The sequence below is a fragment of the Sphingorhabdus sp. genome, from assembly GCF_044338195.1.
Classification (GTDB): Bacteria; Pseudomonadota; Alphaproteobacteria; order Sphingomonadales; family Sphingomonadaceae; genus Sphingorhabdus_B.
On sequence record NZ_JBIIMC010000010.1, the window covers coordinates 1 to 57,671 of the forward strand.

54 protein-coding genes and 1 tRNA gene (1 of these 55 running past the window's edge) are annotated in these 57,671 nt (G+C 55.8%); 33 read left to right on the top strand and 22 right to left on the bottom strand.

Annotated features, from left to right (window positions below; translation table 11 throughout):
* Positions 1–46: 46 nt before the first annotated feature.
* From rpsB to ACIQZK_RS04550, 25 genes are all read left to right on the top strand, one after another.
* Positions 47–856: a 30S ribosomal protein S2 gene (gene rpsB, locus ACIQZK_RS04430; protein WP_397575076.1), complete on the top strand. Its 810-nt coding sequence runs from the start codon at positions 47–49 to the stop codon at positions 854–856.
* 150 nt (positions 857–1,006) lie between these two features.
* A complete protein-coding gene (gene tsf / locus ACIQZK_RS04435; protein WP_397575077.1) occupies positions 1,007–1,933 on the top strand; it encodes a translation elongation factor Ts in 927 nt (308 codons plus the stop codon).
* Positions 1,934–2,035: 102 nt separating this feature from the next.
* Complete coding sequence (gene pyrH / locus ACIQZK_RS04440) at positions 2,036–2,761, top strand: UMP kinase (protein ID WP_395636210.1); 726 nt, start codon at positions 2,036–2,038, stop codon at positions 2,759–2,761.
* Positions 2,762–2,764: 3 nt separating this feature from the next.
* Positions 2,765–3,322 carry a ribosome recycling factor gene (gene frr, locus ACIQZK_RS04445; protein WP_324477378.1) on the top strand — a complete coding sequence of 186 codons (558 nt, stop codon included), beginning with the start codon at positions 2,765–2,767 and terminating at the stop codon, positions 3,320–3,322.
* 153 nt (positions 3,323–3,475) lie between these two features.
* Entirely contained in the window at positions 3,476–4,144 is a 669-nt protein-coding gene (uppS, locus tag ACIQZK_RS04450; RefSeq protein WP_397575129.1) for a polyprenyl diphosphate synthase, read from the top strand.
* Positions 4,141–4,878, top strand: a complete 738-nt coding sequence (locus ACIQZK_RS04455; protein ID WP_397575078.1) for a phosphatidate cytidylyltransferase — start codon at positions 4,141–4,143, stop codon at positions 4,876–4,878. The genes uppS and ACIQZK_RS04455 overlap by 4 nt, the downstream gene beginning before the upstream one ends.
* A gap of 2 nt (positions 4,879–4,880) precedes the next feature.
* Positions 4,881–6,047 (top strand): 1-deoxy-D-xylulose-5-phosphate reductoisomerase, encoded by a 1,167-nt coding sequence (locus tag ACIQZK_RS04460; protein ID WP_397575079.1) that lies wholly within the window; start codon positions 4,881–4,883, stop codon positions 6,045–6,047.
* The gene (gene rseP, locus ACIQZK_RS04465; protein ID WP_397575080.1) at positions 6,037–7,158 is read left to right on the top strand and encodes an RIP metalloprotease RseP; all 1,122 of its coding nucleotides are present in this window, start codon (positions 6,037–6,039) and stop codon (positions 7,156–7,158) included. Before ACIQZK_RS04460 ends, rseP begins: the two co-directional genes overlap by 11 nt.
* A 155-nt stretch (positions 7,159–7,313) precedes the next feature.
* A complete protein-coding gene (gene bamA / locus ACIQZK_RS04470; RefSeq protein ID WP_397575081.1) occupies positions 7,314–9,920 on the top strand; it encodes an outer membrane protein assembly factor BamA in 2,607 nt (868 codons plus the stop codon).
* Entirely contained in the window at positions 9,920–10,624 is a 705-nt protein-coding gene (locus ACIQZK_RS04475) for an OmpH family outer membrane protein (protein ID WP_397575082.1), read from the top strand. Before bamA ends, ACIQZK_RS04475 begins: the two co-directional genes overlap by 1 nt.
* Before the next feature lie 5 nt (positions 10,625–10,629).
* Entirely contained in the window at positions 10,630–11,091 is a 462-nt protein-coding gene (fabZ, locus tag ACIQZK_RS04480) for a 3-hydroxyacyl-ACP dehydratase FabZ (protein WP_397575083.1), read from the top strand.
* A gap of 112 nt (positions 11,092–11,203) precedes the next feature.
* Positions 11,204–11,431: a 50S ribosomal protein L31 gene (gene rpmE, locus ACIQZK_RS04485; RefSeq protein ID WP_125230382.1), complete on the top strand. Its 228-nt coding sequence runs from the start codon at positions 11,204–11,206 to the stop codon at positions 11,429–11,431.
* 85 nt (positions 11,432–11,516) lie between these two features.
* Positions 11,517–11,593 (top strand) — tRNA-His (locus ACIQZK_RS04490).
* Positions 11,594–11,708: 115 nt separating this feature from the next.
* The gene (locus tag ACIQZK_RS04495; protein ID WP_397575084.1) at positions 11,709–12,740 is read left to right on the top strand and encodes a Leu/Phe/Val dehydrogenase; all 1,032 of its coding nucleotides are present in this window, start codon (positions 11,709–11,711) and stop codon (positions 12,738–12,740) included.
* Positions 12,741–12,792: 52 nt separating this feature from the next.
* Positions 12,793–13,509, top strand: a complete 717-nt coding sequence (ccmC, locus tag ACIQZK_RS04500; RefSeq protein ID WP_397575085.1) for a heme ABC transporter permease CcmC — start codon at positions 12,793–12,795, stop codon at positions 13,507–13,509.
* Positions 13,509–13,640, top strand: coding sequence for a heme exporter protein CcmD (gene ccmD, locus ACIQZK_RS04505; RefSeq protein WP_333790361.1), 132 nt, complete (start codon positions 13,509–13,511; stop codon positions 13,638–13,640). The genes ccmC and ccmD overlap by 1 nt, the downstream gene beginning before the upstream one ends.
* Positions 13,637–14,086, top strand: a complete 450-nt coding sequence (gene ccmE / locus ACIQZK_RS04510) for a cytochrome c maturation protein CcmE (RefSeq protein ID WP_397575086.1) — start codon at positions 13,637–13,639, stop codon at positions 14,084–14,086. The genes ccmD and ccmE overlap by 4 nt, the downstream gene beginning before the upstream one ends.
* Before the next feature lie 10 nt (positions 14,087–14,096).
* Entirely contained in the window at positions 14,097–16,028 is a 1,932-nt protein-coding gene (locus ACIQZK_RS04515) for a heme lyase CcmF/NrfE family subunit (RefSeq protein WP_397575087.1), read from the top strand.
* Positions 16,025–16,555: a DsbE family thiol:disulfide interchange protein gene (locus ACIQZK_RS04520; RefSeq protein ID WP_397575088.1), complete on the top strand. Its 531-nt coding sequence runs from the start codon at positions 16,025–16,027 to the stop codon at positions 16,553–16,555. The genes ACIQZK_RS04515 and ACIQZK_RS04520 overlap by 4 nt, the downstream gene beginning before the upstream one ends.
* A gap of 23 nt (positions 16,556–16,578) precedes the next feature.
* Complete coding sequence (locus ACIQZK_RS04525) at positions 16,579–16,953, top strand: cytochrome c-type biogenesis protein (RefSeq protein WP_397575089.1); 375 nt, start codon at positions 16,579–16,581, stop codon at positions 16,951–16,953.
* Positions 16,950–17,606, top strand: coding sequence for a tetratricopeptide repeat protein (locus ACIQZK_RS04530; RefSeq protein ID WP_397575090.1), 657 nt, complete (start codon positions 16,950–16,952; stop codon positions 17,604–17,606). Before ACIQZK_RS04525 ends, ACIQZK_RS04530 begins: the two co-directional genes overlap by 4 nt.
* 126 nt (positions 17,607–17,732) lie before the next feature.
* Positions 17,733–19,673, top strand: a complete 1,941-nt coding sequence (locus ACIQZK_RS04535) for a potassium transporter Kup (protein WP_397575091.1) — start codon at positions 17,733–17,735, stop codon at positions 19,671–19,673.
* Between the two features lie 85 nt (positions 19,674–19,758).
* Positions 19,759–20,502 carry a hypothetical protein gene (locus tag ACIQZK_RS04540; protein WP_397575092.1) on the top strand — a complete coding sequence of 248 codons (744 nt, stop codon included), beginning with the start codon at positions 19,759–19,761 and terminating at the stop codon, positions 20,500–20,502.
* Positions 20,503–20,755: 253 nt separating this feature from the next.
* Positions 20,756–22,426, top strand: a complete 1,671-nt coding sequence (gene leuA / locus ACIQZK_RS04545) for a 2-isopropylmalate synthase (protein ID WP_397575093.1) — start codon at positions 20,756–20,758, stop codon at positions 22,424–22,426.
* Between the two features lie 140 nt (positions 22,427–22,566).
* A complete protein-coding gene (locus ACIQZK_RS04550; protein WP_397575094.1) occupies positions 22,567–23,538 on the top strand; it encodes an NAD(P)H-dependent flavin oxidoreductase in 972 nt (323 codons plus the stop codon).
* 109 nt (positions 23,539–23,647) lie between these two features.
* Here ACIQZK_RS04550 and ACIQZK_RS04555 read toward each other — a convergent pair whose 3' ends face one another.
* The 5 genes from ACIQZK_RS04555 to miaA all read right to left on the bottom strand — a co-directional run bounded on the left by ACIQZK_RS04555 (position 23,648) and on the right by miaA (position 28,716).
* A complete protein-coding gene (locus tag ACIQZK_RS04555) occupies positions 23,648–24,277 on the bottom strand; it encodes a YceI family protein (RefSeq protein ID WP_397575095.1) in 630 nt (209 codons plus the stop codon).
* 76 nt (positions 24,278–24,353) lie between these two features.
* Complete coding sequence (gene ilvC, locus ACIQZK_RS04560; RefSeq protein ID WP_397575096.1) at positions 24,354–25,373, bottom strand: ketol-acid reductoisomerase; 1,020 nt, start codon at positions 25,371–25,373, stop codon at positions 24,354–24,356.
* Between the two features lie 81 nt (positions 25,374–25,454).
* Entirely contained in the window at positions 25,455–25,970 is a 516-nt protein-coding gene (ilvN, locus tag ACIQZK_RS04565; protein WP_397575097.1) for an acetolactate synthase small subunit, read from the bottom strand.
* On the bottom strand, positions 25,970–27,730 hold the full coding sequence (locus ACIQZK_RS04570; protein ID WP_397575098.1) for an acetolactate synthase 3 large subunit: 1,761 nt from the start codon (positions 27,728–27,730) through the stop codon (positions 25,970–25,972). Before ACIQZK_RS04570 ends, ilvN begins: the two co-directional genes overlap by 1 nt.
* A gap of 83 nt (positions 27,731–27,813) precedes the next feature.
* Positions 27,814–28,716 (bottom strand): tRNA (adenosine(37)-N6)-dimethylallyltransferase MiaA, encoded by a 903-nt coding sequence (miaA, locus tag ACIQZK_RS04575; protein ID WP_397575099.1) that lies wholly within the window; start codon positions 28,714–28,716, stop codon positions 27,814–27,816.
* A gap of 16 nt (positions 28,717–28,732) precedes the next feature.
* On the opposite strand from miaA, the gene serB reads away from it, so the two are divergent.
* Positions 28,733–29,623, top strand: coding sequence for a phosphoserine phosphatase SerB (gene serB, locus ACIQZK_RS04580; protein WP_397575100.1), 891 nt, complete (start codon positions 28,733–28,735; stop codon positions 29,621–29,623).
* Positions 29,624–29,696: 73 nt separating this feature from the next.
* Entirely contained in the window at positions 29,697–30,236 is a 540-nt protein-coding gene (locus tag ACIQZK_RS04585; RefSeq protein ID WP_397575101.1) for a superoxide dismutase family protein, read from the top strand.
* Between the two features lie 2 nt (positions 30,237–30,238).
* Here ACIQZK_RS04585 and ACIQZK_RS04590 read toward each other — a convergent pair whose 3' ends face one another.
* Positions 30,239–30,949, bottom strand: coding sequence for a murein L,D-transpeptidase catalytic domain family protein (locus ACIQZK_RS04590; RefSeq protein ID WP_397575102.1), 711 nt, complete (start codon positions 30,947–30,949; stop codon positions 30,239–30,241).
* 119 nt (positions 30,950–31,068) lie between these two features.
* Between ACIQZK_RS04590 and ACIQZK_RS04595 the strand changes: the two genes are divergently transcribed.
* The 3 genes from ACIQZK_RS04595 (at position 31,069) to ACIQZK_RS04605 (ending at position 34,221) form a co-directional block, all read left to right on the top strand.
* Positions 31,069–31,839, top strand: a complete 771-nt coding sequence (locus ACIQZK_RS04595) for a L,D-transpeptidase family protein (RefSeq protein WP_397575103.1) — start codon at positions 31,069–31,071, stop codon at positions 31,837–31,839.
* A 98-nt stretch (positions 31,840–31,937) separates the two neighbouring features.
* A complete protein-coding gene (locus ACIQZK_RS04600) occupies positions 31,938–32,390 on the top strand; it encodes a MerR family DNA-binding transcriptional regulator (protein ID WP_395635701.1) in 453 nt (150 codons plus the stop codon).
* A 31-nt stretch (positions 32,391–32,421) separates the two neighbouring features.
* Positions 32,422–34,221 carry an acyl-CoA dehydrogenase C-terminal domain-containing protein gene (locus tag ACIQZK_RS04605; RefSeq protein WP_397575104.1) on the top strand — a complete coding sequence of 600 codons (1,800 nt, stop codon included), beginning with the start codon at positions 32,422–32,424 and terminating at the stop codon, positions 34,219–34,221.
* Between the two features lie 63 nt (positions 34,222–34,284).
* Here the strand turns inward: ACIQZK_RS04605 and cysK are convergent, their stop codons facing one another.
* From cysK to ACIQZK_RS04625, 4 genes are all read right to left on the bottom strand, one after another.
* Positions 34,285–35,205, bottom strand: coding sequence for a cysteine synthase A (gene cysK / locus ACIQZK_RS04610; protein WP_397575105.1), 921 nt, complete (start codon positions 35,203–35,205; stop codon positions 34,285–34,287).
* The gene (locus ACIQZK_RS04615) at positions 35,202–36,530 is read right to left on the bottom strand and encodes an MFS transporter (RefSeq protein WP_397575106.1); all 1,329 of its coding nucleotides are present in this window, start codon (positions 36,528–36,530) and stop codon (positions 35,202–35,204) included. Before ACIQZK_RS04615 ends, cysK begins: the two co-directional genes overlap by 4 nt.
* Positions 36,531–36,617: 87 nt before the next feature.
* Positions 36,618–37,763: an aspartyl/asparaginyl beta-hydroxylase domain-containing protein gene (locus ACIQZK_RS04620; protein ID WP_397575107.1), complete on the bottom strand. Its 1,146-nt coding sequence runs from the start codon at positions 37,761–37,763 to the stop codon at positions 36,618–36,620.
* 46 nt (positions 37,764–37,809) lie between these two features.
* Positions 37,810–40,074 carry an ATP-dependent helicase gene (locus ACIQZK_RS04625; RefSeq protein ID WP_397575130.1) on the bottom strand — a complete coding sequence of 755 codons (2,265 nt, stop codon included), beginning with the start codon at positions 40,072–40,074 and terminating at the stop codon, positions 37,810–37,812.
* A 127-nt stretch (positions 40,075–40,201) separates the two neighbouring features.
* Here ACIQZK_RS04625 and ACIQZK_RS04630 point away from each other — a divergent pair, with 127 nt between their 5' ends.
* Positions 40,202–41,485 carry an MFS transporter gene (locus ACIQZK_RS04630; protein ID WP_397575108.1) on the top strand — a complete coding sequence of 428 codons (1,284 nt, stop codon included), beginning with the start codon at positions 40,202–40,204 and terminating at the stop codon, positions 41,483–41,485.
* A 69-nt stretch (positions 41,486–41,554) separates the two neighbouring features.
* Here the strand turns inward: ACIQZK_RS04630 and rsmD are convergent, their stop codons facing one another.
* On the bottom strand, positions 41,555–42,103 hold the full coding sequence (gene rsmD, locus ACIQZK_RS04635; RefSeq protein ID WP_397575109.1) for a 16S rRNA (guanine(966)-N(2))-methyltransferase RsmD: 549 nt from the start codon (positions 42,101–42,103) through the stop codon (positions 41,555–41,557).
* The gene (locus tag ACIQZK_RS04640) at positions 42,103–42,948 is read right to left on the bottom strand and encodes a pseudouridine synthase (RefSeq protein ID WP_397575110.1); all 846 of its coding nucleotides are present in this window, start codon (positions 42,946–42,948) and stop codon (positions 42,103–42,105) included. The genes rsmD and ACIQZK_RS04640 overlap by 1 nt, the downstream gene beginning before the upstream one ends.
* A gap of 152 nt (positions 42,949–43,100) precedes the next feature.
* On the opposite strand from ACIQZK_RS04640, the gene ACIQZK_RS04645 reads away from it, so the two are divergent.
* Positions 43,101–44,375, top strand: coding sequence for an AmpG family muropeptide MFS transporter (locus ACIQZK_RS04645; protein WP_397575131.1), 1,275 nt, complete (start codon positions 43,101–43,103; stop codon positions 44,373–44,375).
* Between the two features lie 54 nt (positions 44,376–44,429).
* Here the strand turns inward: ACIQZK_RS04645 and ACIQZK_RS04650 are convergent, their stop codons facing one another.
* The 9 genes from ACIQZK_RS04650 to ACIQZK_RS04690 all read right to left on the bottom strand — a co-directional run bounded on the left by ACIQZK_RS04650 (position 44,430) and on the right by ACIQZK_RS04690 (position 54,778).
* Positions 44,430–45,770: a bifunctional folylpolyglutamate synthase/dihydrofolate synthase gene (locus tag ACIQZK_RS04650; RefSeq protein WP_397575111.1), complete on the bottom strand. Its 1,341-nt coding sequence runs from the start codon at positions 45,768–45,770 to the stop codon at positions 44,430–44,432.
* 64 nt (positions 45,771–45,834) lie between these two features.
* Complete coding sequence (gene accD, locus ACIQZK_RS04655) at positions 45,835–46,689, bottom strand: acetyl-CoA carboxylase, carboxyltransferase subunit beta (RefSeq protein ID WP_397575112.1); 855 nt, start codon at positions 46,687–46,689, stop codon at positions 45,835–45,837.
* A 150-nt stretch (positions 46,690–46,839) separates the two neighbouring features.
* Positions 46,840–47,622 (bottom strand): tryptophan synthase subunit alpha, encoded by a 783-nt coding sequence (trpA, locus tag ACIQZK_RS04660; RefSeq protein ID WP_397575113.1) that lies wholly within the window; start codon positions 47,620–47,622, stop codon positions 46,840–46,842.
* Positions 47,623–47,677: 55 nt separating this feature from the next.
* Positions 47,678–48,919, bottom strand: coding sequence for a tryptophan synthase subunit beta (trpB, locus tag ACIQZK_RS04665; RefSeq protein WP_397575114.1), 1,242 nt, complete (start codon positions 48,917–48,919; stop codon positions 47,678–47,680).
* Entirely contained in the window at positions 48,906–49,547 is a 642-nt protein-coding gene (locus ACIQZK_RS04670) for a phosphoribosylanthranilate isomerase (RefSeq protein WP_397575115.1), read from the bottom strand. The genes trpB and ACIQZK_RS04670 overlap by 14 nt, the downstream gene beginning before the upstream one ends.
* Before the next feature lie 80 nt (positions 49,548–49,627).
* Positions 49,628–50,302, bottom strand: a complete 675-nt coding sequence (gene pyrF, locus ACIQZK_RS04675; RefSeq protein ID WP_397575116.1) for an orotidine-5'-phosphate decarboxylase — start codon at positions 50,300–50,302, stop codon at positions 49,628–49,630.
* A complete protein-coding gene (locus tag ACIQZK_RS04680; protein ID WP_395635684.1) occupies positions 50,299–50,604 on the bottom strand; it encodes a hypothetical protein in 306 nt (101 codons plus the stop codon). The genes pyrF and ACIQZK_RS04680 overlap by 4 nt, the downstream gene beginning before the upstream one ends.
* A 104-nt stretch (positions 50,605–50,708) precedes the next feature.
* Positions 50,709–52,019 (bottom strand): adenylosuccinate lyase, encoded by a 1,311-nt coding sequence (gene purB / locus ACIQZK_RS04685; protein ID WP_183940414.1) that lies wholly within the window; start codon positions 52,017–52,019, stop codon positions 50,709–50,711.
* Positions 52,020–52,162: 143 nt separating this feature from the next.
* Positions 52,163–54,778, bottom strand: a complete 2,616-nt coding sequence (locus ACIQZK_RS04690; protein ID WP_397575117.1) for a TonB-dependent receptor plug domain-containing protein — start codon at positions 54,776–54,778, stop codon at positions 52,163–52,165.
* Between the two features lie 210 nt (positions 54,779–54,988).
* Between ACIQZK_RS04690 and parC the strand changes: the two genes are divergently transcribed.
* On the top strand, positions 54,989–57,316 hold the full coding sequence (gene parC / locus ACIQZK_RS04695) for a DNA topoisomerase IV subunit A (protein ID WP_397575118.1): 2,328 nt from the start codon (positions 54,989–54,991) through the stop codon (positions 57,314–57,316).
* A 189-nt stretch (positions 57,317–57,505) separates the two neighbouring features.
* Here parC and ACIQZK_RS04700 read toward each other — a convergent pair whose 3' ends face one another.
* Positions 57,506–57,671, bottom strand: partial view of a CCA tRNA nucleotidyltransferase gene (locus ACIQZK_RS04700; protein WP_397575132.1) — the final stretch only. Its footprint extends 1,061 nt past the window's final position; 166 of the gene's 1,227 nt are visible here — the last part of the coding sequence; the start codon falls outside the window, past its right edge; it ends in the stop codon at positions 57,506–57,508.

Genomic DNA, 57,671 nt, shown 5'->3' on the forward strand with positions numbered 1-57,671 from the left:
AGTGACGTTCTAGTTTCCCAGAGGCTCAACCGGAAGGAGAAGTACCATGGCGGCACCTGTCGTAACCATGCAGCAATTGCTTGAAGCTGGGGCCCATTTCGGCCACCAAACACACCGTTGGAACCCGCGTATGAAGCCGTATATCTTCGGCGCGCGCAACGGCATCCACATTCTCGATCTCTCGCAGTCCGTGCCATTGTTCGCACGTGCGCTTGATTTCGTTGCCCAGAGCGTTTCGTCGGGCGGCAAGGTTCTGTTCGTTGGCACAAAGCGCCAGGCACAGGGCCCAATCGCTGATGCAGCACGCGCATCGGGTCAGCATTTCGTCAACCACCGTTGGTTGGGCGGCATGCTCACCAACTGGAAGACCATTTCGAACTCGATCAAGAAGCTCAAGACCCTCGAAGAGCAGCTTTCGGGCGACACGCACGGTTTCACGAAGAAGGAAATTCTTCAGATGACCCGTGAGCGCGACAAGCTTGAAATGAGCCTTGGCGGTATCCGCGATATGGGTGGCATTCCTGACGTCATGTTCGTCATCGACGCCAACAAGGAAGAACTCGCCATCAAAGAAGCCAATGTTCTTGGTATTCCTGTCATCGCGATCCTCGATTCGAACGTATCGCCAGACGGCATCGCGTTCCCGGTTCCTGCAAATGATGACGCAGCGCGCGCCATTCGTTTGTATTGCGACGCGGTTGCCACTGCGGCAACCAAGGGCAACGTAAATGCTAAGGTTGCCAAGGGCGTAGACCTTGGTGCCGAAGTTGAACCAGCTGCTGAACCTGCATTGGCCGAAGAAGCTGCACCTGTAGCCGAAATCGCTGCAGAAGAAGCACCAGCTGCCGACGCTTAATAAACCTTGTCACCCCCCGACCTGTTCGGGGGGGGGCATGGTCTGAAATATCGGTGTAAACATCGTTTTTGGATCATATATTCCCGCTTTCACGGGAATGACAAAATTGGCGGCCATGGATGCCGCTGCATTCATTCGAAAGGACAAAATATGTCTGCAATTACAGCTTCAGCCGTCAAGGAACTGCGTGAGCTTTCCGGCGCCGGCATGATGGACGCCAAAAAGGCGCTTGAAGAAACCAATGGCGATATCGAAGCCGCAGTAGATTTGCTGCGCGCCAAGGGTCTTGCCACTGCTGCCAAGAAATCGAGCCGTACGGCTGCAGAAGGTCTTGTTGGCGTTGCCGTTGAAGGTACCAAGGGTACCGCCATCGAAGTCAACAGCCAGACGGACTTCGTTGCGAAGAACGAGCAGTTCCAAGAATTCGTTGCTGCTGTCAGCAATGTTGCATTGAGCCTGAGCGCAAACGACGCTGAAGCTGTTTTGGCTGCGCCTTATGGCAATGGCGAAACCGTTCAGGACCGTTTGACCAACAATATTGCAACCATCGGTGAAAACCAGGTTATCCGCCGCGTTAAGTCGCTGTCGGTCAGCAATGGCCGCGTCGTGTCTTACGTCCACAACGCTGCTGCGCCTGGCATGGGTGGCATCGGCGTTCTCGTTGCGCTCGAAAGCGAAGCAGATGCTGCAACGCTCGACGGCCTCGGCAAGCAATTGGCGATGCACATCGCGGCTGCATTCCCGCTTTCGCTCGACGAAACCGGTTTGGACGCGGAAACACTTGAGCGCGAGCGTGGCATTGCCCGTGAGAAGGCTTCGGAAAGCGGTAAGCCTGCGGATATCGTCGAAAAGATGGTTGAAGGCGCTGTTAAGAAGTTCGCAAAGGAAAATGCTTTGTTGAGCCAGCCATTTGTTATGGACGGCAAGACACCGATTTCCGACGTTGTTGCCGCAGCTGGTAAAGAAGCTGGCAAGCCAATCGTGCTGAAGGACTATGTCCGCTTCCAGCTTGGCGAAGGCATCGAAAAGGAAGTGTCTGACTTTGCAGCTGAAGTCGCTGCTGCGGTCGGCGGATAAAAATTCTGGGCTTCCCCGTCACATGACGGGGATAAAGCCTTGGCGATGTGGCGCGCGGCTCCTATAGCTGGGCGCCATTATTGTATCGGGACGAGGGACATTATGAGCGCGCACGGCTATCGTCGTATATTGCTTAAGCTTTCGGGCGAAGTGCTGATGGGGGATCAGGCCTATGGCATTGACCCAGATACCGTCGCGCGCGTGGCCGAAGAAGTAAAGGCGGCCCAGGATACCGGGCTTCAACTGTGCCTCGTTATCGGTGGTGGTAACATCTTCCGCGGAATGGCCGGTGCTGCCAAGGGTATGGATCGCGCACAGGCGGACTATATGGGCATGCTGGCAACGGTCATGAATGCTTTGGCCATGCAGAATGCGCTTGAACAGCTTGGCGTTCCCACACGGGTTCAGTCGGCCATCGAAATGGACAAAGTGTGCGAGCCCGTCATTCGTCGCCGCGCTGAGCGTCACCTTGAAAAAGGCCGGATCGTCATTTTCGCCGCCGGCGTTGGTGCGCCGTTCTTCACGACGGACAGTGGTGCCGCATTACGTGCTGCCGAAATGCAGTGCGATGCCTTGTTCAAAGGCACTTCGGTCGATGGTGTATATGACGCCGATCCGAAGAAGGTCGCGACAGCAACCCGTTATGAAACATTGAGTTACGACCGGGTGTTGGCAGATAATCTGAAAGTTATGGACGCAAGCGCCGTATCGCTGTGCCGTGACAACAACATTCCAATCGTGGTGTTTTCGATCCGCGAACAGGGCAATATTTTGAAAGTGCTGGACGGAAGCGGCACTTCTACTGTGGTAAAAAGCGAAGGAAATTGAATCATGCCGCAATATGACAAGACTGATGTCGAGCGCCGCATGAAAGGCGCTGTTGATTCTTTTAAGAGCGACCTTTCCGGTTTGCGTACGGGCCGTGCGAACGTGACCTTGCTCGACCCCGTAGTGGTCGAAGTATATGGCTCACACATGCCGTTGAGCCAAGTTGCAACGGTCAGCGCGCCTGAGCCGCGGTTGTTGTCGGTACAGGTCTGGGACCGTTCAAACGTGACGCCCGTTGAAAAAGCTATTCGTTCGGCGGGGCTTGGCCTGAACCCAATTACCGATGGCCAGACACTGCGTCTGCCTATCCCCGATTTGACCGAAGAGCGCCGCAAAGAGCTGGCTAAGCTTGCAGGCCAATATGCGGAGAAGGCGAAAATCGCGATCCGCAACGTGCGCCGCGATGCGAATGACGGGCTGAAGACCGACGAGAATAAGAAGGAAATCAGCGAGGACGATCGCAAGCGGCTTGAGACGGAAGTTCAAAAGATGACCGACGAGATGATCAAGGCCGTTGATGATGCCGCTGCGCATAAGGAAAAGGAAATCCTTAGCCAGTGATCGCTGTATCACCCTCTTGCCCGTTCGCCTCGCGCGAAGAAGAGAGGCCAGTCGGTTCTGCGCAGTGTCTCGATTGTGCTCGATACGAACGGGCGGGCTAGTGTGTTGACCACCGGTTCCCAAACTGAGCGCATTGAGGCCGGCACTGGAAAAATGCCGCGGCATGTGGCCATCATTATGGATGGCAACGGGCGCTGGGCGAAAAAGCGCATGTTGCCGCGCGCGATGGGGCACAAAAAAGGCGTTGAGACCGTTCGCAATATCGTGCGCGCAGCCGGAGAGCTGGGCTTGGAAGCGCTCAGCCTTTATGCGTTTTCGAGCGAAAACTGGAAACGTCCCGAAGATGAAATCAACGACCTGATGGGGTTGATGCGCGAATTCATCAAATCGGACCTCGATGAATTCGCAGCCAATGATGTCCGTTTAAAGATAATAGGTAATTACAAAGCATTAGCGCCCGATATTGTGGACATGCTTGAAGAGTCCATTGCGCGAACGTCACAGAATACACGTACGACGCTGGCCGTTGCACTGAATTATGGCGCGCAGGACGAGCTTGCGCGCGCGGCCCGTTCCGCCGCTGCGCAGGGTGAGATTACCGTAGAATCTATCGAAGCCAATTTGGACACCGCAGGGCTGCCCCCGTTAGACCTTTTGATCCGGACGTCGGGCGAACAACGCTTATCGAATTTCATGCTGTGGCAAGCGGCCTATGCCGAATTCTGGTTTACAGACACGCTGTGGCCCGATTTCAGCAAGGATGAACTCGCACAGGCTTTGACCGAGTTTTCGACGCGTGAGCGACGTTATGGTGGTCGATGAACGATAAGATCGTTCCGTTAACGAAGCCGCGTTCCGACTTAGGTGTGCGGACATTGTCGAGCGTTGCCATGATGTCGGTGGCTATCGGCGCGATCTGGCTGGGCGGCTATGCGTTTATGGCGCTGATCGTTCTCGTCGGATTGGGCGTATATTGGGAATTTGCAAAGCTCACGCTTGCGTTTGCCCGCAATATGCCCGCGCGTATCATCTGGCTTGTCGGCGGGCTTTTGTACGTTGGACTGGCTTGCTTCACTTTGTTGCTGTTTAGCGCACCGTTTTTTGGAATGACGCCCACGATCATGCTGATTGCAGGCGTTATCGGAACCGATGTCGGCGCATATTTCGCGGGGCGGACACTCGGCGGGCCAAAAATCGCGCCGCGCATCAGCCCATCCAAAACATGGTCTGGTTTGCTGGGTGGCATGGTGGGCGCTGGCTTGACGATGATTGCTATTCAGGCCGCGATTTATGCATTCAGGGGCGGCAACGCGGGTGATGGCGACGTTTATCTGACTTATGGTTGGCAGCGACTTGCCTTAACCGGCGCTGCGCTCGCAGTGGTTGCACAAATCGGTGATTTTTTCGAAAGCTGGATGAAGCGACGGGCAGGGGTGAAGGACTCCGGAGGGCTTATTCCCGGGCATGGTGGCTTGTTTGACCGTACCGACGGTCTGATTGCGGTCGCATTTGTTGCCGGGCTGATCACCGTTTCGCAAAGCGTAATGGGCGGTTAGCGATGACACGCAGTGTTTCGATATTCGGGGCCACCGGCTCTGTGGGGCTCTCCACCCTCGATCTCGTGCGTCAGCATCGCGACGTCTATCGCGTCGTAGCCCTGACCGCCAATGGCAATGCCGCAGCGCTTGCAAAGCTTGCTATTGAATTTGGTGCAGAGCTGGCGGTGGTCGCTGAAGAGGCTGCCTATCCGGCGCTTAAAGATGCGCTGCAAGGCACGGGCATCGAAGCGGCTGCGGGCGCACAGGCGCTCATTGAGGCCGCTCAGCGTGACGTCGACTGGACCATGGCATCAATCGTGGGCTGTGCTGGACTGCCGCCCACCATGGCTGCGATACAGGCGGGCAAAACGGTCGCGCTTGCCAATAAAGAAGCACTGGTTTCGGCCGGCGCGCTGATGATGGCCGCGGTGCGGCAGTCCGGCGCATCGTTACTGCCGGTCGACAGTGAGCATAATGCCATTTTCCAGTGCCTCGCGGGTAGCAAGCTGGAACATGTGCGCAAAATCACGCTGACGGCAAGCGGCGGCCCGTTCCGGTCGTTCTCGCTTGACCAGATGCGTAGCGTCACACCCGCGCAGGCTGTCGCGCATCCCAATTGGGACATGGGCGCAAAGATAAGCGTCGATTCCGCGACGATGATGAACAAGGGCCTTGAGCTGATTGAGGCATATCATCTGTTTCCCGTCGGGCTCGATAAGCTCGACATTTTGGTTCATCCGCAATCGGTCATCCATTCGATGGTGGAGTATGACGATTGTTCAACGCTGGCGCAGCTTGGTTCGCCAGACATGCGCATACCCATCGCCAGCGCGCTGGCATGGCCGGAACGTATGGCCACGAACTGCAAGCCGCTGGATCTCGCGACCATCGGCCAGCTGACGTTTGAGCAGCCCGACATTGTGCGCTTTCCCGCGCTCCGCTTGGCCCGTGCGGCGATTACCGAAGGTGGCGCGCAGCCGGCCATTCTGAACGCCGCCAATGAAGTGGCCGTCGAAGCGTTTTTGAACGGCCAGATTGGCTTTCTGGATATCGCCAACTTGGTGGAAGCGACATTGACTGCCTATGCACCGGCTGCGCCCACACATCTGGACGATCTGTTCAGCATAGATGCAGATGCCCGCATCTATGCGCGGCACGAATTGGAGACATTGACGCGTGGCAACTGAATCACCCAATATCTTTTTGACCCTGATCGCGTTCATTGCGCTGATCGGGTCTTTGGTCGTTGTGCATGAACTTGGGCATTATCTCGTTGGCCGTTGGTTCGGCGTGAAGGCCGACAAATTCTCCATCGGATTTGGCCCGCAAATTTGGGGCAGGGTCGACAAGCGCGGCACATTGTGGCGCGTTGGACTGCTGCCATTGGGCGGATTTGTTCAATTCGCAGGTGACATGAACCCGTCCAGCCAAGCCGATGACAGCTGGCGGCAACTGCCCGAGGCCGAACGCAACCAGACTTTTCAGTCCAAAACGCTGTGGCAGCGCGCGTTGATCGTGTTTGCGGGCCCCGCGGTAAACTTCCTGCTCGCGATACTCATCTTCATGGGCTTTCTGCTGGCATTCGGGAAGTCGGTTACACCGCCCGTATTTGACGTGGTTCAACCCGGAAGCCCTGCTGCCCTCGCCGGTCTGATGCCAGGCGACCGCGTACTAAAATTCAATGGACGCAGCATCGAAACCTTTAACCAGATGGCCAACGAGACCATCATGATCCCCGGTGAGCGCGTTACCATCGAAATCGAACGCAATGGCGAGCGGTTGGCAAAAGAAGCCGTCGTGGCCGAAGTCAAAGAAACCGACCGTTTCGGAAACGAATACCGTATCGGCCGTATTGGCGTTGGCGCCAGCAAGGTGGAAGTCCGTGAAGTCGGGATATTGGAGGCGCCGTGGGCCGCTGTCCTGCAAACAGGCAATGTCCTGCGTCAGCAGATGATTGGCCTTGGGCAGATAATTTCGGGCCGGCGTCCGCTTTCCGAACTTGGTGGGCCGTTGAAAATCGCAAAAGTGTCCGGCGAAGCGATGAGCCTTGGCATATTGACGTTCATAAGCTTGGCCGCCCTCATCTCGATTAACTTGGGGTTCATCAATTTGCTGCCAATCCCAATGCTCGATGGAGGACATCTTTTGCTCTACGGAATTGAGGCGATACGCAGACGGCCCGCAACGCCGCAGGTGCAGGAGTGGGCTTTTCGTGCAGGTTTTGCGATGCTAGCGGCGTTCATGCTTATGGTGACATTTAATGACCTTGCGTCTTTCGGGCTTTTTGAAAGCGGCTGAAGGTATTGCAGACTTGATTGCGGACGCTGCATGGGGCAGGGACGCAAAACCGTTTTAGCGGCAATAAGCCAACTCCCGGTGGGGCCCGGACATCAGATCGGATGACAATGAAAAGTAGACCTTTCGGCAACCTCAAAAGCGTTGGCATTTTTTTGATGGGTTCGACGGCCCTTGCGGCGTCAGGCACGATGACGCCCGCGTTTGCGCAAGCAACGCCGCCGGCGCCTGCCGCTGAGGCGACTGCACCAGCTGTGGTCGATCAAATCAATTCCATCACCGTCGTTGGCACCCAGCGACTCGAGGCCGAAACGGTCCGGTCCTACATCCGCTTGCGCACGGGGCAGCTTTGGACGCAGGTTTCTGCCGACCAAGCGTTGAAAGATTTATACGCGACTGAATTATTTGCGGACGTCGCCGTGCGCAACAATTCGGGCGCGGTTGTCATTGAAGTGCGCGAAAACCCGGTGGTGAACCGCATCATTCTTGAAGGCAACAAGCGCATCAAGAACGACAAGATCGAACCTGAAATCAAATTGGCACCGCGCCAGATTTATTCGCGTTCGAAAGTCCGCGCGGACGTTGCGCGCATCGTTGAACTCTACAAGCGTCAAGGGCGCTTTGCTGCGGTGGTCGAACCTAAGCTGGTCCAGTTGGATCAGAACCGCGTCGATATCGTCTTCGAAATCACTGAAGGCCCAAAATCAAAGGTCCAGCAGATCAACATCATCGGTAACGAAAAGTTTTCCGATGGCGACCTGCGTGGCGAAATGGTGACGAAGCAGGCTCGGTTTTACCGCTTCTTCAGCTCAGGCACCAGCTATGACCCTGATCGTTTGGCATTCGACCAACAAAAATTGCGCCAATTTTATCTGACGCAAGGTTATGCCGATTTCCGCGTGGTATCCGCTATTGCGGAACTAACACCCGATAAGCAGGATTTCATCATCACTTATGTGGTGGAAGAAGGCGATCGCTACAAATTCGGCGATGTGAAGGTTGAAAGCCAAATCCGCGATTTCGATTCCGAACGTCTTACGGCGACATTGCGTATGAAAAAGGGCGATTGGTACAACGCCAAGATGGTCGAAGATACGGTCGAAAGCCTCTCGGAAACCGCTGGTCTATTTGGTTATGCGTTTGCCGACGTGAACCCCGATTTCCAGCGCGACAAAGAAACGCTGACGATGGGTATCACATTCAACGTGGCGGAATCGCCGCGTGTGTTCGTTGAGCGTATCGACATTAACGGCAATACGCTGACCCAAGACAAGGTGGTTCGCCGTGAGTTCCGTTTGAACGAAGGCGACGCGTTTAACAGCATTCAGGTGAAGCGCACCGCAGAACGCATCAAGTCACTTGGTTATTTTCAGGAAGAGCTTGAAGTCGAACAAACACAGGGCACTGCGCCCGACCGCATCGTACTGACGACCAATGTCGAGGAAAAGGCAACGGGCGAATTGTCGCTTTCGGCTGGTTTCTCGTCCATCGAGAACTTCATTTTCCAAGGTTCCGTAAGGCAGCGGAACTTCCGCGGTGTTGGCCAGGAATTGCGGACGAATATCTCTTATTCATCCTATTCAAAGTCCGCTGAAATTGGGTTCACGGAACCCTATCTGTTTGACCGTTCAATTGCGGTGTCCGGCGATATCTTCCGTCGCGATTTGAACAGCTTCAACTTCTTCAACAATCAACGCAACACAACCTATGAGCAGGCAACCACCGGGTTCCAACTGCGCGTTGGTGTGCCGGTGAACGAATATATTTATTTCCAGGCACGCTATGGCCTTAGCCAGGACAACATCTCGTTGGATGAAAACACGTTTTTCACTGACCCAGATGGTACGGGGCCGCTGCCTGCATCTTGCGACCCAATCGTTGCTGGCCGGTTCCTGTGTGATGCCACGGGCAAACGCCTGACGTCATCGCTGGGTTATACCTTGTTATATGATGATCGCGACAACCGGATCCGTCCAACGCGTGGCCAGAGTATTGGTATTAGCCAAGATTTTGCAGGGCTTGGCGGCAGCGTTAAATATGTCAAGACGCGCATTAACGCAGACAAATTCTGGAAGCCATTTGGAAACTTTGTGTTCGGCCTGTCACTTGAGAGCGGATATATTCACCCGCTCGAAAGCCGCGGCCTTGAGTCAGTGGGCGTTGATGACGTCCGTTTGACCGATCGTTTCTACCTCGGTGAACCACAGATGCGCGGGTTTGATATTCGCGGCGTTGGTCCACGGGTACAGCGCGTGTTCTTTCAAGGCGGAGTCGTCAACGGCGTAGCCGTGAACACGGCATTGACGGACCGGAACCAGATTCAAGACGATGCCATCGGCGGTCGGGCCTATTATATGGGCCGTGCGGAGCTTCAGATTCCGTTGGGCAGTGGCGCCAGAGAACTGGGTCTGCGCCCATCTTTATTCCTCGATGTTGGTTCGGTTTTTGACGTGACCCGTCCTATATTGCAGACGGTTCAGCAACGCGATGAGCAGGGTGCGCCGTTATATTACTTTGTGGACACAACAGGAACGCTTCAGACGTCAACCACTGCGACCAATGCCGATGGATCGGCGCGCATATCTGCGCTGCGTTTCGAAGAGCGGTTCTATGGTGACACATGGAAGCCGCGTATGTCGGTTGGTTTTGGCGTAAACTGGAACTCGCCCTTTGGTCCGTTCCGGCTTGATATTGCCCGTGCGCTGCTAAAAGAGCCCGGCGACGACACCAAATTATTTACATTCAACGTAGGAACTCAATTCTAATGAAAATTCGTAACACCGCCATCGTGGCAGCTCTTTTGTCCGCAACAGCCATTGCTGTTCCCGCAACGGCTCAGGTATCCGGCATTGCAACCGCCGAAACATCGGTCGCAATTGCCCGTACAAAGGCACTCGGCACAGCGTATCAGCAGATCGGCACGCAATATGCAGGCGTTGTTCAGCAGATGCAGACCAAGCGTCAGGAAATCAACAACATCAATGTGCAGCTTGATACCAATAAGGATAAAGAGCTGACGCAGGCTGAGCTCGACGCAGCAATTAAGGCGAAAAACCCTTTGCTGACGCAGCTTGATGAAAAGCAAAAGGAAATCAATACGCTTCAAGAGCCGATCATCTTGGCGCAATTATATGCCGTCGAACAGATCGCTGTGAAGTATGAAGCGGCGCAGCAGGCGGTTGTTGCTGCAAAGAAAATTAGCGTCATTTTGGCGCCGGACGCATTTGTGTGGGCACCTGAAGCTGTTGACGTAACATCTGCGATTACTGCTGAGCTGGATAAGGCTATTCCAACAGCATCAATCACGCCCCCTGCGGGCTATCGTCCGTCGCGTCAGATTGGTGCTTTGTATCAGCAAATTCAGCAGCTGTTTAACAACGCTGCGCAGATGCAAGCCGCTCAAGCCGCTGCGGCTCAGCCACGTGCTGCCGCGCCAGCAAGCCCTGCAGCACAGCCTGAAAGCCGCTAAGCGGAATGAGCGAGGCTGATTTTAGCAACTATGACGTCCGCCGGGTTATGTCGGTGCTACCGCATCGATACCCGATGTTGCTGGTTGACCGCGTTGAACAGCTTATCCCTGATGAGCGCATCAGCGCGATTAAAGCCGTAACGATCAATGAAGGGTTCTTTCAGGGACATTTCCCTGGACGGCCTATCATGCCCGGCGTGCTGATTGTCGAAGCGCTGGCCCAAGCGGCTGGCGTTTTGGCAATGGAGAGCCTTGGGTTGATTGGTTCGGGTAAGCTCGTATATTTCATGTCCATCGACAATGCCAAGTTCCGTGCACCTGTCGAGCCCGGCTGCTTGCTGCATCTGAATGTGGAATTTGTGCAAAAGCGTCCGCGGGTTTGCAAATTTGCCGGTCGTGCGATGATGGGGGATCAGGTCGCGGCTGAGGCAGAGTTTATGGCCATGATCGCGGATCCTCCCGCGTGATGATATTCGCGGATAATTGAAACTTGCTATAACTGGCGTCCGCCGCTATGCGCGGCGCTTCCGAATTTAGGGCTTCCGGTCGGAAACCGGTCGCTGAACAAAGGAATTATATATGAAAGCCGACATTCACCCCGATTATCATATGATCAAGGTGCAGATGACCGATGGCACCGTCTTCGAAACACGCTCCACCTGGGGCAAGGAAGGCGACACATTGGCTCTGGATATTGACCCGACTTCGCACCCAGCATGGACCGGTGGTTCGGGCCGTATGCTCGACACTGGCGGCCGCGTTGCGCAGTTCAACAAGCGCTTTGGTGGCCTTAGCCTCAAGAAATAAGATAATCAGCGTGCCGGGTTGACGCCCGGCATGTGATAATCTTAAGGCCAAAATATAGGAACGCGCCTGCCTTAGTGGCGCTATGGCGACCGTAGCTCAGTTGGTTAGAGCGCTGGTTTGTGGTACCAGAGGTCGGGGGTTCAAGACCCCTCGGTCGCCCCATTTATTCCCCCCGCATAATCCGAGTGACTTTCGCATTGCGTAATATTATTACGTCAGTGTGTAATTTGATTCCGACGTTGTTGAAATGAATTCGTCCGCATTTGGGAGTGACGAGATGCCCGCTATTTGGGATTTGCCAGACTTTGACTCGCATGAAGCTGTCCATGTGTTTGACGACCGTGCGACAGGCCTTAAGGCCGTTATTGCGGTGCACTCTACCCATTTGGGGCCTGCGGCGGGCGGAACGCGTTTCTGGCATTATGCCGGCTCACAGGCGGCGATCACCGACGCGCTCCGTTTATCGCGCGGGATGAGCTATAAAAACGCCATGGCAGGGCTTTCGGCCGGTGGTGGCAAAGCCGTCATTTTGGCGAATCCGCAGCGGGCAAAGCCGCAGGAATTGCTTGAAGCGTTTGGACGTGCGGTCGATTCGCTCGGTGGCAAATACATCACTGCGCAGGATGTGGGCATTTCCGAAGCGGATATGGTCGCGGTTTCCAAGGTTACCCCGCATGTGGCCGGACTTCCGGGCCAAGGTGGTGATCCTGGGCCCTATACAGCGCGTGGCGTGTTTCTCGGCGTCAAGGCAGCGGTCAAGCATGCGCTTGGCACCGACGACCTAAAGGGTGTCCATGTGGCCATTCAGGGCGTCGGCAGCGTCGGTTGTGGGCTCGCCCGTTATCTGGCGGCAGAGGGCGCCAAGCTCACTCTCGCAGATGTTGATGCGCAGCGTGCTGCAGACCTTGCACATGAACTTGGTGCGCAAAATGTTGCGGCCGATGCCATTATGGCATTGGAAGCCGATGTGTTTAGCCCTTGCGCGCTTGGTGCCGTGCTGACCGAAGCCAGTGTAGCGGCACTGAAAGTGCGGGCTGTGGCTGGTGGAGCGAATAACCAGTTGGCAACTGGCGCGGAAGGCCGGATGCTCGCCGACCGCGGCATTTTATATGCGCCTGATTATGTCATTAACGCAGGCGGCATTATCAACGTGCTGCGCCAGATCGAAAATGCCGATGATGCCGAGATTAACCGGCGCGTCGATGGCATTGCGGGCCGATTGGAGGCAATCTGGATTGAAAGTGATTCGACCGGCAAGACACCGGCTGAAGTCGCCGACAATATGGCACAAAAGCTTATTGGTCGTTGATGCCAAATCCATTGGCGTAACGCTTTTGCGGTGCTAGATGCGTCGCCGAGTTATGCACCGTTTCGCCAATCCTGCCCGCTTTTTGCGAATCGCAAAGCCACTCACGCCTTGGCTGTTGTGGATGGGCATCGCTTTGACGCTTGGGGCTTGCCTTTGGGGTGCGTTCTTCACGCCGACTGAGCGCCTCATGGGTGACACCGTAAAGATTATATTTGTGCATGTGCCCGCGGCTTGGCTGGGTATGGGTGGCTGGACCGGCATTGCCATTGCCAGCATCATTCAGCTGGTCTGGCGTCATCCACTTGCTGGCGTGTCGGCGCGCGCAATTGCGGTCCCTGGCGCGACCTTTGCGGCGATTTGCCTGATCACCGGGTCGATTTGGGGCCGGCCAACATGGGGAACATGGTGGGTCTGGGATGGACGCCTGACATCCATGCTGGTGCTGTTCTTCCTCTATCTTGGATATATCGCGCTTTCGAACGCATCGAGCGAGAAGGGCGATACCAGCCGCGTTGCTGCTGTTTTCGGCATCATCGGTGCCGTCAACATTCCCATCATCAACCGATCCGTCGTCTGGTGGGAAAGCCAACACCAAAAGGCGAGCATCACCTTGGGTGGCTCGTCCATCGATCAAGCTTATTTGGTGCCGCTTTTTGTTTCGGTTGCGGGCTTTAGCCTGTTGTTCGGCGCGTTGGTGCTGATGCGGATGCGCACTGCGCTGGCTGAAATGCGGATTGAAGCGCGCATGCGCCGGATGGCGGACTATTGATGCCGCACGCACCGTTCATTATCGCGTCGTTCGCCGTTACAGGCATTGGCATGAGCTGGCTGTTGATTTCCAGCTATCTTGCCATGCGTCGCGCAGAGGCATCTGCAGATGAATTGAGGCAACAGCCATGAAACCCAAGCATCAACGCCTGCTGCTCGCGGTGGTCGCGGTTTTCGCCTTGATTGGGGCTGGCCTGATCGCGGCGGCGGCTTTGCGCGAAGAAGCCTCATATTTTTACACGCCCACCACCTTAGCGAGCGCCAATGTTGCGCCGGGTAAGGCCATCCGCCTTGGCGGGATGGTGCAAAAGGGTTCAATCGTCCGTGCGACCGATGGCGTTTCGATTACCTTCACGGTGCAGGACAAAGATAAAACGCAAAAGGTCGCCTTTCGCGGCATTACGCCTGATCTGTTCGTTGAAGGATCCGGCGTGGTTGCAGATGGCCGGCTTGGCGCCGACGGCATCTTTATAGCGGACAGCTTGCTGGCCAAGCATGACGAAAATTATGTGCCCAAAGAACTGGCGGATATCGACATGACTTCCGCCGAACACACAAAGGACACGCTTTCAAAATGAAGGCTTTGACATGATGGCAGAGGCAGGACTTGCCGCATTGTGGCTGGCCGCCGCAATGGCGCTGCTCCAACTTGTAGGCGGCATGACATTGTTGCGCGGCGGCGCTGGGCAGCTTGTGCCGCTCATCAAGCCTGCCGCCTATGCCCAAGGTGCTTTATGCGCCTTCGCGTTTCTCGCGCTGATGTGGCTGTTTTACGTCACCGACCTGTCGGTGTTGTTGGTCGCCAGCAACAGCCACATTGATAAACCCCTGATTTTCAAGCTGGCGGGCACATGGGGCAACCATGAAGGATCGATGCTCCTGTGGGTATCGGTTTTGTCGGTGTCCGGCGCTGCGATTGCGCTGCTGGAAAAGCGGATTGAGTCCAAAACGCTGAATGCCACGTTGGCGGTGCAGGCATTCATTGCCCTTGGCTTTTTTGCGTTCCTTTTGTTCGCGTCAAACCCGTTTGAACGCCTGGTGCCTGCGCCTGTTGAAGGGAATGGACTGAATCCATTGCTTCAGGATGTCGGTCTCGCGTTCCATCCGCCTACATTATATTTTGGCTATGTCGGGCTTTCGATCGCCTTTTCCTTTGCCGTGGGCGCACTGTTGACCAATCAGGTTGGGCCAGCCTTTGCACGCGCTATGCGGCCTTGGGTGTTGGCGGCGTGGATATTCCTGACCATCGGCATCACCGCCGGCAGTTATTGGGCGTATTATGAGCTTGGCTGGGGTGGCTGGTGGTTCTGGGACCCCGTTGAAAACGCATCGTTGCTGCCATGGCTGGCGGCGACCGCGCTCCTCCATTCGGTCAGCGTCCTTGCGACCCGTAACGCTTTGCGCGCATGGACGATCATGCTGGCGCTCGTTGCATTTGCAATGTCGATGGCTGGCACCTTTTTGGTGCGGTCGGGTATTTTGACCAGCGTCCACGCATTTGCTGTCGATCCGGAACGCGGCGCGTTCATTCTTGCCTTGATGTTGATATACACCAGCCTTGCGTTTGTGATTTTTGCTTTGCGCATTGGTTCGGTCAAGCAGGGCGAGCCGTTTCAGCTCATCAGCCGCGAAGGCGGCATTGTGGCGAACAATATCTTCCTCAGCGTCATTCTTGCCGTGGTACTCATCGGCACGCTGTACCCGCTTGCGGCTGAAGCGATGGGCGACAAGATTTCGGTTGGCCCGCCCTATTTTAACAGAGCAACGGTGCCTATCGCTGTTCTGTTGATTCTTGCCCTTTTGATTGGACCGATACTGCGCTGGCGCCGCGATGATCTCAAACGCTTGAAATATTGGCTTATCGGGGGCGCTGCAATTTTGTTGTGCAGCGGCATCGCCGTTTGGAAATTCGCGCCGGACGTTGGGCTGTTCCCGCTGCTTGGGATTGCCTTGTCATTGGCACTGGCTGTCGCCGCTTGGCTGCCCTTGCGCGGCCGCAAATTGCTGCGCACACCATTGCCTATATTCGGGATGGTCATTGCCCACTTCGGCATTGCGGTGAGCGTTTTCGGCATGGCGGCAGAGTCTGGCTTTTCATCAGAAACATTAACTGCGCTTGCCCCGGGCGAAAGCGCGGAAATCGCGGGCTGGCAAGTGAAGCTCGACGACGTCAATCCTGTTGTTGGTGACAATTGGGTTGCCATCGAAGGCGAATTGCAGGCGGTGAAAAATGGCAATGCCTTTGTGCTTCGTCCGCAATCACGGCAGTTTTTCAAACCTGAAATGCAAACGAGCGAGGCGGCATTGCTGACGCGTTGGAATGGCCAACTTTATGCCGTCATTGCGCAGCCGGACCAAGAGGGCGATGGCCGCTGGCAAGTGCGCTTGTGGTGGAAACCCTTTGTGCCGTTTATCTGGTATGGTGGACTGCTGATCGCTGTCGGTGGCATCATTGCGCTGCTTGGCCGCATGTTCCGGCGCGCGAAAAAGCCTGCGAAGAACAAGTGGCAGACAACATGAACCGGTCTTGGCTTTTGTGGATCCCGCTTGCGGTGGTTGCTTTTATTGGCGGTTTGGCCATTTACGGCCTGGCCGTCCCCAAAGACGAACAGGTGCATTCGGCGATGATTGGCCAAAAGCTGCCTGCATTTTCATTGCCTGCGGCAACGGCGGGTGTCGAAGGCTTGGGCAGCGCCGATATGGCCGACGGAAAGCCCCGTTTGCTGAACATTTTTGCCAGCTGGTGCATCCCGTGCAAGGCGGAAGCGCCCTATCTTGAAGCCTTGAAAAAGGCAGGTATCGAAATTGACGCCATCGCCATTCGCGACAGACCCGAAGACGTCGCAGCATTCTTAAGCGAATTCGGCAACCCGTTCCGGCGCATTGGATCGGACAGCGAAATGGCTGTTCAGCTTAAGCTTGGTTCGTCGGGTGTTCCGGAAACTTACGTCATCGGCGGTGACGGCACGATATTGTATCAGCATATCGGCGATATCCGGGCTGAACATGTCCCGATACTGATTGAAAAAGTGAACGCGGCGAAATGAGAATGCTCGCGCTCATATGCCTGATGCTTGCAACACCTATGTTTGCGCAAGGCAGCGGTCCCACGCCTGCATTAGCAAACCGTCAGTTGCCCGATCCCGCACAGGAAGCGGCGGCAACCAAGTTGATGCACAGCTTACGCTGCATTCAATGCCAGGGCCAATCGATCGCCGATAGTGACGCGCACATGGCGGGTACGATGCGGGCCGAGGTGCGGCAACAAATTGCAGCCGGGCAGAAACCGGAGGCCATTCGGGGCTGGATGATCGCGCGCTACGGTGAGTGGGTCAGCTTCGAACCTGATATGAAGGGGGCAGGCCTGTTGCTTTGGCTGACGCCCTTATTGGTCCTGATCGCGGGCATATGGCTCGCCCGCGGACTATTCCGGAGGGGCGCATGAACGGTTGGTTTGCACTTGGCATTTTGGCGATACTCAGCCTAGCCGTTCTCGTCTGGAATGTCCGATCGTCGAAAGGCCTGTGGCAGATTGCCGCAGCTGTCATTCTATTGGGCATGACGGGATATGCGCTTCAGGGGCTGCCCTCGACACCATCGTCGCCTGCCAAGTCACTGGCGGCAAGCGAAGTCGCCGCGATCCAGTTGGTCGACATACGGGCGGATATGGACCAAAGCTTTGGCAGCGCAAAACGCTGGCTTGTTACCGCGGACTCATTTGCCAAGCAGGGCGATTACCCGTTGTCGGCATCTTATATTCAGGCTGGCTTGCGCCAAGACCCCAACAATCCGGATTTGTGGTCCGCATTGGGTTTGCAGCTGATGCTCGCAAGCGAAGGCCAAATGTCGCCACCGGCGCAGTTGGCATTTGATAAGGCGCGGGCAATCCGGCCCAATTATCCTGCACCATATTATTTTGCAGGGTTAGCGCAGCTCTTTGCCGGTGACCTCGACGGGGCCATTTTGCTCTGGGAAAAGACCGTATCGCTCGCAACACCGCAAGCCAAGTGGAAGGCACGTATTGAGTCGCAACTGCAAGCGGCGAAGGCATTGCAGGCGCAGGCCGCTGATGCCCAAGCGGCGAGTGCATCTAAGTAACTGATAAAAATATCTTTTATCCATGATGGCGGGCTTTATTGCTTTGTTGTGATGGGTTGGTGGCCATGCTAATGCGCGCGTCCCGAATGCTTCTACGGCAATCGGGGCAAACGCCGGGGAAACGAAATGGTTGGACCGCAAGCCGCAGACGATTTTGGTCATAGCGAGCAAGATCATCATGAAAGTCATGCCCCGAAGGGGTCGTTGCTCGCCCTGTGCGTTGGCACAGTTGGCGTCGTGTTTGGCGACATCGGGACGAGCCCGATTTATGCCTTCCGCGAAACATTCGCCGGACATCATCCCATCACCCCCGATCCTATGCACATCAATGGTGTGCTAAGTCTCGTTTTCTGGTCGATGATGATCGTTGTGACATTCAAATATGTCTTCACGATTATGAAGGCCGACAATAAGGGCGAGGGCGGGAGTCTTGCCCTTCTCGCGCTGATTAACCGGCAGACTGCGGGCGCAAAATGGACCGCGCCTTTCGTGATGCTGGGCGTTTTCGCCACCGCTCTTTTCTATGGTGACTCCATGATTACGCCGGCGATGTCCATCCTGTCCGCGGCGGAAGGCCTGAAATATGTCAACCAGGACTTTAGCGACTGGATCCTGCCCATATCCGTCGTGATTATCGGTGCACTTTTTGCGTTTCAGTCGCGTGGTACGGCCAAGGTTGGCGCATGGTTTGGGCCGATCATGCTGGTCTACTTCGCAACGCTTTCCGGCCTTGGCATTATGCATCTAACAAAGATGCCGTTGATCATTCTCGATGTTCTGAACCCGCTGAACGCCTTTTACTTTTTCTACGTTGATGGCTTCCGCGCGTTTGTCGCGATGGGTACTGTAGTTCTTGCCGTTACCGGGGCCGAGGCGCTCTATGCCGATATGGGGCATTTTGGACGGCGCCCAATCAAGTTCAGCTGGCTGTTCTTTGTTCTGCCCGCGTTGATGCTGAATTACATGGGGCAGGGGGCAATGATCCTGTCGATGACGCCTGAGGAAGCCCAGATGGCCATTCGCGACCCGTTCTTCCTGATGGTGCCGGACATCATAAGCACGCCCGTTATCATATTGACGATCTTGGCCGCGATTATCGCCAGCCAAGCCGTGATTTCGGGTGCTTTCTCGCTGACCCAGCAAGCCATTCAATTGGGCTTCATTCCGCGCTTGAGCATTTTGCACACCAGTGAAAAAGCCGCAGGCCAGATTTACATTCCGGCAATCAACTGGGGGCTGGCGGTGATGGTCCTCTTGCTCGTGCTTTTCTTCCAGTCTTCGTCAAACCTTGCCGCTGCTTATGGTATCGCGGTGACGGGTGCGATGTTTATCGATACCTGCCTGATCGCGGTCGTGCTCTTGTCGCTTTGGAAATGGCCAAAGTGGAAAGCCATTCCGATCTTGGCGTTGTTCTTCATCGTCGACTTTGCCTATTTCGGCGCAAACCTGCTCAAGGTTCCGTCGGGTGGCTGGGTGCCGCTCGTTATTGGCCTCGTTATCTTTACGTTGCTGACGACATGGTCACGTGGACGCGCGTTGATGCGCGAGCGTATGGCCGAAAGCACCATGCCAATGGAAATCTTCATCAAATCGGCTGCAAACAGCGCGACGCGGGTTCCGGGTACGGCGATTTTCATGGCGTCGGCCGCGAGCGGGGTTCCTTCGGCTTTGCTGCATAACATCAAGCACAACCGCATATTGCATGAACGCGTCATCATTCTCACGGTGCAAATCGAAGATGTCCCCTTTGTCGAAACCGGCGATCGGATTATCTGCAAAGACCTGGGTGAAGGTTTCTATCGCGTCAAAATGCGCTTTGGCTTTTTGGAAGAAACCAATGTCCCCGCTACGCTCGATTTGGTCGATCTGTGCGGTCCAAAGTTTGATATGATGCACACCAGCTTCTTCCTTTCGCGGCAGACGCTTATTGCGTCGAAAATCCCCGGCATGGCGATCTGGCGCGAAAAGATTTTCGCATGGATGTTGCGCAATGCCGCAAACGCCATGGAATTCTTTAAGCTGCCCAGCAATCGGGTGGTTGAACTGGGAAGCCAAGTCGAAATTTAAACGCTACGTTGCGGCGCGCGTGCGTTGTCGCAAAATCGCTTGAACCTTTTTGTTTCGAACAATACGAACAAAAAAGGAACTTCGATTGGAAAATCGTATGTCGGTTATGTCATTGCTTTCGGCGGCCAGCTTCGCCGATTTGAAGGAAATGTGGCAATCCGTCGATTTCGATCGGCTTGGCATCACCTTTAATGACGGCAGCAACATAGCGAGCGTATCGGGCAGTCTGCTATTTAGCGGTGTTTCTTTTAGCTATGCGTTGCAGGCGTGCCCTGCACCAGCCGCAACGCACCACATTTTTTGTAACGCCGATCTCTCCGATATTCATTCCGCCGTGCACATCGATTTGGGCCCAGCGGTCGCATCTGGCCGTACTGTTCCCGCAATTGTTCAGGCTATGCTGGAGCTTGGCGAGGTTTTGGGACGCAAATTGGGTATCAAGGCCGTGTTTTGGTCTCCGGCGGCGGTCGTTTCCGGATATGATTATTACGCGGAGGCTGTAGCGCAATATGCCGAAGGTGCGGCATTTCCGGCATTGCTGTGCGTTGGCTTTGATATGTCGACGATCGGTATTTTGCAAACAACAGGATTGGCGTGGCTATGCGATCAGGAACTGACCTTCGCGCATGCGCAGCTGCCCGCGCATGAAGCTATGCGTTATGTGGTGCGCCTTGTGCACGACCTTGCTACGCAAGGGGCATATGATCGCGCACTTGAGTTGCCCGGCTTGCATGCAGATGAAGTTGTTGTCGTGACGCCCAGCCCCGATCAGGGCACAGTCAATGCACGCTTGGTTACCGGTAAAGAGGCCATAAACTCCGCCCAATAGCAGATAAGTCGCGCCATTTGGTTGGCAACTAAATGAATGCGTACAAATTTTATACTGGACGAATGTTGCTTTGAATGGCTATCGCCGCAACATAATGTCTTTGCACAACGCGACCTTGCTTCTTCTACGACTTACACGCCCTTAGGCGTGCGCTTGATGTCGGCATCGTTCGGCAGGCCGCCTAAGGGCTTCATGAAACCCCGCCAAGTCTTAATGCCCACATAATGGGCGCAATAGCGAAGTTGCACAAAACATGATGTTATCCGATCCATCTCGTAAATACCGCGCATTCCCGCAAGTTGACCTGCCTGACCGTCAATGGCCAAATCGTACAATAGACGCACCGCCACGTTGGCTTTCGACCGACCTGCGCGACGGTAATCAGGCGCTGATCGACCCGATGGGCGCCGAGAAAAAGCGCCGGTTTTTTGATCTTCTCCTGAAAGTCGGCGTGAAGGAAATCGAAGTTGGTTTTCCAAGCTCCGGTGCGACAGATTTCGATTTTATCCGTGGTTTGGTCGATAGCGGAAGCATCCCCGACGATGTGACCATTCAGAGCCTGACGCAGTCGCGGCGCGACCTGATAGAGAAAACGTTCGAAAGCATGGCGGGCGCACCGCGTGCGATTGTGCATCTGTATAATGCCGTTAGCCCCGCGTGGCGGGACATTGTCTTTAACCTCGACAAAGCGGGCGTGAAGGCCATCGCGGTTGAAGGCGCGCATATGTTGATGGAGCAAGCCGCGCGCTTCCCAGAAACCGACTGGCATTTCGAATATAGCCCCGAAACCTTTTCCACTGCCGAGCTCGAATTCAGTCTTGAGGTAAGCGAGGCTGTGATGGAGGTTTTGAAACCGACCGCTGCCAAGCCACTGATTCTGAACTTGCCAGCCACCATCGAAGCCGCGATGCCCAATGTATATGCCGACCAGATCGAATGGATGTGCAAACATATCAGCGCGCGTGACGCGGTTGTCATCAGCCTGCATCCGCATAATGACCGCGGCAGCGGCATCGCCGCGGCGGAACTTGGCCTGTTGGCGGGCGGCGACCGGATCGAAGGTTGCTTGTTCGGCAATGGTGAACGCACGGGCAATGTCGACCTCGTCACGCTGGCGCTGAACATGTATACGCAAGGGCTGAACCCAGGTCTTGATTTCAGCAATATCGATGAAGTTATTCAGACCGTTGAATATTGCAATCAACTGCCGGTCCATCCGCGTCACCCATATGCCGGTGAATTGGTGTTCACGGCCTTTTCCGGATCGCATCAGGACGCCATTAAAAAAGGTTTTGCCGCGCATGAGAGGCAAAATGACGAAATCTGGCGTGTGCCCTATCTGCCAATCGATCCAGCCGACTTGGGTCGGTCATACGAGGCTGTCATCCGCGTAAATTCGCAAAGCGGCAAGGGCGGTGTTGCTTGGGTTATCGAACAGGACCACGGCCTTAAATTGCCGAAGCGTATGCAGGCCAATTTTTCCACGACGGTGCAGGAATTGTCCGACACGACTGGCCGGGAGTTGACCGGTGCCGACATCTGGGAAGCGTTTGAAAAGCGCTATCATCTGAAAGGTGAAGGGCGCTTCCGGTTGCTCGACTTCCGCGAAAGCCAAAGCCAGCGTCAACTGGATGAACGTATCTTCGCAGGCAACATCCGCATCGATGGCGTCGAACAAAGCGTGAGCGGTCGCGGCAATGGACTTATCTCAAGCCTTGCCAATGCCCTTGAGGAGGCTCTTGGGGGGGCGCTGGACATCATTGACTATAGCGAGCACGCAATCGGCCACGGTACCGACGCACGCGCTGCTGCCTATGTTGAGTGTCGTGTTGGCGATGGGCCGATTTTGTTCGGTGTCGGGATCAGCAGGGATGTCGCGACGGCGTCCGTTCGGGCGATTTTGAGCGCCGCTAACGGCGCGTAAGTCGATCAAAGGCGGGCGTGCATGAAAAATCACGCCCACCTAACCTTACGTAATGGCTTGTTCCATACCACCCATTTGACAGCCGCAATGTGCAGGCGCTAACCCTCAGTTAAATGCTCAATTAACAAGGGATTCGGCGCATGGCACTTCCGGCAATTTTCGACAATCTTCGTCTTCCGGTGATTGGATCGCCGCTTTTTATCGTTTCAGGCCCAGAGCTGGTTATTGCACAATGCAAGGCCGGTGTTGTTGGTTCATTCCCGGCGCTCAATGCACGTCCAGCCAGCCAGTTGGACGAATGGTTGCACCAGATCACTGAGGAACTCGCCGCACATAACCGCGACAATCCCACACGTCCTGCCGCGCCTTATGCCGTGAACCAGATCGTGCATAAATCAAACAACCGGTTGCAGGAAGATTTGGCCGTCTGCGCGAAATGGCAAGTTCCGATCACGATCACGTCGCTGGGCGCGCAGGAAGAACTGAACCAAGCCGTACACAGCTGGGGCGGCATTGCGTTTCATGACGTCATCAATGACCGTTTCGCGCACAAGGCAATCGAGAAGGGCGCAGATGGTCTTATTCCGGTGGCTGCAGGCGCTGGCGGACATGCTGGCGTTACTTCGCCTTTCGCACTGATGCGTGAAATTCGTGAGTGGTTCGACGGCCCAGTGGCATTGTCCGGATCGATTGCGCATGGCGCGTCGATATTGGCGGCGCAAGCCATGGGTGCAGACTTTGGCTATATCGGCAGCGCGTTTATCGCGACGAAGGAAGCCAATGCCGTTGACGGCTACAAAGACAATATCGTCGAAGCAAAAGCTTCCGACATTGTTTACTCGGACCTGTTTACCGGCGTCAGCGGCAATTATCTGCGCCAGTCGATCGAGCGCGCAGGGATGGACCCCAACAATCTTCCAAAGGGCGATATTTCCACGATGAACTTTGGCTCGGGCGGCAATAGCGAAGCCAAGGCTTGGAAGGATATCTGGGGTTCAGGCCAGGGTATCGGCGCGATCAAGGAAGTGCAAACCGTGGCACAATTTGTTGATCAGCTAGAGGCAGAGTATCGCGCAGCCAAGGTTGCATTGGATGCGGCTTTCCGGGGCTAATTATATCCCCGATATGGCATAGCCAGCAAAATAGTAATCGACGCCGCAAAGGCACAAAGCGAGGAAAGATTCTCCCCTTTGTGCTTTTGCGGCGTTTTATTTTTGATCCTTAGTTCGCCTTTTCAAAGGCGACGCTGATATCCAAGGTAACGTCATCCGAAATCATCGGAACGGCATAGCTAATGCCAAATTCGCTGCGTTTGATGACAGCGGTGGCATGAAAGCCGACGGTGGCTTTCTTGTTGAACGGGTTGTTGCCAGCACCTGAAAAGGTCGTGTCGAGCACGACTGGCTTGGTGACGCCGTTCAGTGTCAGATTGCCTGTGATTTTGGCTGTCGTGCCCTTGGCGACCACGCTGGTGGACACAAATTTTGCATCCGCAGGCGCTGGACCGAAAAAGTCCGCTTTGCCGCCATCTTTGCCCGCGCGAAGCAAATGGCCAGTGAGGCCTGCGCTCGCGGTTGTGACTTTGCCAACTGGAATAGTGATATCAACCGTTGATGCATTTGGCTTTGCTGGGTCCAAAACTAATGTCCCCGTCGCATCGCCGAAGATGCCAAAATAATCGTTGAAGCCGAAATGGCTTACGCGCCAGCCGATCAGCGTGTGTGCGGGATCGGTGTTGTACGTTCCTGCGGTAACCCGCGTGACATCCACCGCGCCGGGGGTTTGTGGTGCGCTTTGGGCGATGAGGGGGACGGCAGCGAAGAGGGGAAGGGCACATAAAAATTTGCGCATAGTATTGCTCCAGACAACAAAAAGGGGAGGCATCAGTGTCGATGCCTCCCCTTAAACTGTCAAGATGCGAAGATGATCAGTTTTTGGCTTGATCAACCAGCTTATTCTTGGCGATCCAAGGCATCATAGCGCGCAGCTTTGCGCCAGTTGCTTCGATTGGATGCGCAGCCGCAGCCTTGCGCGCGGCCTTGAGTTCGGGTTGTCCTGCACGGTTGTCCAGAACGAAGTTCTTCACAAAACGGCCGGACTGAATGTCCGCAAGAACGCGCTTCATTTCCGCTTTGGTTTCATCGGTAATGATGCGCGGACCGGTCGTGATATCACCATATTCCGCGGTGTTGGAGATGGAATAGCGCATGTTGGCGATGCCGCCTTCATATAGAAGGTCAACGATCAGCTTCGTTTCGTGCAAGCATTCGAAATAGGCCATTTCAGGGGCGTAGCCCGCCTCAGTCAGCGTTTCGAAGCCGGCTTGGATCAGGTGGGTGATACCGCCGCACAATACGGCCTGTTCACCAAACAGATCGGTTTCGCACTCTTCGCGGAAATTGGTTTCGATGATGCCGCTGCGTCCGCCGCCAACGCCGCTTGCATAAGCAAGCGCGATGTCATGGGCATTACCGCTTGAATTTTGTGCCACGGCGATAAGGCAAGGCACGCCGCCGCCTTTTTGATATTCGCTACGTACGGTATGGCCGGGGCCCTTTGGCGCGATCATGATGACGTCAATGTCCGCGCGTGGTTCGATAAGGCCGAAATGGACGTTCAGGCCATGGGCAAAGGCAAGCGCCGCACCGGGCTTCATATTTGCATGCAAGTCATCTGCGTAAATGGCGGCCTGATGCTCGTCAGGTGCAAGCACCATCAAGATATCCGCCCACGCGGCGGCATCGGCATTCGCCAATACCTTAAAGCCAGCGGCCTCAGCCTTTTTCGCGGTGGCCGATCCAGCACGCAACGCAATGGCTACGTCCGCAACGCCGCTGTCGCGCAGGTTCTGGGCATGTGCATGGCCTTGGCTACCATAACCAACAATCGCGACTTTCTTGTCCTTGATCAGGCCCAGATCGCAATCTGCGTCGTAAAATACTTTCATGTTTTAGTCCTTCTGCTTTGCCGTCACCCGGAATGTGTTTCAGGGTCTACCTTTAACGGCGTAATATTTTGACGATGAAATTTAGCTGCCTTCGGCTCCGCGCATCAGGCCGACAATTCCGGTTCTGCCGACTTCAACCAGGCCGACTTCGCGCATCAACGCGACGAACGTGTCGATCTTGTCCGGGCCGCCGGTTATCTCAAAAATGAAGCTGTTGACAGTCGCGTCGATCACGCGGGCACGATAAATGTCGGCAAGGCGCATGGCCTCAACCCGTTGGTCACCGGTGCCCCGCACCTTAACCAACGCAAGTTCGCGCTCCACATGGGGGCCGGCTTCGGTCAGGTCAGTGACTTTGTGCACCGGGATAAGGCGTTCACATTGCGCAATGATCTGGTCGATGACCGGTGGTGGCCCGCGGGTGACGATGGTAATCCGGCTCGTGGCATGGTCTTCGCTGATATCGGCAACGGTCAAACTGTCGATGTTGTAACCGCGCGAGGTAAACATGCCCGCGATCCGCGCAAGGGTGCCGGCTTCGTTGTCGACGGTCAGCGTAAGCACATGCCGTTCGGTGAGTTCCTGTTTGATATGCATTATACGAGCGCCTTTGCTTCGTCGTCCATCGTCCCTGATACTTCATCGGAATGCAGGATCATGTCCGTATGGGCTGCGCCTGACGGTATCATCGGGAAGCAATTTGAGGTTTTGTGCACGCGGCAGTCGAACATTACCGGGCCGTCATAGGCAAGCATTTCGGCTATGGCCTCATCCAGCTTGGCCGGGTCACTGCAACGTATGCCTTTCCATCCATAAGCTTCGGCCAGCGCCACAAAATCGGGCAAGCTGTCTGAATAGCTCTCCGAGAAACGGCTTTCATAAGTCAGCTCTTGCCACTGGCGCACCATGCCCATCCATTCATTGTTCAGGATGAAGACTTTGACCGGCAAACGATATTGGGTCGCGGTTGCCATTTCCTGAATATTCATCTGGATCGATGCTTCGCCAGCGATATCGATAACCAGCGCGTCCGGATTACCCATTTGTGCACCGACCGCTGCGGGCAGGCCATAGCCCATGGTGCCCAAGCCGCCGCTGGTGAGCCATTTGTTGGGGGCATCAAAATGGAAATGCTGTGCGGCCCACATTTGGTGCTGCCCCACTTCCGTCGTGATGATCGGCGCTTTGTCTTTGGTGGCCGCGAACAAACGTTCAATCGCATATTGCGGCATGATTTCCTGCGTGCTGCCAGCGTAGCTGAGGCAGTCGACTGCGCGCCAGCCTTTGATACGTGCCCACCAGTCATCCAACGCCGCAGCCTTGTATTTACGGCCTTTCCACACTTCGATCATTTGCCGGATCGCCGCGCCAACATCGGCCACGATGGGCAGATCAACGCGTACCGTTTTGTTAATCGAACTGCGGTCTATATCGATGTGGATTTTGATGCTGTCGGGTGAAAAGGCATCGAGGCGACCTGTGACACGGTCGTCGAAACGCGCCCCTAGGCATAACATCACGTCGCATTGGTTCATCGCCATATTGGCTTCATATGTGCCATGCATGCCAAGCATACCCAGCCATGCGTCGCCGGAGGCAGGATATGCGCCAAGGCCCATCAGCGTTGATGTGACAGGCGCGCCGCATAGTTCGGCGAGCTCGCGCAGCGCCGCACTTGCATCGGGGCCAGAATTGATGATGCCACCGCCGGTATAAAGGATTGGCGCCTTCGCATTGGCCAACAGCTCAACCGCGCGGTTGATTTCGGCGTAATCGGCTTCGCCCGCAGGGTTAAACCGCGACGACGTTGCGCGCTTTACGTCGGTGGATGTCGTCGCAACCTGAACATTTTTCGGAATGTCGATGACAACGGGGCCGGGGCGTCCCTTGGTTGCGATGGCAAATGCCTCACGTACGGTGGACGCGAGGTCCGCAGGATCTTTCACAAGATAATTGTGCTTTGAACAGTGGCGTGTGATGCCGACGGTGTCCGCTTCCTGAAACGCGTCTGAGCCGATTAAGTTGGTGGCAACTTGGCCAGTTAGAACAATCAGCGGAATGGAATCCATGAAGGCATCCGCAATGCCGGTGACGGCATTGGTCGCGCCAGGGCCTGAGGTGACGAGCACGACGCCCGGCTTCCCCGTCGACCGCGCGTAACCTTCTGCCGCATGCGCAGCGCCGGCTTCGTGACGGACGAGGACGTGACGGATTTTCTTATGCTGAAAGAGCGCGTCATAAATCGGCAGAACTGCGCCGCCGGGATACCCGAATACGGTGTCCACACCCTGTTCGATCAAGGTATCGATCAAAATTTCTGCGCCGGATTTTTCGGGCACTGTAAAGTCCTCACTCATTATCAAACGGCCCTATGTTGCAGCGCAACAGAGTAGGCAAGAGCGGGCTAGCTAAAGATTAGAAAATGACATGTCAACGATAATCATTGAAATATTGTTTCAAAATAACCTCTATTTGAATCATTTATTTCATCAACTATGCGGGGCCATGCGGCGGGGGCTTGGTTCCTGAACCAGGTAAACTGCCGCTTTGCATATTGACGGGTCGCAATTTGGCCGCGTTCGATGGCTTCTGCCTCTGACATAGTGCCGCCAAGAAGCGCAGCGATCTCTGGAACGCCGATGGCGCGCATGATTGGTGCATCGTGAGGCATTTTCTGCGCCAACAAGGCTTCAACTTCCTGAATAGCGCCGCTTTGTATCATCTGTTCGAACCGCATGTCGCACCGCTGATACAGCCATTCACGTGGTGGCAAGAGGAGGAGGGGGTGCAGCGAAATGTCTTGCGCGATGCCGCCCGTCTTAATTTTGCGCCAATCGCTTATGCTGCGGCCAGTGCCCTCAATAACCTCAAGCGCGCGGGTGATACGGATGATATCCGCGGGGCCTAAGGTTGCGGCTACCGCAGGGTCGAGTTTTTGGAGCGCCGCATAAGCGTGTGCGACGGGCATTGCCCGAATGCGGGCGCGCAATTCCGGATCGATGTCGGGTATGGGCGCGATACCATCGAGTAATGTCTGGATATATAGGCCGCTGCCACCGACCAGTACAGGCAGCGCGCCTGCATCATGCGCTTCGTCAATGGCGTCTTTCGCATCATTGGCCCAGCGCGCCGCCGAACAATGCGTTTGGCCGTCCAGATATCCGAATAAACGGTGCGGGGCGCTGCGTTGTTCGCTTTCGGTAGGTTGGGCGCTGAGTATCGGCAGGTCGGAATAAACTTGCGCGCTATCGGCGTTGATAATCACGACATTGCGCGACTTCGCCAATTGCAGCGCTAATGCTGTCTTGCCGCTTGCGGTTGGACCCGCAATAAGCGCGACCATCTTTTTAGGATTCGAAATGCCCATCTTAACCCTGATAGCAGCAGATTCTTTGGAAAGCGGCATAATTTCAGAAGCCTGCGACCGATTGGCTACACATACATGCGTTCCGGCAACAACGGACTGGCTTGCGGAGGGCAGGGCCGTGGACATATTTTTTGACGGCGCTCTAACGCATGCGCGCACTGCGGTTGCTACCCTTGAAGATCGCGTCGATATCGTCGTCCAATATGAAGAGCAGCGGCGCAAAATGCTGTTGGTGTCCGACATGGACAGCACGATGATTACGGTTGAATGTATCGATGAGCTGGCCGACTTTGCCGGAATAAAGCCCGAAATCGCTGCAATTACCGAGCGGGCAATGGCAGGCGAGTTGGACTTTGCAGAAGCGTTAAAGGCGCGTGTTGCGTTGCTGGCTGGGCTTGATGCCGACATGATCGAACAATGCTTGCATGAACGCGTCCGTCCCATGCCCGGGGCGGAGACTTTGGTGCGCACCATGACCGCATGGGGCGCGCATGCCGTGCTGGTATCGGGAGGCTTTACCAGTTTTACCGGTCCCGTTGCGGCCATGCTGGGCTTTGCAGAGGTGCATGCCAATGTCCTTGAGATTGAACAGGGACGTCTGACAGGACGGCTTGCTGCCGATATTGTGGACGCGGCGACAAAGAGGGAGGTGCTTCAATCCGCGGCAGGGACACTTGGATTAAACCTGAAATCCGCGCTTGCGGTCGGCGACGGCGCCAATGACATGCCGATGATCGCAGAGGCCGTATCCGCCGAAGGCCTTGGTGTCGGCTATCATCCACGACCGCAACTTGCCGCCGCCGCCAATTTTGCGGTGCGCCACAATGATTTGACCGCACTGCTTTTTGCACAGGGGATTAAACCCGACGCATGGGCGCATTGAGCAAGTGAAACACATTGAGCGGCGCAGGGTTGATGTTATGATGCCCCATTCCGTTATTCCATAGGAGCATAATATGCGTGCATTTCTACCTGTTCTACTCATCCCGGCCCTCGCGAGCTGTGCGACGCTTATGCCAACAAAGTCTGGTGAATCGTCGGAAGTCGTCACGGCGGAGCTCGCGCGCGGGGATGGCAGCCGGGCAGGCGTTGCAACCATATCGCGGCGCGGGGACGGCCTGTTCCTGAGCCTTTCTGCCGAAGCGCCTGCAGAGGGAACATTTGGCATGCACCTTCACGCGGTGGGGACATGCCAAGGACCAGATTTTACGTCTGCCGGACCGCATTGGAACCCCGAGATGAAACAACATGGCCTGGATAATCCAATGGGCGCGCATCATGGCGATTTGCCAAATGTAACGGCCGGCGCTGACCGCAAAATAACATTGGAATATAAATTGCCGGATTTTGTGATTTCAGGGCCCACCGGGCTGCTCGATGCCGACGGTGGTGCGCTCGTTATCCACGAAAAAGCAGATGACTATAAAACAGACCCCAGCGGGAACAGCGGCAAGCGTATCATTTGTGGTGTTTTTAAATCCGGTAACGGCGGTTGAAGCTAAACTTTATCCGCATATAAAAGGCAGCCGGGGGCAACGCGCTCGAGAATGACGTTGATGTCATTTTTGGCAAAGGCAAAGCAACCTTGGCTGCGGCCAATCTTGCCCTGATCTTGGATCAGAGACTGGTTCACATACCATGCCGGATGAATAACAATAGCGCGCGCTTCGGCTTGGTCATTCTGCGGATCCAAGCCAATGAGCCGGCGAGACTCGCCATATTGGCCGATATAGGTATCGCTGACGAGGTAACTGCCAGCCGATGTCGCTTCGGACCCATGAACGTTGGAGAAATTCTGCACCCATCCGCTATGGCTCGGGTCGGAACCTTTTCCATGGGCCACCAGATAATGCGCGGATGAACCGTTCCGTAAATCAACGATGTAAAAGCGCGGGTCGCGTGACGGTTTCGAAAAATCGGCAAGTGCGATGAGGTCGTGATTGCGAATGCGGTTTTTATGCATGTCCAGCGCGGCTTTGGCGCGGCTGAGCAATAAAGGCGAGGGAGCCCCGGCGCTGTTGCTGCCTGTTCCCGGAGCGAAAACGATATCTGTCGCCGTCGATGGCGCAGCAAGCAAGCCGGCACCGGCAATGGCGGATTGGATAAAATGTCTGCGACCAATGATCATGACAAAGAGATAGGGATGAACGCTTGCGAGCAACAGTGGCCCACAGGCGTTTCGACGCAAAACTAGGACAGTTAACCTCATTGCTGCCGAAGCTGTTTTTACGGATTGCAGCGAAATTAACGTCGAATCTATCTCCACCCTTTGCTATAGAAGTTCTGTTACAGTGTGTTACTGTACATTGGGGGGTCAAAGGCAATTCAATGAAGGTGAACGTGGGTATCCGGATATTGCACGTCATGTGTGCGTTTGCGCTGCTTGCCAGTGCGCCCGGCGCGGTCACCGCGCAGAGCATTGTTCCAGCTGTGCCCTCGGACACACCGGCTAACCCTGCTGTCGTTCCTGAAAGCCCGGTGACGCCGCCGGTTGTTGTCCCACCTGTCATTAAACCACCTGTCGTCGCGCCAGCGCCAAAGCCCGCCCCCAAAAAGGGACCAGTGGATAGGCTGAAGCCCGGGCAATATGTGTGGATTCCGCAAGACCGCTATGAGGGGCCGATGAAAATCGTCGTCGTGCTGGATACGCAGCGGGTCTATGTATTCCAAAATGACAAGCTGATTGGCTTCAGCACGATTTCGTCCGGTAAAAAAGGCAAAGAAACACCCATTGGTGCTTTCAATATTCTGCAAAAAAATATCGATCACAAATCCAACCTCTATAGTAATGCCCCAATGCCTTATATGCAGCGGCTGACATGGGACGGGATTGCCATACATGGCGGCCATCTGCCCGGATATCCGGCGTCGCATGGCTGCATTCGCTTGCCACTGCCATTTGCGAAGGCATTGTTTGCGATCACGAAATTGGATCAGGAAGTGGTGGTATTGAAGGATACATCGACGCCGGTAAAACGGACTCCGCCCAAGCCAGAGCCAACGGTTGACCCTGCGCCTGCACCCTTGACTGGCGATACATTGACCGACCCGTCCGCCACCCCGCCTTCTTCGCCGCCAAAACCCGACACGCGCACTTAAACGCAGGCTATGTTACGTCGCGGCAGGGGTAACTTCGCCAATTGACGTTTACGCTAACGTAAAGTAGTGACGCTAGTGCACACAAGAGGAAAGGCGCCATGGAATCAATTACGCGCGACGAAAGGCGGGCCGATGCCACCATCGATACGCCAGACGCATTTAACCGCGATTCATTCACAATCTCCGATCTTTCGAGCGAGTTTGATGTAACCGCGCGGGCCTTGCGCTTTTACGAAGACCAAGGCTTGATTTCACCGGAACGTTTGGGGCTTGCCCGCATTTATTCCAAGCGCGACCGCGCGCGGCTTGCGTGGATATTGCGTGCCAAGCGCGTTGGTTTCAGCCTTGCTGAAATCCGGGAAATGATTGACCTTTATGACCTGAACGATGGCCGCAATATTCAGCGCCGTGTGACCATTGAAAAATGCCGTGACAGGATCAATCTGTTGAAGGCGCAGCGTGACGATATCGAAAGCGCTATTCACGAGCTTACCGAATTTGTTTCAACCGTCGAAAAGGCAGAGGCGGCAGATAAATCCTCCGCAGCCTAATTTGATATTTCCAGCCAATTAAGGATCGAAAATGCCAAGCTACACCGCCCCCGTTCGCGATATGCAGTTCATTCTCAACGAAGTATTGGCTGTTGAGCGTTTCGCCAATCTGCCCGGCTTTGAAAATGCCAGCGCGGATATGGTCGACGCGATCCTGACGGAAGGCGCCAAATTTGTAGAGGGCGTTCTTTTCCCGTTGAACCAAGTCGGCGACTTGCAAGGCTGCACGCGCCATGAAGATGGCAGCGTCACCACGCCTGATGGCTTCAAGGAAGCCTATAAGCTTTACTGTGAAGGCGGCTGGGGCACATTGTCAGCGCCCGTGGAGTTTGGCGGCCAAGGCATGCCGCACATCGTCTCGATGGCGTTTGAAGAGCTTATGGCAAGTTCGAACATGGCGTTCGCGATGTATCCCGGCCTTACCCAAGGCGCGGTATCGGCGATTTTGGTGAAGGGCAGTGACGAACAGAAAGCCAAATATGCGCCGAATATGATTTCGGGAAAATGGGGCGGGACAATGAACCTGACCGAGCCGCATTGCGGAACCGATCTTGGTCTTATCCGCACTAAGGCTGTGCCCAATGATGATGGCAGCTACGCAGTTTCAGGAACCAAGATTTTCATTTCGTCGGGCGACCATGACCTGACCGAGAATATCATTCACCTCGTCTTGGCCAAAACACCGGGCGCACCGGACAGCGTCAAAGGCATTTCGCTGTTCATCGTGCCCAAGTTCTTGGTGAATGATGACGGCTCGCTCGGCGCGTGGAACAGTTTGTCCTGTGGTTCGATCGAACATAAAATGGGTATTCACGGCAATGCGACGTGCGTCATGAATTATGACGGCGCGACGGGTTATCTTGTCGGCGAAGAGAATAAGGGCCTCGCGGCTATGTTCATCATGATGAACATCGCGCGTCTGGGCGTTGGCCAGCAAGGCCTTGGCATTGCCGAAGTCGCTTACCAAAATGCCGTGCATTATGCGCAGGATCGCCGTCAGGGCCGTGCGCTGACCGGTCCGCAGGATCTGGAGCAAAAAGCCGACACGTTGTTCGTGCACCCGGATGTGCGCCGCATGCTGATGGATGCCAAGGCGTTTACAGAAGGTATGCGTGCCTTGTGCCTATGGGGCGCGTTGCAAGCCGATTTGCTGCACCATGCGCAAACCGAGGAAGAGCGGCAGATGGCGGACGACCTGTTGTCGCTGCTGACGCCCGTCATCAAGGGTTATGGCACGGACAAGGGCTATGAAGTCGCCACAAATGCGCAGCAAGTCTATGGCGGCCATGGCTACATCGCCGAATGGGGCATGGAACAATATGTGCGCGATGCCCGTATCGCGATGATTTACGAAGGCACCAACGGTGTTCAGGCGATGGACCTTGTTGGCCGGAAGCTCGCGCAAAATGGCGGCCGGGCAATTCAGGCGCTTTTCAAGATTGTCGACGAGGAATGTGCTGCCGCAAAGGGCGGGGCACTCGCGGATTTCGCAACCCGTCTTGAAAAAGCCAGTGGCGATTTGAAGGCATCGACCATGTGGTTCATGCAAAATGGCATGGCCAATCCGAACAACATCGGTGCGGGTGCGCATCATTACATGCATATCATGGGCATCGTGGCGCTTGGACTACAATGGCTGCGGATGGCGGAATCGGCGCAACGTGCGCTTGATGCCGGCACAGGCAATGCGGCGTTTTACGAAACCAAATTGGTAACCGCGCGCTATTTTGCGGAGCGGTATCTGCCGGATTGCGGCGCGCTTCGTCGCAAGATTGAAGCGGGCAGTGAGGCGTTAATGGCCTTGTCGCCGGAGATGTTCGCCGCAGCGTAACCGCTCAGCCGTTTCATGCTTAGATACAAAAATGCCGGGATATTATGTCCCGGCATTTTGCGTTTAGTCGACGGGCAAAAAGTCGGGGACCGATAAATAGCGTTCGCCTGTGTCATAGCTGAAACCAAGAACACGTGATCCCGCTGGCAATTCGGGCAGCTTCTGCGCGATGGCGGCAAGTGTTGCGCCGGATGAAATGCCAACCAGCATGCCTTCCTCACGCGCGGCGCGTCGTGCGGTTTCCTTGGCAACTTCAGGGTCGACCTGAATGACGCCGTCCAATAACGCGGTGTGCAGGTTGGCGGGAATAAACCCTGCGCCAATCCCTTGAATGGCATGCGGTCCAGGCTGGCCACCGCTGATCACTGGCGACAACGTGGGTTCCACCGCAAAGACCTTCAAATTGGGCCAGGCCTTCTTCAAAACTTCTGCGCATCCCGTGATGTGGCCACCTGTGCCAACGCCGGTAATCAGGGCGTCAATCGGTTTATCGGCGAAGTCCGCCAATATTTCCTGCGATGTCGTGCGCACATGGACGTCAATATTCGCCGGGTTTTCGAACTGCTGCGGCATCCAAGAACCCGGCGTGTGTGACACGAGTTCCAAAGCACGTTCAATCGCACCCTTCATGCCCTTTTCGCGTGGGGTCAGGTCGAAGGTAGCGCCATAAGCGAGCATAAGCCGCCGGCGTTCCAGCGACATGGACTCTGGCATGACGAGGATGAGCTTATACCCCTTGACCGCCGCAACCATGGCAAGGCCAACGCCGGTGTTTCCGGACGTCGGTTCAATGATCGTGCCGCCGGGTTTCAAGCTGCCGTCTTTCTCGGCTGCCTCAATCATCGCAAGACCAATGCGGTCCTTGATTGAACCACCGGGGTTCGACCGTTCGGATTTGATCCAGACTTCGGCACTGGGGAACATGCGCCCCATCCGGATGTGCGGGGTGTTGCCGATGGTTTCGAGGATCGATTGTGCTTTCATGGATTGCTTCCTCTATATTGCGGTTCAAATGTGCGGGCGTTTTTAAGCTCGGGGAATAGCCGCGCCCACATTCCAGTAATCAATATGGCACCAACGCCGCCGAATACAACTGCGCCAACAGGTCCAAGTGCCGCCGCCGCCACACCGGACTGCAGTTCCCCCAATTCATTGGAGGCAGAAATGGCAAGCCCCGATACAGAGCTGACGCGTCCGCGCATTTCATCTGGGGTGTTGAGCTGCACCAAGGACGACCGGACATAAACCGACAGCATGTCTGACGCGCCAAGGATAATGAGCGAGATCAACGCGACCGCCATGCCAGCGCCCATGTTTAGGAACCCGATGCGTGCGTCGCCAAAAACATGGCTGCCGATTTCATGGCTTAGGCCAAATCCGATGGTTGCCGCGCCAAAGACCACCACCGCCCAGAGCATTTTGGCACCAACATTGTGGCGTAATGGCCTGATCGCGAGTATAAGCGCAACGACGGACGCTCCAACCGCCGGCGCCGCGCGTAACTGGCCAAGGCCGTCTGGACCGACCATCAGAATATCGCGCGCATAAACGGGCAGCATCGCGGTGGCACCTGCAAGTAGGACGGCAAACAGGTCAAGGGTAATGGCACCCAGCAAAAATCGTTCGGACCATGTATACCGCAGGCCATCGATCATTTGCCTTATGGGGTGGATTTTTCTTTCCATGCGGGGCGGATGGACTGGCTTCACAAAGCTCAAACTGATTGTCGCGGCCAACATCAAACCGGCCGAAACCCAATAAGGCAGCGATGCACTCTCGGCGAACATCAGCCCACCTGCAGCTGGACCAAAAACGGACCCGACTTGCCACGCGATTGAACTCAGCGCGATGGCGCGCGGCAATGACGCCGGTGGAACAATATTGGGCGCGATCGCCGACATCGAAGGTCCGACAAATACGCGGGCAACGCCATGCAGTGCGGCAAACAGGAAAAGCAGGGGCAGGGTAAGCCCATCGATATAAGTGAACCAGCCAAGCGCCAGCGCCACGATCATGTCGATGCTGTTGGCCAGCCGCGCAACCGTGCGGCGTTCCCACCGGTCTGCGGCCCATCCGGCCACAGGGGTCAACAACGCAAGCGGTACGAATTGCACAAGGCCAAGTAAGCCAAGCTGCAGCGACGCTTCGCGAATGGACATGCCATAATCACTGCGCGCGATGTCATAGGCTTGGTACCCGATGACCACGACCATCCCCATTGTTGCCAGCACCGCCATAAAGCGTGCGAGCCAATAATAGCGAAAGTCAGCTATGCTGAGTGGGTGGATGTTGGGGTTGGTGTCAGACATGAAGCATTTGCCTATCGGCTGGCGTTGCCCAAGGCAATGAAGGGATTTTTGATGACGCCGCTGGTTGCCATTTCATGATCCCAGCCATTATCCAGCATCTTCGGGCATGCCCTGATAGTCGTTGATCGTCTCGAATATGGTGGTGAGCGCAGCCTGTTCCTCGGCAGAAATCTCTGGTCTCCAGATTTCGAATAACAAGATAACGCGGGTATCCGCGCTGTTATTCCACGCCTCATGTTCGAAGCTGTCGTCAAAAATCAGCGCCTCGCCGGTGCGCCATGCACGCGTCTCGTTGCCGACACGAATGGCGCAGTCGTCGGGAACGATGAGCGGAACATGGCAAATCAACCTTGTGTTCAAAAGCCCATGATGCGGTTGAATATGCGTGCCGGGTTTTAGCAATGACCACAAGGCAATGGGTGAACGTTTATCGATGCGCGGCATCGGTGCCAATTCCAGCGCAGCCATCGTCGCCGGACAACGCGACGCGTTGGGTTCAACTTTTTCGCCGTTGCGCCAGAAATAAAACGCGCCCCAGCTCGGATCGTTGATCAGCGGGTTCGCCGCCCTTGGTCGATCGCTGCTCGCCTCGACATAAGGTGCGAAGTCTTGCCCATCGGCCAACACTGCGCGCAATTCCTCTTGCATCGCCGGTACTGCATTTTCGACGTCTGCGATCCACGGAAATTCCGAACGCTCATAAAATTGCCGCTGCGGGAGCTCGGGAAAGTAAAAGCTTGAAGGCTGCTGCACATATAGCTGCTTTTTGCCGAGCAACATGTCGATTGCTGTGCCAACCCGTCCGTCGCGATGCAAACCCGCTTGGGTAAGTCCATCAACCAAATGTTGCTCGAATTTCGCTTGAACACGCACGATGAAATCGCGCGCGCGGTTCAACATGGGGTGCAGGGATGTCGGCACGTCTTGCATCGTCGCGGCTTGGTTGAGCGCTGCTTGAAAGAATGCGTTTGCTGCCCTGTCATCGCCCAAGCGTGCCTTTAACTCGCCCGACAAAATCAATGCTGGCAAATGGCGCGGGTCGATTTCCAGTTGGCGCTGCAACGCAGCTTCCTCGGCTTTGGCATCTCCGGATAGGCTGCAGGCCTGCGCCATCATGAGCCATGGCATCTGGGCATCCGGCAATTCCGACAGCAAGCGTATTGCAGAAGCAGCGTCGCGGCGACCAAGCGCCGCTCTTGCGTCCGATATGATGTGTGCAGCCCCCGCAGTCATGGCTTTCCATAACCGCAAAGCGATAGGCATTACCAGAGCAGATACGTCAGCTGATCGTTACAAAGCTGTCCATCACCCGTTTGCGGCCCGCCTGTTCGAATTCGATCTCAAGCTTATTGCCTTCGATCTCCGCGATTTCGCCATAACCGAATTTCTCGTGAAAAACGCGCAGACCGATGCTCAAGTCGCTGCGACCTTTATTGCCAAGGCTGACCGCGCTGCGGGTGTTTTCCGGTATGCGTTGCGGGCGCGGGTTAAATCCGCCGGATGTCGCTGCCCGTTGCCAGCCCGGACCACGCGCATTGCTGCGGCCTTGGTTGGCCGCCGCCAGATGCGCGAATGGGTCGGTTTGTTCGCTCCAGTTGGCACGCCAAAGTGATGCGCCGCCGGTCATCGTCTGCTCGGCCTCGATATGGTCAAGCGGCAGTTCCTCAATGAAACGGCTTGGAATGCTGCTGGTCCATTGGCCGTAAATGCGGCGGTTTGCGGCATGGATGATGGTGCACCGGCGTTTCGCGCGGGTTATCGCGACATAGGCCAGTCGGCGTTCTTCTTCCAAAGAAGCAAGGCCACCTTCATCAAGCGCACGTTGTGATGGGAATATCCCTTCCTCCCATCCGACGAGGAAGACATTGTCATATTCAAGGCCCTTGGCGGCGTGAATGGTCATGATCGTGACGCTTGCGCCGGTATCGCCGCGGTCATTGTCCATAACCAGGCTGACATGTTCCAGAAACTCGCCCAGCGTTTCATATTCTTCCATGGCGCGCGCAAGTTCGCTCAGGTTTTCGAGGCGGGCCGATGCTTCGGTGCTGCGTTCTGCCTGCAATACAGCCGTATAGCCGCATTCGTCCATGATCAGCCGCGTCAGGTTCGCTGGCGACATATGCGCAGCTTCGTCGCGCCAGCGGGCGATGTCGACCACCAGATCGGCGAGCGACTTGCGTGCCTTGCCGGTTAGCTCATCAGTGCCAACCAATCGCGCGGCGGCGACCGAGAGTGGGGCACGCTCGGCGCGGGCAACGATGTGGATTTTTTCGACCGCTTTGTCGCCGATGCCGCGTTTTGGCACGTTGACGATACGTTCAAAGGCCAAGTCGTCGGCCGGCTGATTTACGATCCGCAAATAGGCAATGGCATCGCGAATTTCGGCGCGTTCGTAAAAGCGGAAACCGCCGACAATCCGATAGTTAACGCCGATTTGTATGAAGCGGTCTTCGAATTCACGAGTCTGATGCTGCGCGCGCACGAGTATAGCGACGCTGTCGAGGCTCTCGCCTTTATATTGCAACGCTTCAATTTCTTCGCCGACGCGGCGGGCTTCTTCGGGACCGTCCCACACACCGATGATGCGGACCTTTTCGCCATCGTCGAGTTCCGTCCACAATGTCTTGCCGAGCCGCGTGCTGTTGGCGTCGATCAGGCCAGAGGCGGCAGCCAAAATATGCGGCGTGCTGCGATAATTCTGTTCGAGCTTAATCGTCTTCGCGCCGGGAAAGTCTTTTTCAAAGCGCAGAATGTTGGCAACCTCTGCACCGCGCCACGAATAAATGCTTTGGTCATCGTCACCGACGCAGCATATATTTTTGCGCTTCTGGGCGAGCAAGCGCAGCCAGAGATATTGGACGGCGTTCGTGTCCTGATATTCGTCGACGAGAATATATTTAAACTGGGCCTGATATTTTTCGAGGATATCGCGGTTGTTCTTCAACAGGTTCAGCCCGTGCAACAGCAAATCGCCAAAGTCGCACGCGTTCAGTGCCAGCAGACGCGCCTGATATAGCGCGTACATCCTTTGGCCCTTACCATTGGCGAAAGCTTCATTGTCACCAGCGTCGAGATCTGCCGGTGACTTGCCCGCGTTTTTCCATTTGTCCAACAATGCAGCAAGCCCGCGCGCTGGAAATCGTTTCTCGTCCAAATCTTCTGACTGAATGAGCTGCTTGAGCAATCTGATCTGGTCATCGGTATCGATAATCGTGAAATTGCTTTGCAATCCGATTATTTCGGCGTGGCGGCGCAGCAGCTTTGCCCCAATGCTGTGGAACGTGCCGAGCCATGGCATGCCTTCCACCGCGGAACCGACCATCGCGCCAATACGCTCCCGCATTTCACGCGCAGCTTTGTTGGTGAACGTCACGGCGAGAATTTCGGACGGCCATGCAAGGCGCGTGTACAATATTTGCGCCATTCGCGCCGTTAATGCGGCAGTTTTCCCTGTGCCCGCCCCGGCCAGCAGAAGCACGGGGCCTTCAGTGGTTAAAACGGCTTCGCGTTGCGGCGCGTTCAAGCCGTCCAACCAAGGCGGCATCGGGGTGGGGGAGGGATGATTCACGTGCGAACGATTAGGGAACAGATGGTCGAAGGGCAATGCACTTTTCCGCTTTCCTTTCGCCGCCGTCGGTGCCAGCAGAAATGCGAGACAGGAGGGACGCACAATGACAACCACCAACGCAGGTGAAGCCGCAACCGCGCCTGCACCGTCGCATAGTCGGATTCTCGGCGCGGCCATGGCCGGAACGGCCGTCGAATTTTATGATTTTTATATTTTCGCAACGGCCGCTTCGCTGGTGTTCGGCCCGCTATTCTTTCCGCAATCGAGTCCCGAGGCTCAGTTGCTGCAAAGCTGGCTGACCTTTGCGTTGGCCTTTATCGCCCGGCCGGTTGGCGCGCTGGTATTTGGTCATTATGGCGACCGCATCGGGCGCAAGGCAACGCTTGTCTGGTCGTTGATGATCATGGGCGTATCAACTTTTCTGATTGCGCTGCTGCCGACCTACGCCGTTGCCGGTTGGATCGCGCCGGCGCTGCTATGCCTTTTGCGTTTCGGTCAGGGCTTCGGACTTGGCGGCGAATGGGGCGGAGCAGCGTTGCTTGCGGTTGAAAATGCACCGAAGGGCAAGGTCGCGCGCTATGGAATGTTCCCGCAACTCGGCGCGCCCGTGGGTTTCATCCTTTCGAACGGCCTGTTCCTGATACTTGGCATCATACTCAGCGATTCCGATTTCCGGGAATGGGGCTGGCGCATTCCGTTTTTGTTGAGCGCACTTCTGGTCGGCATTGGTTTGTGGGTCCGTCTTCGTTTGACTGAAACGCCAGCGTTTGCCGCGGCACTGGAAGAGGCTCCGCCGCCGCGCGTTCCCATGGCAGAGGTTGTGCGCACCCACCCACGCCAGCTGTTCGGCGGCACATTTGCGGCGATCGCCTGCTTTGCGATCTTCTATCTCTCGACCGCTTTTGCGCTCGGCTATGGCACAACCAAATTGGGCATCGCGCGCGAGGCCTTTCTGGGCATCCAGCTCATCTCGATCCTGTTCATGGCCGCTGGTATCATTGTTTCGGGTTACTGGGCCGACCGGACCAGCCCGGCCCGCGTGCTAGCGATTGGATGCGCGGCGCTGGTTGGTGCAAGTTTCACAACCGGGCCATGGTTGGGCAGCGGTGACCTGATGCTCACCGGTATGTATCTTTCGCTGCTGCTGTTTGTGATGGGGCTGGTTTATGGACCACTTGGCGCATGGCTGCCGGGGCTGTTCGCTGCGCGGGTGCGCTATACGGGTGCATCGATCTGCTTCAACGCAGCTGGGATATTGGGTGGCGCGCTGGCCCCTAACATCGCTTTGAAACTATCGGAATCGGGCCTCGAATATGTCGGCTATTATCTTGCTGCTATTGCGCTGTTCAGCTTTGCGGGGCTTTGGATGCTACGCCCGGAAAAATAGCCGCTGGTCCAGGATTACAAGGCCGGCGGCAATCAACACGCCGCCGCCGGCTTGGCGCGGCTTTCATTCCTAATCATGATCCGGACGCAGCAATGTGATCCGTGCTTTGCCGACGTTGCGCACGGTATCAACGGTGAAGCCCTTGACCTCGACATCTTCTTTGATGCTGGTCTCGACGCTAATCCATGCCGACGGTGCAAACCATCCAAAGCGGCCAAGCTTGTCGAGCGCGACAGATCCAGCGCCGCTCAAATAGGGTGGGTCCATCAGGATGATGTCCGCAGGCTTCAAAGCGCTGCCCATAGACAGGACAGACGATTTTCGGACATCGCATCGGTCTTTGCCGCCGAGCTTTGCGATATTCTTTTCCAGCGCGTCGAGTGCCAGATGGTCCTGCTCGACAAAGGTGCAATGCGCGGCGCCGCGCGACAAAGCCTCAAGCCCGAGCGCGCCTGAGCCTGCAAACAGGTCGAGCACCCGCAAATCTTCGAATGAACCAAGCCGACTGGTGAGCATGGAAAACAATGTCTCACGCGTACGATCGGCCGTTGGCCGCGTCGTATCACCCTTTGGCGCCACCAACGGACGTGAGCGCCACTCCCCCGAAATGATCCGCATTATTTCAATGTCTTTCGAAATTCGATGAGGTCGACCCGGCGCACTTCGCCGACAGTGCCCGGTGCAAGCTCGCCCAATATAAACGGTCCATAACGCGTGCGGATCAGGCGGCTGACTTCGAGCCCAAGATGTTCAAGGACACGGCGCACTTCGCGATTCTTGCCCTCGGTCAGGGTCATTTCAACCCAACCATTGCGGCCAGTCCGACGCTCCAGATTGGCGTCGATTTTGCCATATTTGACGCCTTCAATTTCAATGCCGTGGATCAGCTCTTCGAGCTGTTCCTGACTGACGTCACCAAAGCAGCGTGCGCGATATGTCCGCTCCACGCCAGTCGACGGCAATTCCATCTGCCGCTTAAACTCGCCATCATTGGTGAGCAGCAACAAGCCTTCGGTGTTCAAATCCAAACGGCCGATGGGCATGAGGCGCGGCAGGTCTTTTGGCAGAACATCGTAAATCGTCTTACGCCCGCTAAAATCGCGCTCGGCGGTCAGGCAGCCCTCGGGCTTATGGAACATGTACAATTGCGTCGGCGCAGGTTGGCCCACCGCCTTGCCATCAACAGCCACACCGCGCAGCGATTTCAGCAATGTTGCAGGGGTTTCGACCTTCTCATCATTTAACGTCACACGGCCATCGGCAATCATGCGTTCGATTTCACGACGCGACGCGACACCCGCCCGCGCGAGCAGCTTTGCGATACGTTCTTCGCCATCCTTGCGCTCCAATGCACCCTTGCTCGGCGCGGCGTTCGGGTTGGGCTTACGGACGGGTTTGCTGTCCCAACGCAGGCGCGGTGGCTTTGCTGGACGGGCAGGTGCTTTTGAAGGAGGTTTTACCATCAAGCGCCTTTGACGCATGTTGCTTCAAAAGTCACTGGCCATTCAGGAAAATCCATCTAGGGTCGCCGCATTGCATCATATTGCGGGTCAGGGAGAATTTTGTGCAGACCAAAAGCGTGCAGCCCAGTTGGCTTGATTCTATTAAGCCTTACATGGAGAAAGAAGCCCTCATTGCACTTTTATTGGGTATATCTTCGGGTTTTCCTTACGCGATGATTGGTGCCACTCTTTCCACGCGTCTTGCGCAGGACGGTATCGATAAAAAAGCTGTAACCGCGTTCGCACTTGCGTTTCTCGTGTATAATTTCAAATGGGCTTGGGCGTGGATAGTAGACGGCGTCCGGCTGCCTATCTTGGGCCGAATGGGGCAGCGTGTTTCTTGGATGATCGTGTCGGCAGGTTTTGTTGCAATTGCGGTTGCAAATCTTGGTTTTTCCAATCCAAACGCCGGATTATTGTATACCGCATACTCGGCCGTTCTTTTGGGCTTTGCAGGTGCTACCTTTGACATCGTAATCGACGCGTATCGGATCGAGGTGCTTCGACCCGATCAACAAGGCATCGGTGCCGGCATGAGCCAGTATGGTTGGCGGCTTGGGTCTGCTGGCGCTGGCGCACTGGCACTTGTTGTAGCCGCACGAATGGGCTGGGAAGCTGCATATATTGTGTGTGCGGCGTTTGCCATTCCAGCCGTAATTGCAGTGCTATGGGGTGGAGAGCCTGCGCGACATCGAGAGGCAGTGGCTCGGAAAGATATTAACATCGGCGAGTCTATCATTGGACCGTTCAGAGAGTTCTTTAGCCGTCATGGAGCTTGGCTTGTCCTGTTGTTTATACTTTTACACAAAATCGGAGATACGCTTGCAAATTTGACCCTTCGGTTGCTTTTGGAAGATCTGGGCTTTTCCAACGACGAAATCGCGATTTACGATGTTGGTGTGGGATTCTGGGCATTCCTTGTCGGTATTTTTGTTGGCGGTATTCTGTATGCGAAAATGGGATTGAAACGATCCGTAATTCTCAGCTTGTTTCTAATGATGATCTCTAACGTTAGTTTTGCGCTTTTGGCAAACGCAGGACATACTAACTTGGGCTTGGCGGCAACCATCGGTTTCGAGAACTTTGCCAGCGGCGTTGCGGGAACAGTTTTGGTCGCCTATTTTGCAGCGTTGTGCGATCTTCGCTTCACAGCGGCCCATTATGCTTTGATTTCGTCGGCTGCTAGTATTGTAGGCCGCTTTTTGACGGGTACGACAGCGGGAGCAATGGTTGAAGGCATGGGTTTCTTCAACTTCTACATATTAACCACCGTTGCGGCGCTGCCGGGCATCATAATATTCTGGTTAATGATGCGAAGCGGACTTGCGGATAGCTCAATTGGCACGGCTGCGACCTTTGACGGCAAGCCTGCTACTCCCGAAACATAGACTAACCAAAACTGACAACTTGAATTCTGAGGTAAGCCTTTAAATTATAAGGATTTAATCCGGCGCCTGATCGTTCGCGCGCAACACTTCACCAGCAAGATAGAGCGAACCGCAGATTAACACATTGGATGGCAGCCCATTGCCCGCAATCCGTTCCATCGCTGTGTCAATGTCGGCCACAGGCGCGGCCACTGCGATGCCAAGATGGTCTTTCGCTAACCGGCACAGTTCCAACGGATCATGATGCTCATGGCCCGATATCGGCACCGCGTATAACGATCCAATTTTGTGTGCGAACGGCGTCAGGAAACCCAGCGCATCCTTGTTCATCAACATACCAATGATGACGTGAACGGGCGGGCCGTCCTCAAGCGTTTTGGCAATTGCCGCTCCGGCATCGGGATTGTGGCCGCCATCGAGCCACACGGTTGAACCCGTCGGCAGTTGGTCAGTCAGCGGCCCTGCAGACAATGTTTGCATCCGTGCCGGCCAGCGTGTCCATTCCATCGCGGCGGCCAGCGCCGCCTCCGGAATATGGATGGCGTTTTGATGCCGCAGCATTGCAATGGCCAAAGCCGCATTGTCGGCCTGATGTGCGCCTATCATGCGGGGAAGTGGCAGGTTGAGCTTTCCGCTGGCGTCGCGATAATGCAAGCGACCATCATACACCGCCGCATCCCAGCTTTCGCCGCGGGCGTGCAGCGGTGCGTTGTGCAAGCCGGCTTGCGTGGCAACGGTGTTGGCCATTGATGCTGTATATTTTTGCGTGAGCAGAGGTGACCCGGACTTTGCAATTCCCGCCTTTTCAAAGGCAATGCGGTCAAGCGGCGGCATATCGGGAACACCGTCCTCCGCCGCCAACAAGAAGCCTTCATGATCCAATCCCAAGGATGCAATTCCGCACGCTACCGGCTGCGTGAGCACATTGGTCGCGTCCAGCCTGCCACCCAGGCCAACTTCGACGATGCAGGCATCGGCTGGCGTCCGCGCAAAGGCGCAAAAGGCGACTGCGGTGGTGACTTCAAAGAAGCTCGCTTCCAGCCCCTCGGCATGGTCCAAAACCTCCGACAGAAGTGCAGATAAGCTCACGTCATCGATCAGCTTGCCAGCAACGCGTATCCGTTCGTTGAAACGCACCAGATGCGGACTTGAATAGACATGCGTCGTCATACCCGCCGCCTCAATCGCCCCGCGCAAAAACGCGCAGGTCGAACCTTTGCCGTTGGTGCCAGAGACATGGAACACCGGCGGAAGATTGAGGTGCGGATTACCGAGGCGCTCCAGCAATGCCACAATACGCGTCAGTCCCAAGACATCCTTACCGGGTGACAACATGGTCAGCCGGTCCAATTGCGCCTGAACAGCAGGGTCAGAGGAAATGGCGTGGTCAGGCATCTTTTATCCCTTTGTCATCCCCGCGTTCGCGGGAATGACAAGACTGAGATTGGTTGTCGTCTAATTAAGCCGCCTTCTTCTCTGGCGCGAGGTAGCCGACGAGCTGCGACAATACGCCGCGCAGGTCGTGGCGGTGGGTGACCATGTCGATCATGCCATGTTCCAACAGATATTCGGCGCGCTGGAATCCTTCGGGCAGTTTTTCCCGAATTGTCTGCTCGATTACCCGCTGTCCGGCAAAACCGATGAGCGCGCCGGGTTCGGCAATTTGGACATCGCCCAGCATCGCGTAAGACGCAGTAACACCGCCGGTGGTGGGGTCCGTAAGCACCACGATGTAGGGCAGTCCGGCATCATGCAGCATTTGAATGGCGACAGTCGAGCGAGGCATCTGCATCAGGCTCAATATGCCCTCTTGCATGCGTGCGCCGCCTGCGGCGGTAAAGATGATGTAAGGGCATTTGTCGCGGATCGCGGCCTTTACAGCGTCGATGAACGCCTCACCAACCGCCATGCCCATGGAACCGCCCATGAAGGCAAAATCCTGAACACTGACAACAACCGCTTGGCCGTCGATTTTGCCACGCGCGCTCATCATCGCGTCTTGCTCACCCGTTGCGTGGCGGGCGGCTTTAATCCGGTCGATATATCTCTTGGTATCTTTGAACTTCAACGGGTCTTCGCCGACAACGGGTGGCTTAAGCACATCGTAGCTGTCGTCATCGAACAAAGCAGCAAAGCGTTCGGCGGGGCCAATGCGGCCATGATGGTCACATTTTGGGCAGACAGACTGGTTTTCCTCAAATTCCTTGAGGAAGATCATCGCCTGACAGCCCTTGCACTTGTGCCAAAGTGTTTCTGCCGTTTCGCGCTTGGCGATGAAGGGGATGGCGTTGCGGACGCGGGTGACCCAGTTCATGTTTTCTGTCCCTGTAAAATACGCAGTGTAAAATATACCGTAGTGCTGAGCCTGTCGAAGCACGCTTCCCAGGCAAAAGCTACACCCGAGAGGCGCCCATCGACGGACGCAGTCGCTGGGCGACCGCTGCTCAGGGCTTCGGTTTTGTAATCAGCCACGCGCCGAAATGATAGCCGATTTCAACGAAGCCACATAATCGCGGACGGGACCAGCGGCGTTGACGCCATGTGTGGCGACGAGTTCGACGATTGCGGAACCAACGACAACGCCATCGGCAACGCGCGCGATGTTGGCGGCTTGTTCAGGGGTGCGGACGCCAAAGCCAACCGCGATGGGCAGGTCGGTGTGCGCCTTTAGCCGGGCCACGGCCTCATCAATGCTGGTCTGCGCCGCGACTTGCAGGCCGGTGATGCCGGCGACCGACACATAATATAGAAAGCCAGATGCGCCATTCAGGACGGCGGGCAATCGCGCGGTGTCTGTGGTGGGTGTTGCGAGGCGGATGAGGTCAATACCCGCGCTGCGCAAGTCAGGGCCAAGCTCCGGGTCTTCCTCAGGCGGAATGTCGACGCAGATGACGCCATCAACGCCGGCTTTATTGCATTCGGATGCGAACCAGTCACCGCCACGGATCGTCATCGGATTGGCATAACCCATCAGCACCAATGGCGTGTCTGGATGGCGTTTGCGGAAGGCTGAGGCGAGGGCGAAGATATCCGCCGTCGTGGTGCCAGCGTCCAGGCTGCGGATGTTCGCTTCCTGAATAACAGGGCCGTCGGCCATCGGGTCCGTAAACGGCATGCCAAGTTCAATGACATCCGCGCCACCTGCGACGAGTGCATCGAGATTGGCGGCAGTGTCACCGTCACCTGCGGTGATGAAAGCGACGAGCGCGGGGTGTGGCTTGGAAAAGGCGGTGGAGAGGCGGGTCATGCAACCAACCTTTTGTTATCCTGAAACAAGTTCAGGATGACGAAAGTCGAGCCGTTCATATCGACGTCCCCAAAGCCTCAGCGACGGTGAAAATATCCTTGTCACCGCGGCCACAGAGGTTGGCGAGGATGATCTGGTCACGGTCCATTTTCTTGGCTTCGCGTTCAACCGCTGCAATGGCGTGGGCTGGCTCCAGCGCGGGAATGATACCTTCTGTTCGGCAGAGCAATTGGAATGCGGCAAGCGCCTCAGTGTCGGTCACACTGTCGTAACGAACACGGCCAATTTCCTTGAGCCAGCTATGTTCCGGGCCAATGCCGGGATAATCGAGACCAGCCGAAATCGAATGCGCTTCGGCGATCTGGCCATCTTCGTCTTGCAGAAGGTAGGTTTTGTTGCCGTGCAAGATGCCGGGGCGGCCGCCCGCAAGGCTCGCGGCATGTTCCTTCTCAAGCCCATGACCCGCCGCCTCAATACCAAGCATTTCCACGTCTTTGTCGTCCAAAAATGGGTGGAACAGGCCAATGGCGTTTGATCCGCCGCCAATGGCTGCGACCAACAAATCGGGCAGGCGATTGATGCGCGACAGCATTTGTGCGCGCGCTTCCTTGCCGATCACGCTTTGGAAATCGCGGACCAGTTCGGGATAAGGATGCGGGCCAGCGGCCGTGCCAATGATGTAGAATGTGTCGTGGACATTGGCGACCCAGTCGCGAAGACCTTCGTTCATAGCGTCTTTCAACGTACCTGCGCCGCTGGTGACCGGAATGACCTCCGCGCCCAGCAGGCGCATGCGGAATACATTGGGCTGCTGCCGTTCAATGTCCTTTGCGCCCATATAGATGAAGCAGGGCAGGCCAAAACGTGCGCAGACGGTTGCCGTGGCAACGCCATGCTGGCCAGCGCCGGTTTCTGCAATAATTCGCGTCTTACCCATGCGGATGGCGAGCAGTATCTGGCCAATGCAATTGTTGATCTTGTGCGCGCCGGTGTGGTTCAGCTCGTCGCGTTTGAACCAAATTTGCGCGCCTTTGCCTTCGGGTGCGTTCTTGCGGACTTCCTCCGTCAGGCGCTCGGCATAATATAATGGCGACGGGCGGCCGACATAATGCTCAAGCAAGTCGTCGAATTGCGCTGCAAATGCAGGGTCTTGTTTCGCCGCGCGATATTCGCGTTCAAGGTCGAGCACGAGCGGCATAAGCGTTTCGGCGACATAGCGCCCACCGAACTGGCCGAAATGGCCGCGATCGTCGGGTTGGTTGCGGAATGAGTTTGGAGTGAGTTCAGCTGTGGTCATGGTTGCGGACCGCTTGGCAGAAGGCCGCAATCTTGTCCATATCCTTGATGCCTGGCGCGGATTCAACGCCAGACGAGGTATCGACCAATATCGCACGTGTTTGCCGCAGGGCTTCACCGACATTGTCCGGGTTCAGGCCCCCGGCAAGGCCCCAAGGCAGCTTGTGTTTGTGTTCTGTAAGTAAGGACCAGTCGAACCGCGTGCCCGTGCCGCCGGGCAATGCTTGGGCCGGCGCATCAAACAGGATGAGGTCCGCTGCGCCTTCATATTGGTCCGCATCTTTAAGCGTTGCCGCATCCTTCACGCCAAAGGCTTTCCAGATTTCAATGTCGACTGCGCTTTTTAAAACGCGCAAATATTGATGCGTTTCCGATCCGTGAAATTGCACGATATCGGGCTTAACCACTTCGATTGCCTTGGCAGTGCAGCCCGGCTCGGCATTTACGAGCAGCAGGACGACCTTTACACCGGCGGGCGCGCGCATCCGCAATGCGGCGGCTTGGTCAAGCGCGACATGTCGCGGGCTTTTTTCGAAATGGACAAGTCCAACATGCGTGGCGCCAGCTTTTGCTGCCGCATCAATGCTTGCCTCGTCTTTCAGGCCACAGATTTTGATTTGCGTTTGCATGGCAGCTAACTAGCGAAGCCGAAGGCTTCCGTCATGCTGAACTTCGCCGACCGCTGGTGATTTTATGCCAGCGCCTTGCGTTACAACGTACCCATAATGGCCCGTGCAGCATCTTCCGGGCTTTCGGCCTTGGTAATGGGCCGTCCGATAACCAATATGCTAGCGCCGTCGTCGCGTGCCTGACGCGGGGTAACTGTGCGTTTTTGATCTGCGCTGGTGCCGCCCGCGGGACGAAGACCCGGAACAACGAAAAACCCGTCCTTCCAATTCTTTTTAACCGCCTTCACTTCATGGCCCGAGCATACGATGCCATCCAGTCCGGCTTCCTGCGCCAATGCCGCCAGTCGAGCGACCTGAAGGTCTGCGCTGTCGGACACGCCGACGCGGTTAAGGTCATGGTCGTCGAGGCTGGTCAAAACCGTGACGGCGACGACTTTAGTATGGGCGCCGGCCGCTGCCTTGGCATCTTCCATCATCGCGCGGCCACCGGTGGCGTGGATCGTGACGATGGCTGGCTCCAACGTGTTAATAGCCTGCATCGCCTTGGCAACTGTATTGGGAATGTCGTGCAGTTTCAGATCAAGGAATATCGGGAGGCCGAGCTTTTGCACTTCGTGCACGCCGTGATGTCCGTTGGCACAGAAAAATTCGAGGCCAAGTTTAATCCCGCCGACTTGGTCTTTAATGCGCCGCGTCAGTTCTAGCGCGTCATCCAAATAAGGGGTGTCGATTGCGACGAAAATCGGGTTGGTCATATCGTATCCACAGCGGCATAGGCAGGGGGAGGAGAGGCTGGCGGCGGAGGCGGCAGGGCCGAGCCGCGTTGGTTCGCCTCAAGCGTCATTATGCGCTTTTTCAGGCGCCACATCTGCGTAAGGTGCACGAAATACAGCGGCAAAAAACCAATGAGAAATGCCGCAATGACCAACGCGGGCAATTTGGTATCAAGGCGAAGGCCACCCCATAGGCTGACCGACACCGGCACCCAGTTATTGGTCGCAAACACGATAAGCCCGATAATGATCGTTACCCAAATGAGCATCTTCAAAAATCGCATCGGTCCGCAGCTCCTTCTTATCTCACTACCTTATGGCAAGTTTAACCCTTTGGGTAGCGCTATCCACTAGCTTTGCCGCCGCGCATTTTGGCAGCGGCTAAGGCTTAGCCAAATACGCGTTCGAAAATGGTGTCGATATGTTTGAAGTGGTAATCAAGATTGAACCGGTCTTCGATTTCTTCGGCAGACATTTTCGCAGAAACATCTGCATCGGCCTTCAAAAGCTCCATGAGCGATTCTGCGCCGTCGGATTCCCAAACCTTCATCGCGTTGCGTTGAACGATGCGGTAGCTGTCCTCACGGCTGATGCCAGCCTGCGTGAGCGCCAGCAGCACGCGCTGTGAATGGACAAGGCCGCCCATGCGGTCGAGATTCTTCTGCATGCGTTCAGGATAGATCAACAGCTTATCAATGACGCCCGTCAGTCGGCCAAGGGCGAAATCGAGTGTGATGGTTGCGTCCGGCCCGATATAGCGTTCGACGCTTGAGTGACTGATGTCGCGTTCATGCCACAAAGCGACATTTTCCAGGGCAGGTGTCACATAGCCGCGCACCATACGGGCAAGGCCAGTCAGGTTTTCCGTCAGCACTGGGTTGCGCTTGTGCGGCATGGCGGAGCTGCCCTTTTGACCCGGCGAGAAATACTCTTCAGCCTCAAGAACCTCGGTGCGTTGCAAATGGCGCACTTCGGTTGCGAGGCGCTCGATCGACGAAGCGATGACGCCCAGCGTTGCGAAATACATGGCGTGGCGGTCACGCGGAATGACCTGCGTTGATACAGGTTCAATCGCGAGGCCAAGCTTTGCCGCAACATGCGCTTCAACGCCCGGGTCGATATTGGCAAAGGTGCCGACTGCGCCTGAAATGGCGCATGTCGCGATTTCGGCGCGGGCGGCCACAAGGCGTTCACGGCCACGTGCGAATTCCGCATAGGCTTGCGCAAGCTTCATGCCGAAGGTGACGGGTTCAGCGTGGATACCGTGGCTGCGGCCAATCGTTGGCGTAAATTTGTGCTCCATGGCGCGCGTCTTAATCGCAGCGAGCAAAGCATCCATGTCCGCGAGCAAAAGATCGGTCGCTTGCGTGAGCTGTACTGCAAGGCAGGTGTCGAGCACATCGGAAGATGTCATCCCCTGATGCATGAAGCGGGCTTCGTCGCCCACTTGCTCTGCTACCCATGTCAGGAACGCGATAACATCATGCTTTGTGACAGCCTCAATCGCGTCAATGGCAGCAACATCAATAGCTGGATTGGTGTCCCACCATTTCCAAAGCGCTTGCGCGGCAGAGGCAGGAACAACACCGCGTTCGGCCAGCGCATCGGTGGCATGTGCTTCAATTTCGAACCAAATGCGAAAGCGGTTTTCAGGTTCCCAAATCTTCACCATGTCGGGGCGGGAATAACGTGGGATCATATTGTTCGCTTTCTGCTGCTATCGGGAGTCGTCGCCCCGTTAGCAGGCGCACCGCAAGGCGTCAAAAATGACGCGCCTGAAGCGCACAAAAAAGAAGGGCGCGGGTTTTACGCCGCGCCCTTGCTCATGAAAAAGCGATAAGTTTAGAAGTCGATAGAGACACGACCGTACAAAAACCGTCCGCTGAAACCGAATGGCGACTGCGAGCTGTAAGGCAGGAATGAGTTGTTCAAGCCATAGCTCACACCATCAACCGTTCCGAATGGAAGGCGATCTGGATACACATCCAACACGTTGTTCGCGCCAAATGCAATTGAGACGGACTCAACTGGTTTGAAGCGGAACTCAAGGTCAGTAATCCATTTTGGCGACAGGAATATATCGCCTGGGACGATACCAGGGCCGATTGCGATGTTGCTATTGTTTGCCGCTGTCGAGAAGCCGCTTGGCAAGAATACTTCGCCGTAACGGTTCGTGCGCAGCGTCATGCCAAGATTGTTGTAATCCCAATCGAGCGTTGCGTTCAGCTTGTTTTTGGGCTGTCCGTCGGTCAGGCGATAGCTTTCCTGCCGTGCGAACAAGCGCTGTGCTGTGAAGCCCGAAAATACGCGGCGGTCGGTAATTTTGGTATTGTTCAAATTATACCCGACGCTGACGCGGAATTTGCCGAGGCCAAATTCTGGCACGCGGTAGCTGGCAACGATATCAAGACCTGTTGTGCGGGTATCGATACCGTTGATGAAAAAGCGTGCCGAGCTTACGCCCGTCACACCGGCTGACGTCAGCAACGCGAGAACGTCTGTACCTTGAAGGTTTTCGGTCAAGGTGATGCGGTCGTTGATTTTTATATTGTAGTAATCCGCAGTGATGCTGAGCCCGCTAATCGGCGTGAACGTAACGCCACCGCCAATGTTAACCGATTTTTCTGGCGTGAGCGGCTGTGCACCCAGCGCAACGGCCACAGGCGATGAAACCGGGAATGTCCCGATTTCGATGAGCACGCCGCCTACGTTGTTGGTCGATGTGGTTGCGAATGATTGCTGGGCGAGGCTTGGCGCGCGGAAGCCGGTTGAAATTGATCCGCGCAAAGCCACGCCATCAACGATTTCATATCGTGCGGCGGCTTTACCATTGATGGTATCGCCAAAGTCACTAAAATGTTCGTAGCGACCCGCCAATTGCATCGTTAAGCTTTCGGAGAGATCGGCATCGAGTTCGACGTAGCCCGCAAAGCTATCGCGCGAGACGTCTGTTGCGTTGGCAGGGCGGAAGCCCGGGAACACCTGCGCACCACCGGCGGCATTAAACGGCGCAGCCGAGAAAGGCCCGTTCACGTAGCTTTGAAGTTCTCCGGGGACGATTTTGTAGTTTTCGTTGCGATATTCGCCACCGACGGCAAGCGAAACGCTTTGGCCAATACCGATGTCCAAATCGCGGCGCATATCAAGGTTGATCGACGTCTGGCCTGAACGTAGGCCGCCAGCGTCAAATTCCCGCGCACTTACGGTGCCGCCCAAGGACGTGTTGACCGTATTTTCGATGTTATAATCCAGACGGTTGGACCCATAGACCACGGACAGGTCGTAATCCCATCCGCTCATGGCGCCACGAAGACCGGCCGCCGCAGAGATGTCAACGATTTCGCTGGCAATCAGGGGAAGGAAGCCATCTGCATAAATGGGCACAAAGGTCGTCGTAGACGCGGACCAATCGCGGTTGCGCACGTCCGCGGAACGGCGATAGAAACCAGCGCCATTACCTTCACGGATGCCATAGCTGCCGAAGGTGTAGAACTCTGCTGAGTCAGAGAATTCAATGCCGCCGTTAACAAAGAAGTTCAGATCCTTCGACACGCCGTCACCGTAACGGTGTGCGTAACGGTTGAAGGTTGCTTCGCGCGGATCACCTGCGTTGAAATAATTGCGGCGGATGTCCGGGCCCGAACGGTTGGTGGGTGAACGGTCCTTATATTCAGCCGTGAGGTTCACATAGCCGTTGTCGCCCAAGGGTAGGCCAAAGTTTGACGCTAAGGTGTATGTGTCACCATCGCGGCGTTTGCGGTCTTCGCCGGTGTATGTGATGACTGGGTTGTCCGTCAGACCAGTGGTCAACGAAACGGTATCAACCTGACCGACATCTTCCATTTCGGTAACATATTTGCCGAACGTTGCCTGCGCACGTCCGCCAATGCTCTTTTTCAGCTGAATGTTGATCACACCCGCAATGGCATCGGAACCATATTGTGATGCCGCGCCGTCACGAAGGACTTCGAGGCGTTCAATTGCGAGCGGCGGAATTGTGTTCAAATCAACCGCGGTTGATCCGCGACCTACGGAACCGTTTAGGTTGACCAACGCAGACTGGTGGCGACGCTTGCCGTTGACGAGCACGAGCACTTGGTCTGGCGCAAGTCCGCGCAAGGTCGCCGGACGAAGCGAGTCGGTGCCATCGGTCAAAGACGGCTGCGGGAAGTTGAATGATGGAACGAGTTGGTTCAGCAACTTGTTGGTTTCGGTTGTGCCGCTGTTCAGCAGCGCTTCGCCGGAGATGACATCGACGGGCACCGTGCTATCGGCAACGGTGCGGTCGGTCCGGCGTGTGCCGGTCACGATAATGGCATTTATACCAGTTGCCTCTTCAGCTTCGGCTGCCTGCGCGGAAGTATCTTGCTGTGCAAATGCTGGATTGGCTGCTGCCACGAAGAGCGCGGTGGACGAAACCGTCACTGCAAGTGCAGAAATTAACTTATATGTTTTCATGATCATCCCCAGTTTTGTAGGTATATTTCTACTAACGCAGATGAATCTGGCACTTTGTTACGCCCAATTCTAGCAAACTTGTGATTTATTACAATTTTGTTCCTAAAATGTGTCTTTATTGCAACGCAACATATGTGCCGAGCGCATTAAGCTGTGGATTGCTGAAATCGTTGCTTTGCGACGGCGGGTTCGCTCGCTATCGGGGCAGATATGTCTGACATAGTTGATGCTCCAGCAGAAGATCCATTTGACGCGATTGTCGACGCGCCGTTTGATGCGGCTTTGTCGGAACGCTATCTGATCTACGCCATGTCAACGATCACCGCGCGGTCGCTTCCTGATCTGCGCGATGGGTTGAAGCCTGTGCACCGGCGTTTGTTATGGGCAATGCGCTTGCTCAAGCTTGACCCGGCGAGCGGATATAAGAAATGTGCCCGTGTTGTCGGTGATGTCATCGGTAAATACCACCCGCATGGCGACCAGTCCGTGTATGACGCAATGGTCCGGCTCGCGCAGACCTTTTCGCTGCGTTATCCGCTGGTGGACGGGCAGGGCAACTTTGGCAATATCGACGGCGATAACGCGGCTGCTTACCGATATACCGAAGCGCGTCTGACGCGCACGGCCATTGAGCTCATGAACGGGCTTGATGAGAATGCGACAGATTTTCGCCCAACCTACAATGGTGAAGACGAAGAGCCCGAGGTTATGCCCGGTCTGTTCCCCAATTTGTTGGCAAATGGTGCAAGCGGCATCGCCGTCGGCATGGCGACCAGCATCCCGTCGCATAATGCGGCCGAAATTATCGACGCCGCCATGCTCCTCATTGATGAGCCACAGGCGCGTCACGAGCAGCTGATGGAAATCGTCAAGGGACCAGATTTTGCAACCGGTGGCGTGCTGGTAGACAGCCCCGCGGTCATAAGTGCAGCCTATGCGAGCGGTCGCGGTGCCATGCGCGTGCGTGCCCGCTTTTCAAACGGCTGGCAGGACAGCGAGAAATGCTGGGAGCCCACAGGCGTCGAAAAACTGCCCGGTGGCACATGGCAGCTTGTTGTGTCGGAAATTCCGTATCAGGTGCAAAAAGGCAAGTTGATTGAGCAAATCGCGCAACTGATTGCCGATAAGAAACTGCCGATTTTGGATGATATCCGCGACGAAAGTGACGAACGCGTTCGTATCGTGCTTGTGCCCAAAAGCCGCAATGTCGATCCCGAAGATCTGAAAAACGCTTTGTTCCGCCTCACGGACCTTGAAACGCGCTTTTCATTAAACATGAACGTGCTCGATGCCGACCGCACACCAAAGGTCATGGGCTTGGGTGAAGTTCTGTTGCGGTGGTTGAAACACCAGATCGAAGTGCTGGTGCGCAAATCGCAACACCGGCTGGAAAAGATCGATAGCCGCCTTGAATTGCTTCAAGGTTATATCATTGCGTTCCTGAACCTTGATCGCATCATTGAAATCATCCGTAACGAAGATGAACCAAAGCCCGTTATGATGGCTGAGTTCCAGTTGAATGACCGGCAGGCCGAAGCGATCCTCAACATGCGTTTGCGTTCGCTCCGCCGATTGGAAGAAATGGAGCTTCGGCGTGAGCTTGAGGGCTTGGAAGCGGAACGCGAAGAACTGGTGAAGCTTATCGAAAGCCCGGCGCGGCAGAAGACGCGTTTGAAAAAAGACCTGACTGCGCTGCGCAAAAATTACGGTGAAGATACCGAACTTGGCCGCCGCCGCACAAGCTTGGAGGAAGCAGGGCAAGCGCGCGAGATTTCGCTCGAGGCATTTGTCGAACGCGAACCCGTCACGGTTATCATGTCAAAACGTGGTTGGATTAAAGCCATGAAGGGGCACGCTGACTTGTCTGCGCGCGCTGATTTCAAATTTAAGGAAGGGGATGGCCCCGCCTTTGCATTCCATGCGCAGACGACCGACAAAATCCTGATCGCAACAGCGAATGGCCGTTTTTACACCTTGGGTGCTGACAAATTGCCCGGTGCCCGCGGTTTCGGTGAACCTGTCGGCACAATGATCGACATCGAAACCGGAAACGACATCGTTGCAGCGTTTCCTGCCTTGCCAGATGGGCGGATGTTGCTCGCTGCTTCCACCGGCAAGGGCTTCATTGCGCGGATGAGCGACATTATCGCCGAAACCCGCAAGGGACGCGGCGTCGTCACATTGAAACCGGGTGCGAAACTTTCGGTCGTTCGCCTTGCTCCGGCAGAGTCCACAGACGAAGCGACGTTGAAGGACCAATATGTTGCCGTAGTCGGCGACAACCGCAAATTGGTGGTCTTCCCATTGAGTGAAATTCCCGAAATGGCCAAGGGGCAGGGCGTTACCTTGCAGCGTTATAAGGACGGCGGCCTTGCAGACGCGGTCTGCTTTAAGATGAGCGAAGGGCTCAGCTGGGCAATGGGCGGCGATAGCGGCCGGATGCGCACGGAAAACGATATGTCGTTGTGGCGCGTGGCGCGGGGCGCAGCGGGTCGCCTTCCGCCGCAAGGCTTCCCAAGGAATAACCGCTTCGATTAGGTTTAACGAAAATTAACCACGCACGGCGTGAACATCATTTACAATCACTGTGCTTAACGCCGCGTAATGCTGAGCGATAGCCTGCCGGCTTTTGCAGCCGCATCGGTTTTGAAGAGCAGGTGGACGCCGCCTTGGCTGTTCCGTTGGGCAGGGCTATTATTATGCGCGCCCTTTGCCTGAAGATGCTGCTTATGCCTTTTTGGCCGCTGACATGGCTGCCTCGACAAGCTGAAGCGCCAATTCGGACTGGCGGTCCGAAAGCGGGAAATCCTCGGCAACCCAGTTGGCTTCCAGCTCTTGCAGGGTTTTTGCCACGAGTGGGCCAGCGGGCAATCCCATTTTGATTAGATCGCCG

Coding starts and splice junctions, on each gene's coding strand:
- ACIQZK_RS04640 (WP_397575110.1), bottom strand. CDS start 42,948: ATGGTAAAACCTCCTTCAAAAGCACCTGCCCGTCCAGCAAAGCCACCG.
- ACIQZK_RS04455 (WP_397575078.1), top strand. CDS start 4,141: ATGAACGATAAGATCGTTCCGTTAACGAAGCCGCGTTCCGACTTAGGT.
- ACIQZK_RS04650 (WP_397575111.1), bottom strand. CDS start 45,770: ATGCCTGACCACGCCATTTCCTCTGACCCTGCTGTTCAGGCGCAATTG.
- rpmE (WP_125230382.1), top strand. CDS start 11,204: ATGAAAGCCGACATTCACCCCGATTATCATATGATCAAGGTGCAGATG.
- ACIQZK_RS04615 (WP_397575106.1), bottom strand. CDS start 36,530: ATGTCTGACACCAACCCCAACATCCACCCACTCAGCATAGCTGACTTT.
- trpA (WP_397575113.1), bottom strand. CDS start 47,622: ATGACCCGCCTCTCCACCGCCTTTTCCAAGCCACACCCCGCGCTCGTC.
- ACIQZK_RS04620 (WP_397575107.1), bottom strand. CDS start 37,763: ATGACTGCGGGGGCTGCACACATCATATCGGACGCAAGAGCGGCGCTT.
- trpB (WP_397575114.1), bottom strand. CDS start 48,919: ATGACCACAGCTGAACTCACTCCAAACTCATTCCGCAACCAACCCGAC.
- rpsB (WP_397575076.1), top strand. CDS start 47: ATGGCGGCACCTGTCGTAACCATGCAGCAATTGCTTGAAGCTGGGGCC.
- ACIQZK_RS04690 (WP_397575117.1), bottom strand. CDS start 54,778: ATGAAAACATATAAGTTAATTTCTGCACTTGCAGTGACGGTTTCGTCC.
- ACIQZK_RS04475 (WP_397575082.1), top strand. CDS start 9,920: ATGAAAATTCGTAACACCGCCATCGTGGCAGCTCTTTTGTCCGCAACA.
- purB (WP_183940414.1), bottom strand. CDS start 52,019: ATGATCCCACGTTATTCCCGCCCCGACATGGTGAAGATTTGGGAACCT.
- ACIQZK_RS04590 (WP_397575102.1), bottom strand. CDS start 30,949: ATGAGGTTAACTGTCCTAGTTTTGCGTCGAAACGCCTGTGGGCCACTG.
- pyrH (WP_395636210.1), top strand. CDS start 2,036: ATGAGCGCGCACGGCTATCGTCGTATATTGCTTAAGCTTTCGGGCGAA.
- ccmD (WP_333790361.1), top strand. CDS start 13,509: ATGCCGCACGCACCGTTCATTATCGCGTCGTTCGCCGTTACAGGCATT.
- ccmE (WP_397575086.1), top strand. CDS start 13,637: ATGAAACCCAAGCATCAACGCCTGCTGCTCGCGGTGGTCGCGGTTTTC.
- ACIQZK_RS04670 (WP_397575115.1), bottom strand. CDS start 49,547: ATGCAAACGCAAATCAAAATCTGTGGCCTGAAAGACGAGGCAAGCATT.
- frr (WP_324477378.1), top strand. CDS start 2,765: ATGCCGCAATATGACAAGACTGATGTCGAGCGCCGCATGAAAGGCGCT.
- accD (WP_397575112.1), bottom strand. CDS start 46,689: ATGAACTGGGTCACCCGCGTCCGCAACGCCATCCCCTTCATCGCCAAG.
- ilvN (WP_397575097.1), bottom strand. CDS start 25,970: ATGCATATCAAACAGGAACTCACCGAACGGCATGTGCTTACGCTGACC.
- ACIQZK_RS04630 (WP_397575108.1), top strand. CDS start 40,202: ATGACAACCACCAACGCAGGTGAAGCCGCAACCGCGCCTGCACCGTCG.
- ACIQZK_RS04585 (WP_397575101.1), top strand. CDS start 29,697: ATGCGTGCATTTCTACCTGTTCTACTCATCCCGGCCCTCGCGAGCTGT.
- ACIQZK_RS04600 (WP_395635701.1), top strand. CDS start 31,938: ATGGAATCAATTACGCGCGACGAAAGGCGGGCCGATGCCACCATCGAT.
- ACIQZK_RS04550 (WP_397575094.1), top strand. CDS start 22,567: ATGGCACTTCCGGCAATTTTCGACAATCTTCGTCTTCCGGTGATTGGA.
- tsf (WP_397575077.1), top strand. CDS start 1,007: ATGTCTGCAATTACAGCTTCAGCCGTCAAGGAACTGCGTGAGCTTTCC.
- rsmD (WP_397575109.1), bottom strand. CDS start 42,103: ATGCGGATCATTTCGGGGGAGTGGCGCTCACGTCCGTTGGTGGCGCCA.
- ACIQZK_RS04495 (WP_397575084.1), top strand. CDS start 11,709: ATGCCCGCTATTTGGGATTTGCCAGACTTTGACTCGCATGAAGCTGTC.
- leuA (WP_397575093.1), top strand. CDS start 20,756: ATGATGTTATCCGATCCATCTCGTAAATACCGCGCATTCCCGCAAGTT.
- serB (WP_397575100.1), top strand. CDS start 28,733: ATGCCCATCTTAACCCTGATAGCAGCAGATTCTTTGGAAAGCGGCATA.
- ACIQZK_RS04570 (WP_397575098.1), bottom strand. CDS start 27,730: ATGAGTGAGGACTTTACAGTGCCCGAAAAATCCGGCGCAGAAATTTTG.
- ACIQZK_RS04530 (WP_397575090.1), top strand. CDS start 16,950: ATGAACGGTTGGTTTGCACTTGGCATTTTGGCGATACTCAGCCTAGCC.
- ACIQZK_RS04515 (WP_397575087.1), top strand. CDS start 14,097: ATGATGGCAGAGGCAGGACTTGCCGCATTGTGGCTGGCCGCCGCAATG.
- ACIQZK_RS04605 (WP_397575104.1), top strand. CDS start 32,422: ATGCCAAGCTACACCGCCCCCGTTCGCGATATGCAGTTCATTCTCAAC.
- bamA (WP_397575081.1), top strand. CDS start 7,314: ATGGGTTCGACGGCCCTTGCGGCGTCAGGCACGATGACGCCCGCGTTT.
- ACIQZK_RS04535 (WP_397575091.1), top strand. CDS start 17,733: ATGGTTGGACCGCAAGCCGCAGACGATTTTGGTCATAGCGAGCAAGAT.
- ACIQZK_RS04525 (WP_397575089.1), top strand. CDS start 16,579: ATGCTTGCAACACCTATGTTTGCGCAAGGCAGCGGTCCCACGCCTGCA.
- ACIQZK_RS04625 (WP_397575130.1), bottom strand. CDS start 40,074: ATGCCGCCTTGGTTGGACGGCTTGAACGCGCCGCAACGCGAAGCCGTT.
- fabZ (WP_397575083.1), top strand. CDS start 10,630: ATGAGCGAGGCTGATTTTAGCAACTATGACGTCCGCCGGGTTATGTCG.
- ACIQZK_RS04555 (WP_397575095.1), bottom strand. CDS start 24,277: ATGCGCAAATTTTTATGTGCCCTTCCCCTCTTCGCTGCCGTCCCCCTC.
- miaA (WP_397575099.1), bottom strand. CDS start 28,716: ATGGTCGCGCTTATTGCGGGTCCAACCGCAAGCGGCAAGACAGCATTA.
- uppS (WP_397575129.1), top strand. CDS start 3,476: ATGCCGCGGCATGTGGCCATCATTATGGATGGCAACGGGCGCTGGGCG.
- parC (WP_397575118.1), top strand. CDS start 54,989: ATGTCTGACATAGTTGATGCTCCAGCAGAAGATCCATTTGACGCGATT.
- ACIQZK_RS04460 (WP_397575079.1), top strand. CDS start 4,881: ATGACACGCAGTGTTTCGATATTCGGGGCCACCGGCTCTGTGGGGCTC.
- pyrF (WP_397575116.1), bottom strand. CDS start 50,302: ATGACCAACCCGATTTTCGTCGCAATCGACACCCCTTATTTGGATGAC.
- ccmC (WP_397575085.1), top strand. CDS start 12,793: ATGCACCGTTTCGCCAATCCTGCCCGCTTTTTGCGAATCGCAAAGCCA.
- ACIQZK_RS04680 (WP_395635684.1), bottom strand. CDS start 50,604: ATGCGATTTTTGAAGATGCTCATTTGGGTAACGATCATTATCGGGCTT.
- ACIQZK_RS04520 (WP_397575088.1), top strand. CDS start 16,025: ATGAACCGGTCTTGGCTTTTGTGGATCCCGCTTGCGGTGGTTGCTTTT.
- cysK (WP_397575105.1), bottom strand. CDS start 35,205: ATGAAAGCACAATCGATCCTCGAAACCATCGGCAACACCCCGCACATC.
- ACIQZK_RS04645 (WP_397575131.1), top strand. CDS start 43,101: ATGGAGAAAGAAGCCCTCATTGCACTTTTATTGGGTATATCTTCGGGT.
- ilvC (WP_397575096.1), bottom strand. CDS start 25,373: ATGAAAGTATTTTACGACGCAGATTGCGATCTGGGCCTGATCAAGGAC.
- ACIQZK_RS04595 (WP_397575103.1), top strand. CDS start 31,069: ATGAAGGTGAACGTGGGTATCCGGATATTGCACGTCATGTGTGCGTTT.